Source organism: Streptomyces sp. NPDC092296, assembly GCF_044755465.1.
In the GTDB taxonomy this organism is placed as follows: domain Bacteria; phylum Actinomycetota; class Actinomycetes; order Streptomycetales; family Streptomycetaceae; genus Peterkaempfera.
Genome location: NZ_JBIVRB010000010.1, coordinates 115,343 through 171,138, shown reverse-complemented (window position 1 = coordinate 171,138; position 55,796 = coordinate 115,343). Strand labels below are relative to the sequence as shown.

Annotated in this window: 50 protein-coding genes (2 of these 50 running past the window's edge); 29 read left to right on the top strand and 21 right to left on the bottom strand. The window is 74.2% G+C overall.

What is annotated here, in order from left to right:
- The 7 genes from ACIQGZ_RS21445 to ACIQGZ_RS21415 all read left to right on the top strand — a co-directional run.
- On the top strand, positions 1–1,226 hold the 3' portion of the coding sequence (locus tag ACIQGZ_RS21445) for an extracellular solute-binding protein (protein WP_402603961.1). It extends 25 nt beyond the left edge of the window; the window shows 1,226 of its 1,251 coding nt (coding positions 26–1,251); the start codon falls outside the window, past its left edge; it ends in the stop codon at positions 1,224–1,226.
- Between the two features lie 110 nt (positions 1,227–1,336).
- A complete protein-coding gene (locus ACIQGZ_RS21440; RefSeq protein ID WP_402603959.1) occupies positions 1,337–2,245 on the top strand; it encodes a carbohydrate ABC transporter permease in 909 nt (302 codons plus the stop codon).
- Positions 2,246–2,247: 2 nt separating this feature from the next.
- The gene (locus tag ACIQGZ_RS21435) at positions 2,248–3,183 is read left to right on the top strand and encodes a carbohydrate ABC transporter permease (protein ID WP_402603956.1); all 936 of its coding nucleotides are present in this window, start codon (positions 2,248–2,250) and stop codon (positions 3,181–3,183) included.
- Positions 3,184–3,186: 3 nt separating this feature from the next.
- Complete coding sequence (locus tag ACIQGZ_RS21430; protein WP_402603954.1) at positions 3,187–4,251, top strand: NAD-dependent epimerase/dehydratase family protein; 1,065 nt, start codon at positions 3,187–3,189, stop codon at positions 4,249–4,251.
- 117 nt (positions 4,252–4,368) lie between these two features.
- Positions 4,369–5,388, top strand: coding sequence for a dihydrodipicolinate synthase family protein (locus tag ACIQGZ_RS21425; protein WP_402604046.1), 1,020 nt, complete (start codon positions 4,369–4,371; stop codon positions 5,386–5,388).
- Positions 5,372–6,394 carry a hydroxyacid dehydrogenase gene (locus ACIQGZ_RS21420; protein WP_402603952.1) on the top strand — a complete coding sequence of 341 codons (1,023 nt, stop codon included), beginning with the start codon at positions 5,372–5,374 and terminating at the stop codon, positions 6,392–6,394. The genes ACIQGZ_RS21425 and ACIQGZ_RS21420 overlap by 17 nt, the downstream gene beginning before the upstream one ends.
- 49 nt (positions 6,395–6,443) lie before the next feature.
- Positions 6,444–7,295 (top strand): fumarylacetoacetate hydrolase family protein, encoded by an 852-nt coding sequence (locus ACIQGZ_RS21415; RefSeq protein WP_402603950.1) that lies wholly within the window; start codon positions 6,444–6,446, stop codon positions 7,293–7,295.
- A gap of 114 nt (positions 7,296–7,409) precedes the next feature.
- On the opposite strand, the gene ACIQGZ_RS21410 is transcribed toward ACIQGZ_RS21415, so the two are convergent.
- On the bottom strand, positions 7,410–10,094 hold the full coding sequence (locus tag ACIQGZ_RS21410; protein WP_402603948.1) for an FHA domain-containing protein: 2,685 nt from the start codon (positions 10,092–10,094) through the stop codon (positions 7,410–7,412).
- Positions 10,095–10,305: 211 nt separating this feature from the next.
- On the opposite strand from ACIQGZ_RS21410, the gene ACIQGZ_RS21405 reads away from it, so the two are divergent.
- Together ACIQGZ_RS21405 and serB are read left to right on the top strand one after the other, a co-directional pair.
- Positions 10,306–11,964 (top strand): streptophobe family protein, encoded by a 1,659-nt coding sequence (locus ACIQGZ_RS21405; protein WP_402603946.1) that lies wholly within the window; start codon positions 10,306–10,308, stop codon positions 11,962–11,964.
- A 99-nt stretch (positions 11,965–12,063) separates the two neighbouring features.
- On the top strand, positions 12,064–13,305 hold the full coding sequence (gene serB / locus ACIQGZ_RS21400; protein WP_402603944.1) for a phosphoserine phosphatase SerB: 1,242 nt from the start codon (positions 12,064–12,066) through the stop codon (positions 13,303–13,305).
- A 47-nt stretch (positions 13,306–13,352) separates the two neighbouring features.
- On the opposite strand, the gene ACIQGZ_RS21395 is transcribed toward serB, so the two are convergent.
- The 3 genes from ACIQGZ_RS21395 to ACIQGZ_RS21385 all read right to left on the bottom strand — a co-directional run bounded on the left by ACIQGZ_RS21395 (position 13,353) and on the right by ACIQGZ_RS21385 (position 15,399).
- The gene (locus ACIQGZ_RS21395; RefSeq protein WP_402603942.1) at positions 13,353–13,874 is read right to left on the bottom strand and encodes a SixA phosphatase family protein; all 522 of its coding nucleotides are present in this window, start codon (positions 13,872–13,874) and stop codon (positions 13,353–13,355) included.
- 82 nt (positions 13,875–13,956) lie between these two features.
- Positions 13,957–14,079 carry an SGM_5486 family transporter-associated protein gene (locus ACIQGZ_RS21390; protein WP_402603940.1) on the bottom strand — a complete coding sequence of 41 codons (123 nt, stop codon included), beginning with the start codon at positions 14,077–14,079 and terminating at the stop codon, positions 13,957–13,959.
- A 57-nt stretch (positions 14,080–14,136) separates the two neighbouring features.
- Positions 14,137–15,399: a CynX/NimT family MFS transporter gene (locus ACIQGZ_RS21385; RefSeq protein ID WP_402603938.1), complete on the bottom strand. Its 1,263-nt coding sequence runs from the start codon at positions 15,397–15,399 to the stop codon at positions 14,137–14,139.
- A gap of 86 nt (positions 15,400–15,485) precedes the next feature.
- On the opposite strand from ACIQGZ_RS21385, the gene ACIQGZ_RS21380 reads away from it, so the two are divergent.
- Positions 15,486–16,160 (top strand): FadR/GntR family transcriptional regulator, encoded by a 675-nt coding sequence (locus ACIQGZ_RS21380; protein WP_402603936.1) that lies wholly within the window; start codon positions 15,486–15,488, stop codon positions 16,158–16,160.
- Positions 16,161–16,280: 120 nt separating this feature from the next.
- Here the strand turns inward: ACIQGZ_RS21380 and kynU are convergent, their stop codons facing one another.
- The 7 genes from kynU to fabG form a co-directional block, all read right to left on the bottom strand.
- Positions 16,281–17,543, bottom strand: coding sequence for a kynureninase (gene kynU / locus ACIQGZ_RS21375; RefSeq protein WP_402603933.1), 1,263 nt, complete (start codon positions 17,541–17,543; stop codon positions 16,281–16,283).
- A 140-nt stretch (positions 17,544–17,683) separates the two neighbouring features.
- A complete protein-coding gene (locus tag ACIQGZ_RS21370) occupies positions 17,684–19,396 on the bottom strand; it encodes a glycerol-3-phosphate dehydrogenase/oxidase (protein ID WP_402603930.1) in 1,713 nt (570 codons plus the stop codon).
- A gap of 54 nt (positions 19,397–19,450) precedes the next feature.
- Entirely contained in the window at positions 19,451–20,968 is a 1,518-nt protein-coding gene (gene glpK / locus ACIQGZ_RS21365; protein ID WP_402603927.1) for a glycerol kinase GlpK, read from the bottom strand.
- A gap of 76 nt (positions 20,969–21,044) precedes the next feature.
- Positions 21,045–21,893 (bottom strand): MIP/aquaporin family protein, encoded by an 849-nt coding sequence (locus ACIQGZ_RS21360; protein ID WP_402603924.1) that lies wholly within the window; start codon positions 21,891–21,893, stop codon positions 21,045–21,047.
- A 135-nt stretch (positions 21,894–22,028) separates the two neighbouring features.
- Positions 22,029–22,631, bottom strand: a complete 603-nt coding sequence (locus ACIQGZ_RS21355; protein ID WP_402603921.1) for a Uma2 family endonuclease — start codon at positions 22,629–22,631, stop codon at positions 22,029–22,031.
- A gap of 129 nt (positions 22,632–22,760) precedes the next feature.
- Positions 22,761–23,528, bottom strand: a complete 768-nt coding sequence (fabI, locus tag ACIQGZ_RS21350; protein WP_402603919.1) for an enoyl-ACP reductase FabI — start codon at positions 23,526–23,528, stop codon at positions 22,761–22,763.
- 5 nt (positions 23,529–23,533) lie between these two features.
- A complete protein-coding gene (gene fabG / locus ACIQGZ_RS21345; RefSeq protein ID WP_402603916.1) occupies positions 23,534–24,253 on the bottom strand; it encodes a 3-oxoacyl-[acyl-carrier-protein] reductase in 720 nt (239 codons plus the stop codon).
- A 354-nt stretch (positions 24,254–24,607) separates the two neighbouring features.
- Between fabG and ACIQGZ_RS21340 the strand changes: the two genes are divergently transcribed.
- The 9 genes from ACIQGZ_RS21340 to ACIQGZ_RS21300 all read left to right on the top strand — a co-directional run bounded on the left by ACIQGZ_RS21340 (position 24,608) and on the right by ACIQGZ_RS21300 (position 32,913).
- Entirely contained in the window at positions 24,608–25,921 is a 1,314-nt protein-coding gene (locus tag ACIQGZ_RS21340) for a PP2C family protein-serine/threonine phosphatase (protein ID WP_402603914.1), read from the top strand.
- Positions 25,922–26,236: 315 nt separating this feature from the next.
- A complete protein-coding gene (locus ACIQGZ_RS21335) occupies positions 26,237–27,016 on the top strand; it encodes a GAF domain-containing protein (protein WP_402603912.1) in 780 nt (259 codons plus the stop codon).
- A 45-nt stretch (positions 27,017–27,061) separates the two neighbouring features.
- A complete protein-coding gene (locus ACIQGZ_RS21330) occupies positions 27,062–27,241 on the top strand; it encodes a hypothetical protein (protein ID WP_402603910.1) in 180 nt (59 codons plus the stop codon).
- A gap of 71 nt (positions 27,242–27,312) precedes the next feature.
- Complete coding sequence (locus tag ACIQGZ_RS21325; RefSeq protein ID WP_402603909.1) at positions 27,313–28,068, top strand: class I SAM-dependent methyltransferase; 756 nt, start codon at positions 27,313–27,315, stop codon at positions 28,066–28,068.
- Between the two features lie 89 nt (positions 28,069–28,157).
- On the top strand, positions 28,158–28,703 hold the full coding sequence (locus ACIQGZ_RS21320) for a hypothetical protein (protein ID WP_402603907.1): 546 nt from the start codon (positions 28,158–28,160) through the stop codon (positions 28,701–28,703).
- A gap of 574 nt (positions 28,704–29,277) precedes the next feature.
- Positions 29,278–29,712: a DUF2267 domain-containing protein gene (locus tag ACIQGZ_RS21315; RefSeq protein ID WP_402603905.1), complete on the top strand. Its 435-nt coding sequence runs from the start codon at positions 29,278–29,280 to the stop codon at positions 29,710–29,712.
- A gap of 337 nt (positions 29,713–30,049) precedes the next feature.
- Positions 30,050–31,576 carry an MFS transporter gene (locus ACIQGZ_RS21310; protein ID WP_402604043.1) on the top strand — a complete coding sequence of 509 codons (1,527 nt, stop codon included), beginning with the start codon at positions 30,050–30,052 and terminating at the stop codon, positions 31,574–31,576.
- Between the two features lie 74 nt (positions 31,577–31,650).
- The gene (locus ACIQGZ_RS21305) at positions 31,651–31,971 is read left to right on the top strand and encodes a DUF3040 domain-containing protein (protein WP_402603903.1); all 321 of its coding nucleotides are present in this window, start codon (positions 31,651–31,653) and stop codon (positions 31,969–31,971) included.
- Positions 31,972–32,049: 78 nt separating this feature from the next.
- Positions 32,050–32,913, top strand: a complete 864-nt coding sequence (locus tag ACIQGZ_RS21300; RefSeq protein ID WP_402603901.1) for an NAD(+)/NADH kinase — start codon at positions 32,050–32,052, stop codon at positions 32,911–32,913.
- 44 nt (positions 32,914–32,957) lie between these two features.
- Here ACIQGZ_RS21300 and ACIQGZ_RS21295 read toward each other — a convergent pair whose 3' ends face one another.
- Entirely contained in the window at positions 32,958–34,538 is a 1,581-nt protein-coding gene (locus ACIQGZ_RS21295; protein WP_402603899.1) for an adenosine deaminase, read from the bottom strand.
- A 262-nt stretch (positions 34,539–34,800) separates the two neighbouring features.
- Between ACIQGZ_RS21295 and ACIQGZ_RS21290 the strand changes: the two genes are divergently transcribed.
- Positions 34,801–35,121, top strand: coding sequence for a DUF3040 domain-containing protein (locus tag ACIQGZ_RS21290; protein WP_402603896.1), 321 nt, complete (start codon positions 34,801–34,803; stop codon positions 35,119–35,121).
- Between the two features lie 125 nt (positions 35,122–35,246).
- Here the strand turns inward: ACIQGZ_RS21290 and ACIQGZ_RS21285 are convergent, their stop codons facing one another.
- Entirely contained in the window at positions 35,247–36,353 is a 1,107-nt protein-coding gene (locus ACIQGZ_RS21285) for an endo-1,4-beta-xylanase (RefSeq protein WP_402603893.1), read from the bottom strand.
- Positions 36,354–36,755: 402 nt separating this feature from the next.
- On the opposite strand from ACIQGZ_RS21285, the gene ACIQGZ_RS21280 reads away from it, so the two are divergent.
- Together ACIQGZ_RS21280 and ACIQGZ_RS21275 are read left to right on the top strand one after the other, a co-directional pair.
- Entirely contained in the window at positions 36,756–38,303 is a 1,548-nt protein-coding gene (locus ACIQGZ_RS21280; RefSeq protein ID WP_402603891.1) for a TldD/PmbA family protein, read from the top strand.
- Positions 38,303–39,718 (top strand): metallopeptidase TldD-related protein, encoded by a 1,416-nt coding sequence (locus ACIQGZ_RS21275; RefSeq protein WP_402603889.1) that lies wholly within the window; start codon positions 38,303–38,305, stop codon positions 39,716–39,718. The genes ACIQGZ_RS21280 and ACIQGZ_RS21275 overlap by 1 nt, the downstream gene beginning before the upstream one ends.
- 80 nt (positions 39,719–39,798) lie before the next feature.
- Here ACIQGZ_RS21275 and ACIQGZ_RS21270 read toward each other — a convergent pair whose 3' ends face one another.
- On the bottom strand, positions 39,799–40,059 hold the full coding sequence (locus ACIQGZ_RS21270) for a GlsB/YeaQ/YmgE family stress response membrane protein (protein ID WP_402603887.1): 261 nt from the start codon (positions 40,057–40,059) through the stop codon (positions 39,799–39,801).
- 190 nt (positions 40,060–40,249) lie between these two features.
- Here ACIQGZ_RS21270 and ACIQGZ_RS21265 point away from each other — a divergent pair, with 190 nt between their 5' ends.
- Together ACIQGZ_RS21265 and ACIQGZ_RS21260 are read left to right on the top strand one after the other, a co-directional pair.
- Entirely contained in the window at positions 40,250–40,651 is a 402-nt protein-coding gene (locus tag ACIQGZ_RS21265) for a DUF3099 domain-containing protein (protein ID WP_402603885.1), read from the top strand.
- A 262-nt stretch (positions 40,652–40,913) separates the two neighbouring features.
- A complete protein-coding gene (locus ACIQGZ_RS21260; RefSeq protein ID WP_402603883.1) occupies positions 40,914–41,201 on the top strand; it encodes a hypothetical protein in 288 nt (95 codons plus the stop codon).
- 29 nt (positions 41,202–41,230) lie between these two features.
- Here ACIQGZ_RS21260 and moaA read toward each other — a convergent pair whose 3' ends face one another.
- The gene (gene moaA / locus ACIQGZ_RS21255; protein ID WP_402603880.1) at positions 41,231–42,229 is read right to left on the bottom strand and encodes a GTP 3',8-cyclase MoaA; all 999 of its coding nucleotides are present in this window, start codon (positions 42,227–42,229) and stop codon (positions 41,231–41,233) included.
- 140 nt (positions 42,230–42,369) lie between these two features.
- Here moaA and ACIQGZ_RS21250 point away from each other — a divergent pair, with 140 nt between their 5' ends.
- From ACIQGZ_RS21250 to ACIQGZ_RS21235, 4 genes are all read left to right on the top strand, one after another.
- Positions 42,370–43,410 carry a DEDDh family exonuclease gene (locus tag ACIQGZ_RS21250; protein ID WP_402603877.1) on the top strand — a complete coding sequence of 347 codons (1,041 nt, stop codon included), beginning with the start codon at positions 42,370–42,372 and terminating at the stop codon, positions 43,408–43,410.
- 53 nt (positions 43,411–43,463) lie between these two features.
- Positions 43,464–44,303 carry an SURF1 family protein gene (locus ACIQGZ_RS21245; RefSeq protein WP_402603874.1) on the top strand — a complete coding sequence of 280 codons (840 nt, stop codon included), beginning with the start codon at positions 43,464–43,466 and terminating at the stop codon, positions 44,301–44,303.
- 408 nt (positions 44,304–44,711) lie between these two features.
- Positions 44,712–45,473: an SDR family oxidoreductase gene (locus ACIQGZ_RS21240; protein WP_402603872.1), complete on the top strand. Its 762-nt coding sequence runs from the start codon at positions 44,712–44,714 to the stop codon at positions 45,471–45,473.
- 303 nt (positions 45,474–45,776) lie between these two features.
- Positions 45,777–46,574 carry a DUF6008 family protein gene (locus ACIQGZ_RS21235; RefSeq protein WP_402603870.1) on the top strand — a complete coding sequence of 266 codons (798 nt, stop codon included), beginning with the start codon at positions 45,777–45,779 and terminating at the stop codon, positions 46,572–46,574.
- Positions 46,575–46,667: 93 nt separating this feature from the next.
- Here ACIQGZ_RS21235 and ACIQGZ_RS21230 read toward each other — a convergent pair whose 3' ends face one another.
- The 6 genes from ACIQGZ_RS21230 to ACIQGZ_RS21205 form a co-directional block, all read right to left on the bottom strand.
- Positions 46,668–47,492 (bottom strand): enoyl-CoA hydratase/isomerase family protein, encoded by an 825-nt coding sequence (locus ACIQGZ_RS21230; protein WP_402603867.1) that lies wholly within the window; start codon positions 47,490–47,492, stop codon positions 46,668–46,670.
- Positions 47,493–47,733: 241 nt separating this feature from the next.
- Entirely contained in the window at positions 47,734–47,967 is a 234-nt protein-coding gene (locus ACIQGZ_RS21225) for a helix-turn-helix domain-containing protein (RefSeq protein WP_402603864.1), read from the bottom strand.
- A gap of 354 nt (positions 47,968–48,321) precedes the next feature.
- Positions 48,322–49,920 (bottom strand): ABC-F family ATP-binding cassette domain-containing protein, encoded by a 1,599-nt coding sequence (locus tag ACIQGZ_RS21220; RefSeq protein ID WP_402603862.1) that lies wholly within the window; start codon positions 49,918–49,920, stop codon positions 48,322–48,324.
- A 189-nt stretch (positions 49,921–50,109) separates the two neighbouring features.
- Positions 50,110–51,054: an LD-carboxypeptidase gene (locus ACIQGZ_RS21215; protein WP_402603860.1), complete on the bottom strand. Its 945-nt coding sequence runs from the start codon at positions 51,052–51,054 to the stop codon at positions 50,110–50,112.
- On the bottom strand, positions 51,051–53,057 hold the full coding sequence (locus ACIQGZ_RS21210; protein WP_402603857.1) for a prolyl oligopeptidase family serine peptidase: 2,007 nt from the start codon (positions 53,055–53,057) through the stop codon (positions 51,051–51,053). The genes ACIQGZ_RS21215 and ACIQGZ_RS21210 overlap by 4 nt, the downstream gene beginning before the upstream one ends.
- A gap of 27 nt (positions 53,058–53,084) precedes the next feature.
- On the bottom strand, positions 53,085–54,452 hold the full coding sequence (locus tag ACIQGZ_RS21205) for a M20/M25/M40 family metallo-hydrolase (protein ID WP_402603854.1): 1,368 nt from the start codon (positions 54,450–54,452) through the stop codon (positions 53,085–53,087).
- Positions 54,453–54,868: 416 nt separating this feature from the next.
- On the opposite strand from ACIQGZ_RS21205, the gene ACIQGZ_RS21200 reads away from it, so the two are divergent.
- On the top strand, positions 54,869–55,796 hold the 5' portion of the coding sequence (locus tag ACIQGZ_RS21200) for a glycoside hydrolase family 26 protein (RefSeq protein WP_402603851.1). The gene runs 125 nt beyond the window's last position; only the first 928 of its 1,053 coding nucleotides appear in the window; it begins with the start codon at positions 54,869–54,871; its stop codon lies off the right edge, out of view.

The window sequence follows — 55,796 nt, the reverse complement described above, 5'->3', positions numbered from 1 at the left end:
CGGCCGCCGCCGCCGGCCTGGCCGCCGTCTCCCTCGCCGCCTGCGGCAGCGACTCCAGCAGCAGCGCGAGCGGGAAGGACACCGTCACCACCTGGGTCTACCCCGTCATCGCCGACGAGAAGGCCAACCAGGCGTACTGGGACGGCCTGGTCAAGGGCTTCGAGGCCGCCAACCCGGGCATCAAGGTCAAGGTCTCCACCTACCCGTGGGCCAACCGCGACACCGCACTGGCCACCGCGCTGGCCGGCGGCAAGGGCCCGGACGTGGCGTATCTGATCCCCGACCAGCTCGCCGCCTACCAGAAGAACCTGATCCCGGCCGCCGACTACCTGCCGGCCGCCGACACCCAGGCCCTGCGGCCGTCCGCGCTCAAGGCCGTCACCGTCGACGGCAAGCCGCTCGCCACCCCGGTGCTGATGTCGGCCTTCCCGCTGCTCTGCGACAAGAAGGTCTTCGACGCCATCGGCGAGACCAGCTACCCCACCAGCTGGGACGAGCTGACCGCACTGGCGCCCAAGCTCAAGGCCAAGGGCTACTACGCCACCAGCTACAGCGGCGACACCACCGCCACCCTCAACATGACCTTCTACCCGCTGCTCTGGCAGGCCGGCGGCGATGTCTTCGCCCCCGACGGCAAGACCGCCGCCTTCAACAGCGACGCCGGGGTCAAGGCGCTGAGCTGGCTGAAGACCTTCGTGGACAAGGGCTGGACCCCCAAGGACCTGGTCACCACCACTCCGAAGATCGAGCAGACCGACCTCGCCAAGAACAAGGTCGCCTGCACCTGGCAGAACAGCGCGGCCGAAGTGGAGCCCTTCTGGGGCAAGGACAACATCATCGTCCAGCCGGCGCTGACCGGCACGACCCAGGCCGCGTACGGCACCGTCGGCACCCTGGCCATGTTCAAGGGCGCCGACAAGAACGCCGCCGGCAAGTGGATCGCGTACGTGGCGCAGCCGAAGAACACCGAGGGCCTGCAGAAGCCCGGCGGCTACTTCCCGACCCGCACCGACGCGGACGACCTCTACCCCGGGGACGCCATGCAGCAGGCCACCGCCAAGGCGCTGGACAGCACCCAGGTGGGCCCGCTCAACAAGGCGTCCCGCGATGTGATGGGCGTGCTCGCCCCGGAGATCCAGGCCGCGCTGCTGGGCAAGAAGAGCCCGCAGCAGGCACTTGACGACGCCGCCAAGGCCGCCGACCAGCTGATCTCCCGCAAGCGCTGACGCCGTCCGGCCCGTGCGGCCGCGCCCCTGGCGCCGCACGGGCCGGACCCACCCCCGCGTACTCCCCCGCACCCCCTGCAATCCCTGCACTCCCCCTCGAAGGAGGTCCCGTGGCCGCAGTCGCGGAACACCCCCGCCCGCAGAAGGTCCGCCGCGGGCCCCACGCCCGGCGGGAGGCCCGGATCGGCCTGCTGTTCGTGCTGCCCTGCCTGGTGCTCTTCCTGGTCTTCCGGTTCGGTCCGGGCATCGCGGGGCTGCTGCTGGGCTTCACCGACTACACCCTGGGCGAGAGCACCCACTTCACCGGGCTGGAGAACTTCCGGCGGCTGGTCCACGACCCGCTGTTCTGGTCCTCGCTGAAGGTCACCGTCCTCTACACGGTGCTGGCCGTCCCGCTGACGGTGGGCGCCTCGCTCGGCCTGGCGCTGCTCACCCGGCGGGCCTTCCGGGGCTCCAAGCTCTTCCGCTCGGTGTTCTTCCTGCCGGTGGTCACCAGCCTGGTGCTCGCCTCCACCGTCTTCATCTGGATCTTCTCCAGCGACGGCCCCTGGTCGGCGGTGATGGGCTTCCTGCACCTGCCCGACCAGTCCTGGCTCAGCGACTCCGCGCTGGTGCTGCCGGCACTGGCGGTGGTCGGGGTCTGGTCGCGCTGCGGCTACGGGATGCTCATCCTGCTGGCGCAGCTCCAGGAGGTGCCGCGCGAGCTGGAGGAGGCGGCGCTGATGGACGGCGCCGGGCCGGTCAAGCGGTTCTGGTACATCGTCGCACCCCGGTTGCGGCCCGCCTTCTTCTTCCTGGCGGTCATCGAGACCACCAACAGCTTCCAGGTCTTCGACGCCGTCTACATGATGACCGGCGGCGGCCCGGCCAACGCCAGCTACAGCCTCGTCTTCCAGCTCTACGACGCCGGCTTCAAGTACTTCGACCTGGGCTACGCCAGCGCCATCGGCTGCGTCCTGTTCGTCATCACCGTCGTCGTCGCGATCGTGCAGCGGGCGGTCATCGGGAAGGAGAAGTGACCATGGCACCGACCACCGCGGCCCCCGCCGCACCCGAGGCCGCCCCGGCACCGCCGAGCTCGGCAGCCACCGAGCGCAGACGCCGCCGCGCCGCCGAGCAGGACACCCTGCCGGGCTCGCTGCGCCCTTCGCGGGGCGGCCGGATCGCCCGGGGGGTGCTGCTGACCGTCGCCTCGCTGGTGACGATCTTCCCCTTCTACGCGATGGTCGTGCTGTCGCTGAAGCCCAGCGGCGCGGTGAGCCTGCCCGGCAGCCTGCTGCCCTGGCCGCTGTCCGGCGGCGCGTACGGCGATGTGCTCGGCTCCCAGGACGTGCCGCGCTGGCTGCTCAACACCCTGGTGTACTCGCTGGTCTCGGTGGTCGGCGTGCTGGTGCTCGCCTCGCTGGCCGGCTACGCCTTCGCCAAGAAGCGCTTCCCCGGGCGGGAGACCATGTTCTGGTCGTTCCTGTCCATGGTCATGGTCCCGTACCACGTGACGATGATCCCGACCTTCATCCTGATCGCCAAGCTCGGCGGGGTGGACAGCTACTGGGGGCTGATCCTGCCCACCCTCGCCAACGCACAGGCGGTCTTCCTGATGCGGCAGTTCATCCTCGGACTGCCCGACGAGATCTTCGAGGCCGCCCGGCTGGACGGGTGCAGCGAACTCCAGATCTTCGTCCGCGTCGTGCTGCCGCTGCTCAAGCCGATCCTGGCCACCCTGGGGACGTTCGTCTTCCTCTGGCACTGGAACGACTTCCTATGGCCGCTGATCATCGGTCAGAGCACCGACATGCGCACGCTGACCGTCGGCATCGCATCGCTCCAGCAGCAGCAGGTCCCGCTCAACCAGGTCCTCGCCGGCTCGGTGATCGCCTTCGTACCGATCTTCTCCGCCTATCTGGTGGGGCAGCGGTACTTCACCGAGGGCGTCACCGGCTCCGCAGTCAAGGGATGACACATGCACTCCGCTCCACCCACTCCGCTCGCCACCCCGTCCGCCGCGTTCCCCGCCGACGAGAAGCAGTTGGAGGAACTCCTCGCCACCCCCTCGGCCGCGCTGGTCGCAGACCTGGCCCGACTCGACGGTGACCTGGTGGTGCTCGGCGCCGGCGGCAAGATGGGCCCCAGCCTCTGCCGGCTGGCCCGCCGGGCGCTGGACGCCGCCGGGCGCGGCGACCTCGCCGTGCACGCCGTCTCGCGCTGGTCCGACCGCGCCCAGGCGGATGCGCTGGCCGCCGAGGGGATCACCCCGGTCGCCTTCGACCTGCTGTCCGGCGACCCGGCCGAGCTGCCCGACGCCGGGCAGGTGGTCTTCATGGTCGGCGCCAAGTTCGGCTCGGCCGGCCACCCGGCGCACGCCTGGGCGGTCAACGCGGCGCTGCCGGACCGGATCGCCCGCCGCTATCGGGGCGTCCGGATCGCGGCCTTCTCCACCGGCAACGTCTACCCGCTGGTCCGCACCGACGCGGCGGCCAGCACCGAGCAGGACCCGGTCGGCCCGGTCGGTGAGTACGCCATGTCCTGCCTCGGCCGGGAGCGGGTGTTCGGCTTCCACGCGGCGGAGTACGGCACCCCGGTCGCACTGATCCGGCTCAACTACGCGGTGGACCTGCGCTACGGCGTACTGGCCGACATCGCCGCCGCCGTGCACGGCGGCGACCCGGTGGACCTGGCCACCGGCCACGCCAATGTGGTCTGGCAGGGCTATGCGAACGAGGTCGCGCTGCGGTCGCTGCTGCATGCCTCGCCGGAGCCCTTCGTGCTCAACCTCACCGGCCCGGAGACCGCCTCGGTCCGGCGGCTGGCCGAGCTGTTCGCAGCCGAGTTCGACCGGCCGGCGCTGTTCGACGGCACCGAGTCGGGCACCGCGCTGCTGTCCGACGCCGGGCGCTGCCACGCGCTGTTCGGCTATCCGCCGATCGCCCTGCGGACCCTGGTCGGCTGGCAGGCCGAGTGGATCCGACGCGGACTGCCACTGTCCGGCAAGCCCACCAAGTTCCAGGTCCGCGACGGAAGGTTCTGATCCACCGTGCCCCACCCCACCACGACCAGCCCCACCACGACCAGCCCCACCACGACCACGCCCGCCACCTCCACCCCCGCCCCCTCCACCGGCACGGCCACCACGACCACGGCCCCGCTGGACCTCCTCGCCGCCGGTACGGTCGTCCCGGCGCACCCGCTGGCGTTGGACGCCGACCGGCGGCTGGACGAACGCCGCCAGCGGGCACTGACCCGCTACTACCTGGCCGCAGGCGCCGGGGGGGTCGCGGTCGCCGTGCACACCACCCAGTTCGAGATCCGCGAGCCGCAGATCGGCCTGCTCCGGCCGGTCCTCGAGCTGGCCTCCGAGGTGATCGAGCAGGAGGCCGGCCGGCCGGTCGTCCGGATCGCCGGGGCCTGCGGATACACCGCCCAGGCCGTCGCGGAGGCGGAGCTGGCCGCCGAGCTCGGCTATGACGCGGTGCTGCTCAGCCCGGCGGTGCCCGGCGCCGACGAGGCCGGGCTGCTGGACCGGGCCCGAGCCGTCGGGGAGGTGCTGCCGGTCATCGGCTTCTACCTCCAGGAGGCGGTCGGCGGCCGGTACCTCTCCCCCGCGTTCTGGCGGGCCTTCACCGACATCCCCTCGGTGGTCGCGGTCAAGGCAGCGCCGTTCGACCGGTACCGCACCGCCGAGGTCATCGCGGCCGTCGCCGGGGCCGACCGCGCCGACGAGGTCGCGCTGTACACCGGCAACGACGACGCCATCCTCCAGGACCTGCTGACGCCCTACCGGACCGGCGCCGGGCTGCGCTGGTTCGCCGGCGGTCTGCTCGGCCAGTGGGCGGTCTGGACCCGCGCCGCCGTCTCACTGCTGGCGGAGGTCCGCGACGCCCGAGCCGGCGACCACGCCCTCACCACCGACCTGCTGCGCCGCGCCCCGCAGCTGAGCGAGGCCAACGCGGCGGTGTTCGACGTACGCGGCGCCTTCCGGGGCTGCATCGCCGGTGTCCATCAGGTGCTGCACCGCCAGGGGCTGCTGGCAGGCACCTGGTGCCTCAACCCCGACGAGCGGCTGTCGCCGGGCCAGGCCGCCGAGATCGACCGGGTCGCCGCCGCCTACCCATGGCTGACCGATGACGCGTTCGTGGCGGAGCACCTCGATGACTGGCTCCGCTGAGGCCCGCCGCCCCGGGATCGTGGTGGCCGTCCCGCCGGGCCTGCGGCAGCAGTTCTTCACCACCGACGCCTGGCAGCGGCTGGCCGCACTGGGCGACCTCACGGTGCTGGACGACAACACCGACCGCGCCGCGCTCACCGGCGCGCTGGGCGGCGGCGCCGAGGTGCTGGTGACCGCCTGGGGCGCCGCACGGCTGGACGCCACCGCGCTCGCCGCCGCCCCCGGGCTGCGGCTGGTCGCGCACACCGGCGGCGCGGTGAGCCCCTATGTCACCGCCGAGGTGCTGGACCGGGGGGTGGCGGTCACCCAGGCCGGCGCGGCGATGGCCCGCTCGGTCGCCGAGGTCGCCCTCACCTTCACCCTGGCCCTGCTGCACCAGGTGCATCGCTTCGACCATGCGCTGCGCGGCGGCCAGGAGTGGGAGCAGGCCGGTACGGCACCCCGTCGGCACGAGATCCTGGGCTGCCCGGTCGGCGTGATCGGCGCCTCCCGCACCGGCCGCGCCTATCTGGCGCTGGCCCGCGCGCTCGGCGCCGAGGTCGCGGTGTACGACCCGTACCTGGACGAGGCGGAGGCCGCCCGGCTGGGCGTGCGCCGCTGCGGGCTGGACGAGCTGCTGCGCGGCAGCCGGATCGTCGCGGTGCACGCCCCGGCGCTGCCGGAGACCCGGCATCTGCTGGGCGCCCGGGAGCTGGCGCTGCTGCCGGACGGCGCCGGGCTGGTCAACACCGCCCGCTCCTGGCTGGTGGACGAGGCCGCGCTGCTGGCGGAGCTGCGCACCGGGCGCATCGACGCCGCCTTGGACGTCTACGACAGTGAGCCGCTGCCGGTCGGCCATCCGCTGCGCGCCCTGCCCAACGTGCTGCTGACGCCGCATCAGGCCGCTGCCACGGTGCAGTGCCGCTACGCGCTGGGTGACAGCACCGTCGCCGAGATCGGGCGCTACGTCCGTGGTGAGCCGCTGCACCATACGGTGGACCGCGATGCGCTCGCCCGCGTCGAGTAGCGCCCCCACATCGATCCTCTGACCATCCGACATACCCCTGAGGAACCCCATGCGTCTCATGCGTGTCGGCGCCCCCGGCAGCGAACGGCCCGTCCTGGGCACCGCCGACGGCCGCCACTTCGACCTCTCCGGCCTGACGGCGGACATCGACGGCGCCTTCCTGGGCGGCGACGGTCCGGACCGGGTCCGGGCGGCGGCCGCCGCCGGGGTGCTGCCCGAGACCGACATCACCGGTCTGCGGCTGGGCGCACCGGTGGCCCGGCCGGGCGCGGTGCTGTGCATCGGCCAGAACTACGCCGCGCACGCGGCCGAGTCCGGCAGCGAGCCGCCCACCCGGCCGATCCTCTTCTACAAGGGTCCCAACACGGTGGTCGGGCCGCAGGACGAGGTGCTGATCCCGCGCGGCGCCGAGCGGACCGACTGGGAGGTGGAGCTGGCCGTGGTGATCGGCCGCCGGGCCCGCTACCTCACCCCCGAGGAGGACCCGCTCGCCTATGTCGCCGGCTACGCCGTCAGCAATGACGTCTCCGAGCGGGCGTTCCAGTTGGAGGAGTCCGGCGGCCAGTGGTCCAAGGGCAAGAGCTGCGAGACCTTCAACCCGCTGGGCCCCTGGCTGGTCACCGCCGACGAGATCCCCGACCCGCAGGCGCTGCGGCTGCGCTCCCGGGTCAACGGGGAGCCGCGCCAGGACTCCTCCACCGCAGACATGATCTTCGGCGTGGCGGAGCTGATCCGGCACCTCTCCCAGTACCTCGTGCTGGAGCCCGGCGACATCCTCAACACGGGTACGCCGGAGGGCGTCGCCCTCTCCGGCCGCTTCCCGTACCTGGCCCCGGGCGATGTGATGGAACTGGAGATCGACGGCCTGGGCGCCCACCGCTCCCGCTGCGCGGCGGCCTGACCCCCGGCCGCGACCGGCCGAAGCCGCTGCCCCGGGCCCTGCTGCGGGCCCGGGGCAGTGCGGCCCGGGTCAGTGCGGCGTACGGCAGTGCGGCGTACGGCAGTGCGGCGCGGGTCAGCGCTTGCGCATGACCTCGGGCTCATGACGGCGCAGCAGCCGGACGACGGCGAAGGCGCAGACCAGGCCGATGAGGATCAGCACGGAGCCGGCGGTGGTCCAGGTGGACAGGTCGTGGTCCCAGAGCGGGTCGGTGCCGTCCTTGCCGTCCGGCGGCGGTGAGATGGCGCCCAGGCTGACCGAGGCGCCCAGCGCGGAGACCGCCCAGCGGGCCGGGGTCAGCCAGGCCAGCTGCTCCAGGCCCGGCGAGCCGAAGAGCGGGAAGAGCGCGCCGCAGAAGACCACATTGACGATGGCCACCAGGACCAGCAGCGGCATGGTCTTCTCGGAGGTCTTCACCAGGGCGGAGATCACCAGGCCGATCATCATGCTGGTGAGGCCGAGCAGCACCACGGCGATCGTCATCTCCAGCAGCGGGTTGCCGCTGATCACCAGGCCGTCGGAGGGCAGTTCCCTAGTGCCGATGCCGATCAGGGCGACCACGACGCTCTGAAGGGCGGTGAGCGCTCCCAGGGTGAGGATCTTCGACATCACATACGCGGACCGGGAGAGCCCGGTGGCCCGCTCCCGCTCGTAGATGACCCGCTCCTTGACCAGTTCGCGGACCGCGTTGGCCGCGCCGGTGAAGACGGTGCCGACCGCGACGATCAGCAGCACGATGGCGGCGTCGGTGTTGAACTGCGGCTGGCCGTTCTTCATCGGCGGATTGGCCGGCAGCAGGCCGAACTTGTCCGGGATGGCCAGGCTCACCGCGCCCATCACCACCGGCAGCAGCGCGCAGAGCACCAGGAAGCCCCGGTCGGCGGCGATCACCGAGAGATAGCGGCGGGTCAGGGTGGCCAGCTGGGAGCCCCAGCTCTGCGGCTTCTGCGGCCGTGACTGGTACTCGGAGATCGGCGCGGACTGCGGGGCCACCGCCTCCACGTCGGCCGAGTACATCTGGTAGTGCACCGAGCCCCGGTAGCGGCCGGCCCAGTCGTGGTCCGGGTAGTTCTCGAACGCCTGGAAGACGTCCGCCCAGGTCTCGTACCCGAAGAAGTGCAGCGCCTCGTCCGGCGGCCCGAAGTACGCCACCGCGCCGCCCGGTGCCATCACCAGCAGCTGGTCGCAGAGCGCCAGTTCGGCCACCGAGTGGGTGACCACCAGGACGGTGCGGCCGTCGTCGGCGAGCACCCGCAGCATCTGCATGACCTCGCGGTCCATGCCCGGGTCCAGGCCGGAGGTCGGCTCGTCCAGGAAGATCAGCGACGGCTTGGTGAGCAGTTCGAGCGCCACCGAGACGCGCTTGCGCTGGCCGCCGGAGAGGGCGGTGATCCGGTTCTCGGCGCGCTTGTCCAGCCGCAGTTCATGCAGCACCTCGTCCACCCGGGCCGCGCGCTCGGCCTCCTGGGTGTCACCGGGGAAGCGCAGCCGGGCCGCGTACTTGAGCGCGGTGCGTACCGTCAGCTCCTTGTGCAGGATGTCGTCCTGCGGTACCAGGCCAATGCGCTGGCGCAGTTCGGCGAACTGCTTGTAGAGGTTGCGGCCGTCGTAGAGCACATCGCCCCGGTCGGCCGGGCGGTAGCCGGTGAGGGCCCGCAGCAGTGTCGACTTGCCGGAGCCGGACGGGCCGATCACGGCGACCAGCGACCGCTCGGGGACGCCGAAGGAGACATCGTCGAGCAGGATCTTCTTGGCGCCCTTGTGCTCGACCTCGACGGTGAGGTGGCGGGCGGAGAAGGAGACCGCGCCCGCGTCGACGAACTCCTCCAGCCGGTCCCCGACCAGCCGGAAGATGGAGTGGCCGACGCCGAGCAGGTCCTCGGGGCCCATCACGTGCCGCTGGATGGGCTGGCCGTTGACATAGGTGCCGTTGTGGCTCTCCAGGTCGACGATCTCGTACCGGCCGTCCGCGAGCTGCCGCAGCTCGGCGTGGTGGCGGGAGACGCCGAGGTCGGAGACGACCAGGTCGTTGTCGAGCGAACGGCCGATCCGCACGGTGCGCATGCCCTGCGCCAGGTTGCGGATCATGGTGGGGTTGCGGTCGCCGTAGACCGGGGTGACACCGCCGGGCACCGCGCCCGACTGCCCCCAGCCCGCCGGGCCACCGGACTGCTGGGGGGCACCGCCCTGCTGCGGGACGCCGGCTTGTTGGGGGACACCGGCTTGTGGGGGGACACCGCCGTACGGGGCCACGCCGCCCTGGGCCGGGATGCCGCCCTGCGGCGGGGTGCCGCCGTGTATCGGGGCGCCGCCGCCCTGGAACGCGGCCGCGCCCTGCGGCGCCCCGGGGCCGGTCTGCCGCGGCGGGCCCCAGGGCTGCGCGCCGGGGCCACCCCACGGGTCCTGCGGGGCGTGCAGGCTGGTGTTGGCGTCGTGCCAGTCCGCCGCCCCCACCCCGACCGCGCCCGGCACCGCGACGCAGGCCAGTCGGGGGCCGTTCTCGGCGTTCCCCAGATGCACCACGGTCCCCGGGCCGAGCAGCGCCCTGGCGGTCCGCTGCCCGGCGACGAAGGTGCCGTTGGTGCTGCCGAGGTCCTCCAGCCACCAACCGCTCCCGTCGAAGGAGACGGTGGCGTGCCGCCAGGAGACCCGGGAGTCGTCGAAGGTCAGATCCGACTGCGGGTCACGTCCCAGCGCGTACGTCCTGCCGGATTCCAATGTCCGGTTGTGTCCGAGGTGTTCAAGAACGAGTTGCGGCACTTTCAGCCTGCCCCACTCATGTAGTCCCCCCGAGTTGTCCCGCTGCGCGGAGTCTGGGGATGGCGTATGACGGGTGGAATCATTCCAGCTCGGCCACTGGCCGGAGAACTCGGCACGAACACTGTGACCGTGTGGCAACGTTGACGCGGTCGCACGACGGTGGTGCGCGGAACGGTCGACGGGCGCCGGTGGCGGCGGAGCGGGGGGCGCTGTGGGCAAGGGTGGGTGGCTGCGCTGGGCGGTCCAGGCCGCGACGGCGGTGAGCTGGGCGTTCGTGGCGATGGCCGGGGTGGCCGCGCTGGGGCTGCAGCTGCTGGGCGCCGACGACTACGCCCGGCTGGGGCCGCTGACCGCCGCCGTGGTGGCGCTGGGCGCGGGTGGCTCGGTCACGACCACCGGCTCGGTGCAGGCCTTTGGGTCCGGCGGGGTGGCGCAGGCCGCGACGGCGCTGGACGTGATGCCGCTGGGGGTGGCCTTCACCGGCGCGGCGGTGCTGGGCGTGCTGTTCGTCCGGCCGCTGCGGGGGCGGCCGGCCGTGGCGGGGCGGGAGCTGGCGGTACGGGCCGGGGCGGCGGTGGGCTGCGCGCTGGTGCTGCTGGGGCTGCTGTCCTGGGTCGGCGAGGACACCGTGACGCTGGACATCGCCCGGCTGGCCGGGGTCGGCGGCGGCCAGGGCGACGGTGGCGCGGGAGGCCAGGGCGGCGGGCTGCTGGACGGGCTGGGCGGCGGCCTCGGCGGGCTGCTGGACCCGGGGAAGCTGCCCGGCCTGATCGGCGGGGCGGCCGCACCCAAGGCGGCCGTCTACTACTCGGTGCGGACCGCGCCGACACTGCTCGCCGGGCTGCCGGCGGTGCTGGTGGTCCTGCTGCTGGCGTTCGCCGTCTCCCGGCGGGCCCCGCTGCCGCACGGCTGGGAGCCGCTGGGCCGGGTCGTACGGCCGGTCGCCTCGGCGCTCTGGTCGGTGCTGCTGGGCGCGGTGCTGGTCTGTGCCGCGGCCGGGGTGGTGCTGCCGCTGGCGCACGGCCGGAGCCCGGCGGTCGCGGCCGGCGGGGTGCTGCTGGGTACGCCCAACGCCGTCGGCCTCGCCGTCCCGGTCGGGCTGGGCGTCCCGGTCACCGGGCAGGCGACCGGGGCGCTGCTGGACGCCCTCCCGTCACCGCTGGACCGGCTGCTGCGGGCCGGTACGGTGCAGGACGTCACGGTGCCCCGGCTGATGGAGCTGGACGGCTCGCTCTGGCTGCTGCCGGTGGCCGCGGCGTTGCTGCTGCTGCTCGCCGGGGTGCTCACCGCCGTACGGACGCCGGTGGCCGCGCCCCGGCCGGCGGCGGTACGGGAGGCGCTGGGGGCGGCGGCACGGCTCGGGGTGGCGCTGGCCGTCCTGCTGCCCGCCGGGCTGGCGCTGTGCTCGGTGACCGTGGGGGCGCAGCTGTCGGTGTTCGGCTTCAGCGCGCTCGACGCCGGGGCGTCGCTGCGGGGCGGCCTGCCGCCGGCCGCGCTGTACGGGCTGCTCTGGGGGGCGGTCGCGGGGTTCGCCGGGGCGCTGCTGGTCGGCCGGCTCGCGGCGGCCAAGCGGCCGACCGGTGTTGTTGCCCCCGTGCAGGGTGTACCGGTGCAGGGCGGCCCGGTGCAGGGCGGCCCGGTGCAGGGCGGCCCGGTGCAGGGTGTACCGGTGCAGGGCGGCCCGGCACCGTACGGGGACCTGCCGCAGCACCGGCCGCCGGACGGGGGCGTCCACCCGCACAACCCGTACCGCGCCGGGGGCGCCGGTCACCCACCTGGCGGATTCAACCCCTATGCCGACGGGCCCGCCCGCACTCCCCCGCCGCCACCGCACCCGCCGCACCCGCCGCACCGGGAGCCCGGCGCCTGACCGCGCGCGCCCCGGCCGCCGCACCGGCGCTCGGGGGGCGTCCACAACGCGGACGGGGTGCGTGGAGCCGGGCGTGCGCCGGGTAGCGTGGACGCCACCATGAACGCATCGCTCCCGCCCACCGGTCCCCTCCCCGAAGCGGCGCCGCAGCCCCGGACCCTGCTGGTCAAGGTCTTCGGTACCGACCGGCCCGGTATCACCGCGGGTCTCTTCTCGACCCTCGCCACCTTCGGTGTGGACGTCATAGACATCGAGCAGTTGGTGACCCGGGGGCGGATAACGCTCTGCGCCCTGGTCACCCCGCCGGCCGGCGGCGCGCCGGGCCCGGAGGGCGAGCTGCGCGCCACCGTGCACCGCTGGGCCGACGAACTGCGGCTCCAGGCCGAGATCATCTCCGGTACGGGCGACAACCGGCCGCGCCGTGAGGGCCGCTCGCACGTCACGGTGCTCGGCCAGCCGCTGACCGCCGGGGCCGTCGCCGCGCTCACCGCCAGGATCAGCGAGGCGGGCGGCAACATCGACCGGGTGTTCCGGCTCGCCAAGTACCCGGTGACCGCCGTGGAGCTGGCGGTCTCCGGTGTGGCCACCGATGCGCTGCGCGGCGCACTGGCGGCCGAGGCCGTGGTGCAGCGGGTGGACGTGGCCGTGGTCCGCGCGGGGCTGCACCGGCGGGCCAAGCGGCTGGTGGTGATGGACGTCGACTCCACCCTGATCCAGGACGAGGTCATCGAGCTCTTCGCGGCCCACGCGGGCTGCGAGGCGAAGGTCGCGGAGGTGACCGCCGCGGCGATGCGCGGCGAGCTGGACTTCGCGGAGTCGCTGCGGGCCCGGGTGGCGCTGCTGGCCGGGCTGGACGCCGGGGTGGTGGACAAGGTCCGCGCCGAGGTGCGGCTGACGCCGGGCGCCCGCACGCTGATCCGGACGCTGAAGCGGCTCGGCTACCAGGTGGGCATCGTCTCCGGCGGGTTCACCCAGGTCACCGATGACCTGGTGGAGCGGCTGGGGCTGGACTTCGCCGCCGCCAACACGCTGGAGGTCGCGGACGGGCGGTTCACCGGCCGGGTGGTCGGGGAGATCGTGGACCGCGCGGGCAAGGCCCGGATGCTGGCCCGGTTCGCGGAGCGGGCCCAGGTGCCGCTGGAGCAGACGGTGGCGATCGGGGACGGTGCCAACGACCTGGACATGTTGAACGCGGCCGGGCTCGGGGTGGCCTTCAACGCCAAGCCGGTGGTGCGCGAGGCCGCCGACACAGCGGTGAACGTGCCGTTCCTGGACACCGTGCTGTACCTGCTGGGCATCACCCGCGAAGAGGTCGAGGCGGCGGACGCGTCGGACGCCTGATCCGCTCCCTCCGAGCGCCGTATGGGCCGGAAGGCCGGCCGCCGGGCTCAGTCCTGCGGGGAGTGGAAGGCCACCAGCGTGGCCGCGGCGGGCTCGGCCGACTTCCAGGAGCCGGTGAAGGTGAGCACCGCGACGGCGGCGGTGGGGAAGCCGCCCCGGCGCAGCCGGATCAGGGTGTCGCCCTCCGCCTCGGCGGTGAGCACCTCGGTGAGGCCCTGGACACCGGGGTTGTGGCCGACCAGCAGTACGTCGCCGATCTCGTCGGAGGTCTCCTGGAGGACGGCGATGATCTCGCCGGGGCTGGCCTCGTACAGGCGGTCCTCGTAGACCGTCCGGCGGGCGCGCTTGGGCAGCTCATGGGCGACCAGCTTCCAGGTCTCCCGGGTGCGCAGCGCGGTGGAGCAGAGCACCAGTTCGGGGTTGATGCCCGCGCCGGCCAGCCAGCGGCCGGTCTCGGGCGCGTCCCTCCGGCCGCGGTCGGCCAGCGGCCGCTCGTGGTCGGGCACCGACGGCCAGTCGGCCTTCGCGTGCCGGAGGACGATGATCCTGCGGGGCGTGTCGACGCTCATGACGCCAGCTTTGCAGAAAACGCCGTCGTCGGCGCGGCGCTCGGCCCGCCGTCCCCCTACCGGGGTGGCGGGCCCGCAGCGGTCACCCCATGGACTGGGCGACGGTGGCGATCACGGCGACGACGACCAGGATGCCGCCGATGGCCGCGAAGATCATCAGCAGCTTCTTGTGGCCGTCGGTGGGGTTCGGTTCGAGCACGGGCATGTTCCGAGTGTCGCATCCGGACGGCGGCCCGGGAGCACCGGGGCCGCCGTCCGGCCGTCATGCCTCGTCCTCGATGTGCCGGGGACGTCCGGCCAGCATCCCGGCGCCCATCTGCGGCAGCAGCAGTGCGGCCAGCAGCCCGATCGGCGCGTACCAGGAGCCGGTGTGCTGGTAGAGGGCGCCGACCAGGATCGGCCCCGGGATGGAGATCAGATAGCCCAGGCTCTGCGAGAAGGCCGACAGCCGGGCCACCCCGACGGCGCTGCGGGCCCGCAGGCCGATCATGGTGATGGCCAGCGGGAAGCAGCAGTTGGCGAGCCCGGCCAGCACCGCCCACAGCCAGGGCGCGGCGGCCGGTGCCAGGGCCAGTCCGGCGTAGCCGCCGAGCCCGCAGCAGCCCAGTGCCAGGACGAATACCCGCTGGTCGGCGCTGCGGGCGGCCAGCGACGGCAGCACGAAGGAGACCGGCACGCTGATCACCATGGTGACCGCGAGCAGCACGCCGGAGGCGCCGGCCGAGATGCCCGCGTCCTGGAAGATCTGCGGCAGCCAGCCCATGGTGGCGTACGCGCCAGTCGCCTGGAGGCCGAAGAAGGCGACCAGCGCCCAGGCGGTGCGGCTGCGCAGGATGCGCGGCCCGGCGGCTTCGGCCGCGGCGCCGGACTGCGGTGCGGCGCCGCTGCGGCTCCTGCGGTCGGTGCCGAGCACGGCGAGCCAGAGCAGCAGGGCGACGGCGGCGAGGGCGGCCCAGATGCCGAGGCCGGCCCGCCAGTTGCCGCCGAGGGCGGTGGTGAGCGGGACGGTGACGGCGGCGGCCAGGGCGGTGCCGGCCGAGAGCGCCATCGAGTACAGGCCGAGCATCGGGCCGACCCGGTCCGGGAAGTAGCGCTTGACGATCACCGGCATCAGCACGTTGGAGACGGCGATCCCGGCCAGTGAGAGGGCGCTGAGCAGCAGGAAGACGGCGGTGCCGCCGGCGAAGGCGCGGGCGGCCAGGCCCAGGGTTATGGCGCCCATGGCGGCGGTGACCACGGCGGCCGGGCCGATCCGGCGGGCGAGGGCGGGGGCGGCCAGGCCGAAGACGGCGAAGCAGAGGGAGGGGACGGCGGTGAGCAGTCCGGCGACGGTGGCGCTCATGCCCAGCCCGTCGCGGACCCGCTCCAGCAGCGGGCCGAGGCTGGTGACGGCGGGCCGGAGGTTGACGGCCGCCGCGACCAGGGCGAGGGCGAGCAGCAGTCTCACGCGGCGGGCGGTGCGGTCCTGACGCTGCTCGATGGTCGGCGCGTCGGCTGCGGAGGTGGGGTTGGTGGCGGTCGACATTGAAGCATCATAGAATCATAGGATGAATTTGGTCGAATGGATGTTGGATGATGTGTCCAACAGGCCCCCACACCCCGAGGAGTCCCATGCCGCTCTCGTCGGCCCGGCGCACCCCGCTCTCCGACCAGGTGATCGCGCAGCTGCGCGGCCAGATCGCCTCCGGCGAATGGCCGGTCGGCTCGCGCATCCCGACCGAGTCCGCACTGGTCGAGCAGCTGGGCGTGGCCCGCAACACCATCCGGGAAGCGGTCCGGGCGCTGGCGCACAACGGGCTGCTGGACATCCGGCAGGGCTCGGGCACCTACGTCCTGGCCACCAGCGAGCTGGCCGGGGTGATGCACCGGCGGTTCGCGGACTCCGAGCCGGCCAGGGTGGCCGAGCTGCGGGCGGCGCTGGAGGCGTCGGCCGCCGGGCTGGCGGCGGCCCGGCGCACCGACCGCGACCTCGAACTGCTGGACGTGGCGCTGCGGCGGCGGGAGGACGCCTGGCGGGCCGGTGAGCCGGAGTCCTTCGTGCAGGCCGACGCGGCGTTCCACCAGGTCGTGGTGGCCGCCGCGCACAACGAACTGCTGACCGCCCTCTACGCCGACCTGGGCGAGGTGCTCCGCGCCCATCTGCGGCAGGACATCGGCCCGGTCCTCACCGCCGACCGGTACGTGGCCCACGACGGCATCGTCGACGCCGTCCGCCGGGGCGACCCCGAGTCGGCGTCGGCGGAGGCCGCCGGCGCCATCGGCAGATGCCGCGCCGCACCCTGCTGACCGGCCCGCCCGACCGCCTCAGATGACCAGCCGCCTCAAGTGACCGACCGCCTCAGATGACCAGCCGCCTCAAGTGACCGGCCGCCTCAGATGACCGGCCGCCTCAGATGACCGGCCGCCTCAGGTGACCGTCGCCCGCCGCCGGAACCGCTCGGCGCGGTGCTCCCCCGCAGCGGCCACCGCAGCCAGCTCCCCCACCGCCGCCAGCACGTCGGCATGCGAGACGTACAGCGCGTTCACCCCGAAGCGCAGCAGGTCCGGCGCCCGCATGTCGCCGATGACACCGCGCGCCGCCAGGGCCTGGACCAGCGGGTATGCCTCCGGGTGGCGCAGCGAGACCTGGCTGCCGCGCCGGTCGGCCGCGCGCGGTGTGGCGGCGCTGAAGCCGAGCCCGTCCAGCAGCAGGTCGGCGCAGTCCAGGAAGAAGCCGGTCAGCGAGGTGTTCTTGGCCCTGACCTGGGCCATCTCCACCCCGTCGAAGGCGGTGAGCGCCGCCTCCAGCGCCAGCAGCGACAGCATCGGCGGGGTGCCGATCCTGGCCCGGGAGACCTCCGGGGCGGGGCGGTAGCGGCCCTCCATCGCGAAGGGCTCGGCGTGCCCGTTCCAGCCGGTCAGCGGCTGGTCGAAGGAGTCCTGGTGGCGGTGGGCGAGGTAGAGGAAGGCGGGCGCGCCGGGGCCGCCGGAGAGGTACTTGTAGCCGCAGCCCACGGCCAGGTCGGCGCCGATGCCGTCCAGCCGCACCGGCAGCGCTCCGGCCGCGTGGCACAGGTCCCACAGGATGAGCGCGCCCGCCCGGTGGGCGGCGGCGGTCAGCTCCGCCATGTCGTACAGCTCCCCGGTGCGGTAGTCCACCGGCGCGTATGCGGCGACCGCCACCCGGTCGCCGTCGGCGGCCAGCGCGGCGGCCAGCTCCCGGGCCGGGACCCGGCGGACCTCCAGGCCCAGCAGCCGGCCGACCGAGTCCGCGATGTACTGGTCGGTGGGGAAGTGGTCCGGGTCGGTGAGCAGCAGCGGGCGGCCGGGGCGCAGCCGGGCGGCGGCGGTGAGCGCGTTGAACAGCTGGACGCTGGTGGACTCCCCCACCACCGTCTGCCCGGCGGCGGCGCCGACCAGCCGGCCGACGGCGTCACCGACCCGCTGCGGGGCCTGCCACCAGCCGTTGTCGTTCCAGGAGCGGATCAGGTCGGTGCCCCACTGGCGCGCCACCGCGTCCTGGAGCGCGGGCGGCACGGCGGCGGGCAGCGCGCCGAGGGAGTTGCCGTCCAGGTAGACGACCCCCTCGGGCAGCAGGAACCGCCCGCGGACGGCGGCCAGCGGGTCGGCCGCGTCCAGCGCGGCGGCGCGGGCCGCCAGGGCGGTGCGGGTGGCGGTGGCTGGGGTCACCGGTTCGCCTCCGGGGGTCGGGGAGGGCCGCGGCTCTCGCGTCCGGCGGCGAACCGGCCGGGGTGGGCCGCCCGCCGCGGGGTCCTCTGCACGGGACCCTACGGCGGGTGGTCGGCGCACTCCACTCCCGGCGGGGCGCGTCAGCCGAGCGGCACGATCTCGGGTGCGCCGAGCCGTACCGCGTCGGCGGTGTGGTCGTCGGGCTGCCGCTGGGCCTCCCGTTCGGCCTCGACCCGCTTGAGGTAGTGGTCGATCTCGCGTTCCACCTGCTCCTTGCCCCAGTCCAGCCGGCCGGCCATCAGCTCCGCGACGGTACGGGCGGCGTCCACGCCCCGGTCCCAGGACTCGATGGAGATCCGGGTGCGGCGGGCCAGCACGTCGTCCAGGTGCCGGGCGCCCTCGTGGGTGACGGCGTAGACGGCCTCGGCCCGCAGGTAGTCGTCGGAGCTGGGCAGCGGCTCACCGAGCGAGGGGTCGTCCGCGATCAGCTCCAGCACCTCCCCGACCAGCGAGCCGTAGCGGCGCAGCAGGTGCTCGACCCGGGCGACGTGCAGGCCGGAGTGGCGGGCGAGGGTGTGCCGGGCGTTCCAGATCGCCTGGAAGCCGTCGGCGCCCAGCAGCGGGACGGTCTCGGTGGTGCAGCCGGGCACCTTCTCGTCCAGGGCGCGGACGGCCTCGTCGACCGCGTCCTTGGCCATCACCCGGTAGGTGGTGTACTTGCCGCCGGCGACCACCACCAGGCCGGGCACCGGGTGGGCCACCAGGTGTTCGCGGGAGAGCTTGCTGGTCTCGGCGGCCTCGCCGGCCAGCAGCGGGCGCAGTCCGGCGTAGACGCCCTCGACGTCCTCCGGGGTGAGCGGGGTGACCAGCACCTTGTTGACGTGGTCGAGCAGGTACTCGATGTCCCGGGAGCTGACGGCGGGGTGGGCCTTGTCCAGGTCCCAGTCGGTGTCGGTGGTGCCGACGATCCAGTGCCGGCCCCAGGGGATGACGAAGAGCACGCTCTTCTCGGTGCGCAGGATCAGGCCGGTGCGGGAGTTGATCCGGTCCCGGGGCACCAGCAGGTGGACGCCCTTGGAGGCGCGGACGTGGAACTGGCCCCGGGTGCCGGCCATGCTCTGGGTGTCGTCGGTCCAGACGCCGGTGGCGTTGATCACCTGCTTGGCGCGGACCTCCGTGGTGCTGCCGCTCTCCAGGTCGGTGACGACCGCGCCGACCACCCGCTCGCCCTGCCGCAGGAACCGGGTGACCCGGGTGCGGTTGGCCACCAGCGCCCCGTACGCGGCGGCGGTGCGGGCGAGCGTCATGGTGTGCCGGGCGTCGTCCACCTGGGCGTCCCAGTACTGCACCGCGCCGACCAGGGCGTCCTGCCGCAGCGCGGGGGCCTCCCGCAGGGCGCCGCGCCGGGTGAGGTGGCGGTGGTGGGGCAGGCCGCGCGAGTTGCCGGAGCCGATGGCCATGGTGTCGTACAGCAGCACGCCGGAGCCGACGTACGGGCGCTCCCAGACGCGGTGTTGCAGCGGGTAGAGGAACGGCACCGGCCGGACCAGGTGCGGGGCGAGGCGCTGGAGCAGCAGGCCGCGCTCTTTGAGGGCCTCGGCGACCAGGCGGAAGTCCAGCATCTCCAGGTAGCGCAGGCCGCCGTGGATGAGCTTGCTGGAGCGGCTGGAGGTGCCGGACGCCCAGTCTCTGGCCTCGACCAGGCCGACGCTCAGCCCCCGGGTGGCGGCGTCCAGGGCGGCTCCGGCGCCGACCACGCCGCCGCCGACCACCAGGATGTCGAGTTCGTGCTCCCCGAGGCGGGTGAGTGCCTCGGCTCGGTTCCGGGGGGAGAGTGCTACCGGCTTCACCATGGGTCAGCTCCTCGTCGTGTCGTGGTGCGCGGACGCCGTGCTGCTCGCTGCCGTTCACTCCACCTCGACCCAGTCGAGGGTGCGCTGTACGGCCTTCTGCCAGCCCGCGTACCCCGCCGCGCGGCGTTCCTCGCTCCACTGCGGCTGCCAGCGCTTGGACTCGTGCCAGTGGTCGCGCAGTTCATCGGTGTCCCGCCAGAAGCCGGTGGCCAGCCCGGCGGCGTAGGCGGCGCCCAGCGCGGTGGTCTCGGCCACCACGGGCCGGCTGACCGGGACGCCGAGCACATCGGCCTGGGTCTGCATGCAGAGGTCGTTGGCGGTGACGCCGCCGTCGACCTTGAGGACGTCCAGGTGGACGCCGGAGTCCTGCTCCATGGCCTCGACCACGTCGCGGCTCTGGTAGCAGATGGCCTCCAGGGTGGCCCTGGCCAGGTGGCCGTTGGTGTGGTAGCGGGCGAGGCCGACGATGGCGCCGCGGGCGTCGGAGCGCCAGTACGGGGCGAACAGCCCGGAGAAGGCGGGTACGAAGTACAGGCCGCCGCTGTCCTGCACGGTGCGGGCCAGCCGCTCGCTGCCGGCCGCGTCGGTGATGGTGTGCAGCTGGTCGCGGAGCCACTGCACGGCCGAGCCGGTGACCGCGATGGAGCCCTCCAGCGCGTACACGGCGGGCGCGTCGCCGAAGCGGTAGGCGACGGTGGTGATCAGCCCGTGCTCGGAGCGGACCGGTTCGGTACCGGTGTTGAGCAGCAGGAAGTTGCCGGTGCCATAGGTGTTCTTGGCCTCGCCGGGGGCGAAGCAGACCTGGCCGACGGTGGCGGCCTGCTGGTCGCCGAGCACTCCGGTGATCGGGACGGCGGTGCGCAGCGGGCGGCTGCTGCGGGCCTGGCCGTACGCCTCCGGGTCGGACGAGGGGTTGATCGTCGGCAGCATGGCGCGCGGGATGCCGAAGATCTCCAGCAGTTCGTCGTCCCAGTCCAGGGTCTCCAGGTCCATCAGCATGGTGCGGCTGGCGTTGGTGACGTCGGTGGCGTGGATGCCGCCGCTGGGGCCGCCGGTGAGGTTCCACAGCACCCAGGAGTCGGTGGTGCCGAAGAGGGCGCGGCCCTGCTCGGCGGCGCGGCGGACGCCGTCGACGTTCTCCAGGATCCACTGGATCTTGCCGGCCGAGAAGTAGGTGGCGGGCGGCAGTCCGGCCCGGCGGCGGATCAGGTCGCCGCGCCCGTCGCGCTCCAGGGCGGAGGCGATCCGGTCGGTGCGGGTGTCCTGCCAGACGATGGCGTTGCAGTACGGCTGGCCGGTGTGCGGGTCCCAGACCACGGTGGTCTCGCGCTGGTTGGTGATGCCGACGGCCGCCAGGTCGGTGGCGGCGATGCCGGCCGAGCGGACCGCGTTCTGGATGGCGACGTTGGTGCGCTCCCAGATCTCCACCGGGTCGTGCTCGACCCAGCCGGGGCGCGGCAGGATCTGGGTGTGCTCCAGCTGGTGCTTGGCGACCTCGTTGCCGTCGTGGTCGAAGATCATGAAGCGGCTGCTGGTGGTCCCCTGGTCCACCGCGCCGACGAAGTCCGCCATGGCTGCTGCCTCTCATGGGTGGAACGGCCGGGGTGGGGCGCGGTCCGGTCCGGTGCGGGTTTGGTCCGGGCACGCCTCAGGCTTCCTGGGACGGGGGGATGCGGCCGGGCGGCTCGGGCTCGGCCCCCGGAATCCAGCGGCCCACCGCGAACTGGTAGAAGGCCGCGCCGACCAGGCCGCCGATCAGCGGTCCGATGATCGGCACCCAGAAGTAGAGGTTCCCCCACTGGTCGCGCCAGGCGGTCCGGTAGCCGGTGATGAAGCTGGCCAGCCGGGGGCCGAAGTCACGGGCCGGGTTGATGGCGTAGCCGGCGTTGGTGCCGAAGGCCATGCCGATCGCCACCACGATCAGGCCGATGATGAAGGCGCCCAGGTTGGCGCCGGGCGGGGTGTTCAGCAGATCGGTCACCGCGAAGATCAGCAGCACCAGGATGGCGGTGCCGATCACCTGGTCCCGGAAGGCCCCCCACTCGTGCACGCCCGCCGCCGTGGAGCCGTTGCCGGGCAGTGTGGAGAAGACGAACTGGGTCTTGAAGGTGTGCCCGGGGTCGAATCTGGCCAGCACCTCGGTGTAGTTCCACCGCACCAGCAGGGCGGCCACGAAGGCGCCGAGGGTCTGCGCCACCGCGTACGGCACGACCTTGCGCCAGGGGAAGCCCCGGAAGGTGGCCAGCGACACGGTGACCGCCGGGTTGAGGTGGGCGCCGCTGAGCCGCGCGGCGACGTACACGCCGAAGGTGACGCCCAGGCCCCACGCCCAGGAGATGCTGTCGTGATTGCCCAGCCCGCCCTTGGGGTCGGTGAGGCCGCCGCCCGCGATCACCTGGGCCACCACGCCGGCTCCGAGCAGGATCAGCACCATCGTCCCGGCGAACTCGGCCCCCAGCTCGCCGGCCAGCCCCGATCTGCGCAATCGCTCAGCCATCACTGCCCGCTTCCTACCGGCCGCCAGGACCGGCCGTGGGTGGCACCGTGCCTGACCATCCTGCGCACGGAGCCCCCCGGGCCGTCCTGCGGCGTACGGCCGTCCGGGTGGCGGAGCGGTGAAGCGGCGTGGACGTCAGCGCTGCAGAACCGGCCATTCGCTGCGCTGCTCGTCCTGCGGGGCCGCCGGCAGCTCCGCCGTGTCGAGCGTGATCTGCCCGGCTGGCAGGTCGACCTTGACCACGTCTCCGTAGTCGAAGTACTCGCACCGGTGGTAGGCGCCGTTCGCGGGGTGGCTGTGCAGGGTGGCCCGCCGGGTGTACGGGTCGAGGATCAGGTAGGCGGGCACGGGGACCGACCCGTAGGCCACCGCCTTGTCCAGGTAGTCGTTCTCCACGCTGCTGGGCGAGACCACCTCGCAGGCGAACTCGATGAGGTCCGCCGGCTCGTCGGTGCGACCGCGCTGCTGGGCTCCGGCCGACCAGACGAAGACGTCCGGCGCGTTGTCGTGCGCCCAGGTCGGGTGCTTGAAACGCACATCACCGCTGACCGCCCACTCCGGTCCGAGCTGGGCCTTGAGCATGCCGGCGATCTCCCAGGTGGTCGGGTTGTGCACCGGCTTGAGCGGACTCATCATGATGAACCCGTCGCGCATGGCGAGCTCCACCCCCTCCATCTCCGGGATGTCACTCATGATGCTGCGCAGGGTCTCGATGTCCCTGGCGATCTTCTCGTTCACGACGGCCACCCTCCGACGACGCTGTGCAAAGCCAGCCTAGCCAGCGGGGCCGACAACGGGCCGCGGCCCGGCGGCCGGCCGGGGAAGTGGCCGGCCGTCGGGCCGCAGGGGAGGGGGTGGTGCGGGGGGTCAGGCGCCGATGGCGTGCAGGCCGCCGTCGACGTGCACGATCTCGCCGGTGGTCTTGGGGAACCAGTCCGAGAGCAGCGCGACGACGCCACGGGCGGCCGGCTCCGGGTCGGTGAGGTCCCAGGCGAGCGGGGCGCGGCTCTCCCAGACGCCGGCCAGCTCCTCGAAGCCGGGGATGGACTTGGCGGCCATCGACTTGATCGGGCCGGCCGAGACCAGGTTCACCCGGATGTTCTCCTGGCCCAGGTGGCGGGCCAGGTAGCGGGAGGTGGACTCCAGCGCGGCCTTGGCCACGCCCATCCAGTCGTACTGCGGCCACGCCACCGAGGCGTCGAAGTCCATGCCGACCACCGAGCCGCCGCCCTCCATCAGGGGCAGGCAGGCCATGGTGAGCGACTTCAGCGAGTACGCCGAGACGTGGACGGCGGTGCCGACCGACTCCCAGGGGGTGTTCAGGAAGTTGCCGCCCAGGGCGTCCTGCGGGGCGAACCCGATGGAGTGCACCACGCCGTCCAGGCCGTCGACGTGCTGGCGCACCTTGTCCGCGAGCCCGTCCAGCTGCTCGGTGTTCTGCACGTCGAGCTCGATCACCGGGGCCGGCTTGGGCAGCCGGTTGGCGATCCGCTCGACCAGGCTGAGGCGGCCGAAGCCGGTGAGGATGACCTCGGCGCCCTGCTCCTGCGCCAGCTTGGCGGTGTGGAAGGCGATCGACGACTCCAGGAGGACCCCGGTGACCAGAATCCGCTTGCCGTTCAGAAGTCCACTCATGGTGATCAGTGACCCATGCCCAATCCGCCGTCGACGGGAATGACGGCTCCGGTGATGTACGCGGCGTCGTCCGAGGAGAGGAAGCGCACCGCGGAGGCGATCTCGGCCGGCGCGGCGTAGCGGCCGAGCGGCACGCCCGAGATGATCTCCGCGCGCCGCTCCTCGCCGAGCACCGCGGTCATGTCGGTGTCGACGAAGCCCGGGGCGACGACGTTGACGGTGATGTTGCGCGAGCCCAGCTCACGCGCCAGGGAGCGGGCGAAGCCCACCAGACCGGCCTTGGAGGCGGCGTAGTTCGCCTGGCCCGCCGAGCCCGACAGGCCGACGACGGAGGAGATCAGTACGATCCGGCCCTTGCGCTGCCGCAGCATGCCCTTGGCGGCGTGCTTGACCACCCGGAAGGTGCCGGTGAGGTTGGTCTCCAGGACGGAGGTGAAGTCGTCCTCGGACATGCGCAGCAGCAGGGTGTCCTTGGTGATGCCGGCGTTGGCCACCAGCACCTCCACCCGGCCGTGCTTCTCCTCGACCTCCGCGAAGGCCGCCTCGACCTGCGCGGAGTCGGTGATGTCGCAGCGGACCGCGAGCACGTCGTACTTCGCCAGCTGCTCCGGGACCTCGCCCGAGCGGCTGGTGATGGCAACCCGGTCGCCCGCCTCGGCGAAGCCCTGGGCGATGGCGAGGCCGATGCCCCGATTACCTCCGGTGACGAGTACCGAGCGGCTCAAGGGTCCACCTCTCTTGATCTGGTCTTCGGGCCCCTCAGGTCCGGGGCCGGTCGAGGCGCGTCGCGCCTACGCATTGTGACGCTATCTGGCCGCCGTGCTGTCGGGCGAATCCGCCTCCCACAGCTCCACCGCCGCTGAACTGTGGGTTCTCGACAGTCGGACTGGGGTCGACGAGCGGGCGGGGCAGGGTCGACGAGCAGGCGGGGCAGGGTCGACGAGCAGGCGGGCCGGGGTGAATGAGCGGGCCCGGCGTGGGCAGCCGTACCCACGTGGCCCGGCCGGAGTGCGCGTTCCGCGCGGACGCGCGGGCCGCCGCCGACCGGCCGGACGGAGCGCCGACGGGACGGAGGGCCGATGGGTACGACAGCCGAAGTGCCCGGCACCGGGCCCGACGAGGGCGACCGGGGCGCGGCGGAGCAGGCCCGGGTCCAGGAGGGGATGCGCCGGGCCGCCGACCTGCACGGACGGATGCAGCGGCTGCTGGAGGCGGTGCTGTCGATCAGCGGCGAGCTGGAGCTGTCCGCCGTGCTGCGCACCGTGGTGGACGCGGCCCGCACCCTGGTCGACGCGCGCTACGGGGCGCTGGGGGTGCTCAATGAGGCGGGCGACTTCACCGAGCTGATCCCGTCGGGCGAGGGCGGGGAGGGCTTCGCCGCGCTGGGCCGGCTGCCGCATGGCGAGGGCATCCTGGGCGAGCTGGTGCGCAACCCGCACCCGCTGCGGGTCGACGACCTGGCCGGCCATCCGGCGAGCGGCTTCCCGCCGGGGCATCCGGTGATGCGGACGCTGCTGGGCGTACCGATCCTGGTCCGGGGCACCGTGTACGGCGACCTGTACCTCGCGGACAAGAACGACGGCGGGCCGTTCACCGAGGCGGACGAGTCGGTGGTGATGGCGCTGGCCGGGGTGGCGGGGGTGGCGATCGACAACGCCCGGCTGTATCTGCGGCTGCGGGACGCCACCGAGGAGTTCCAGCGGCGGCTGCTGCCCAGGCTGCCGGACCTCGGGCCGCTGCGGCTGGAGGCCCGCTACCAGCCGTCCTCCGAGGTGCCCCGGGTCGGCGGCGACTGGTACGACCTGATCCGGCTGCCCGACGGTGCGCCCTGCCTGATGATCGGTGACGTGATGGGCCACGACCTGCACGCCGCCACCGCGATGAGCCAGATCAGCAACATGCTGCGGGTCATCGCCTTCGACGAGCAGGAGCCGCCCAGCCGCATCCTGCACCGGCTGGACGAGGTGCTGCACCGGCTGCACGGCGGTCCGATGGCGACGGTGCTGGTGGCCAGGCTGGACCCGCTCGACCGCGACCACTGGCGGCTCTGGTGGGCCAGCGCCGGGCACCTGCCGCCGCTGCTGCTCACCGACGACGGCCGGGCCCGCTACCTGTACGGCGGCGACGTGGGCATCCCGCTGGGGGTGGACCCCGATCTGCCGCGCCCGGACCACCGGGAGACGGTGGCCACCGGCAGTACGCTGCTGCTCTTCACCGACGGCCTGATCGAGCACCCCCGGTATTCCCTGGACCGTGGCATGGGCGACCTCGCGCAGGCCGCCGCCACCCTCGCCGACCGGCCGCTCCCGGAACTCTGCGACGCGCTGCTGGCCCACCGCGGCGGGGTCTTCCGCGACGACGTGGCCCTGCTGGCGCTGCGGCTCGCCTACTGAGCCGGACGCCGGTCCGCCACGGCGCCGGTATCGCGACCGCGCCACCTGTTTCCCGGGCTGCTGTTTCCCGGCTGCCGCAGGGGGCTCGCGGCGGAGCGCCGGGCGGCGCGCGAAAAATTCGCACTCCGAATTCCCCCGCGCCTTTTCCCGTCTCAAAACAGGTGATCCAGTCCCGGTTAAGGAACCCTTACAGGGAGAAGCGGTGCCCCTTGGTGGGTTCGCGCATGCGCCGAGGAAGGTGAAATGCCAGACTGGACGACCAACCCTAAATGGCACAGTATTACTTATTCGGTTCTCACGGCGGTTCTGCCCGGCGTGACGTTCTTCGCCGGGGCGCAGCTGAGCGAGACCGCAGGGGTCACCAAGAGCGCCTACCTGGTGATCGGCGTGGCGTCCTCGGTGCTGGCCGCCTCCGGGGGGCTCCAGGTCAACCGGCGGATGCGCAGCCGCGAGGAGATCAGGTTCGAAGCGGCACTGGCGGCGGTCGCCGACCACATGGGCATGCTGGCGACCCAGCCGGACGAGGCCGCCGCGCTGCTCGGCGTGATCGACGACCGGCTGACCACGGTGGTGGCCAAGCACGCCGGTCCGGATGCCCGGTGCGCCTTCTACGCATTGGAGAGCCAGGGCCGGTACCTGAAGAAGGAGGCCATGTCCGGGGTGCCGGACGACGCGCCGCCCGGATTCGGGGACGGCGACAAGGACGGGCGGGCCCTGCTGCACGCCATCCACCAGGGCGACATCGTGGTCGTCCCGGACAACCGCAACGCCAACGGGAATCTGAGCATCAGCCTGGGCGGCGACTACCAGACCGCCGTCGTCGCCCCGGTCTTCGCCGGGGACCAGCCGCAGGGGGTGCTGATCATCGACGCCCCCAAGGCCGGGGACCTCGCCAAGGTGCGCGAATCCTTCGTACGGGTGTTCGCGCGCCTGATCGGCACCTCGCACGCGGTCGGACACCATCCGGCCACCGGTCCGACCGCCGGCCCGGCCCTGGGCGCGCAGCCCGGCGGCGGGCGCCCCGGCGCGGAGGCGTCGCCCGCGCAGCGCAGGCAGGCCGAAGGCGACGGTGTGCAACGGCTCGGCGACTCCTAGTATCTGCTTGACCGTTCTGTGCCGATGGGCAGATGGGGGACCACCGTGAGTGACAGCGAGATCGCGATCATCGCATCCGGCCGCCGCTGGATGGACGGCCGGGATTCCGGCGACGAGTACTTCGCCAAGGTGCGGCGCTCGGCGGCCCGCGCCTCCGGGCTCCGGCTGCTGGGCCGGCTCGGGCCGCTGGTCGGCAAGGTGCTCGGGCGCCGTACCGGGAGCTGACCGGCGCCCGCCGGACGGCCCGGCCGATATTCACTGGCAGCTGCGGCGGCGCGGCTGCCAGGCTTCGCGGTATGCCACACACGTTCGAGGAGCTGATCACCGAGGCCGCCGCTGTCTCCGTCGACGGCTGGGACTTCTCCTGGCTGGACGGGCGCGCCACCGAGGAGCGCCCGTCCTGGGGGTACGCCCGGCTGGCGGGCGAGCGGATGGCCCGCGCCACCGCCGCGCTCGACGTCCAGACCGGCGGCGGCGAAGTGCTGGCCGGTCTGCCGCGGCTGGCCCCGCTGACGGCCGCCACCGAGTGCTGGCCGCCCAATGTCGCCGCCGCGACGGCGCGGCTGCACCCCCGGGGCGCGCTGGTCGTCGCCACCGCCGACGAGCAGGCGCTGCCGTTCGGCGCGGCCGCCTTCGACCTGGTGCTCAGCCGCCACCCGGTGACCACCTGCTGGCCGGAGATCGCCCGGGTGCTGCGCCCCGGCGGTACGTACTTCTCGCAGCAGATCGGGCCCGCGACCAACCGGGAGCTGACCGAGTACTTCCTCGGCCCGCAGCCGCCCTCCACGGCGCGTGACCCCGAGCGGGCGCGGGCGGCCGCCGAGGCGGCCGGGCTGTCCGTGGTCGACCTGCGGTCGGAGTCGCTGCGGGCCGTCTTCCACGACGTGGGCGCGGTGGTCTACTTCCTGCGCAAGGTGATCTGGACCGTCCCGGACTTCACGGTCGACCGGTACCGCACCGAACTGCGGGCGCTGCACGACCGCATCCAGGCCGACGGGCCGTTCGTGGCGCACGCCACCCGCTTTCTGATCGAGGCCCGCAAGCGCCCGTGAGCTTCGTCATGGTGTGCTCCGCCGCACCCCCTTTGCCGGGTACGGTCGCAGCGTCCCGTCCCCATGGCATCCCGAGGAGGTCCGCCGCCGTGTCGCTCGACCTGTCCCCCGTCGTCACGGCCACGGCCCAGTGGCTGCTGCGGGCCTACCCGCCGGCCGGCGGCCCGCTCGGCACCGCGCTGGCCGAGGCGCAGGCGCGGCAGGCGGCCACGGTGGCGGCGTGGCTGCGGTATCCGACCTCGGTGGACGCGGCGCTGGTCGCCATGGTCGGCCCCGGCGGCTCCGGGCGGCTGGACTGGCTGGTGGGCGCGGACGCGGGCCGGTACGACCCCGAGGAGCGGTACGACCACCGGGACCACGCCTGGCGGACCTGGGTGGACGAGGTCGTCACCAGCTGGGCCGCCTGCCTGCTCACCGACCCCGCCCTGGCCGCCGCCGCGGTGGCGGTCGTCGCGCACGGCGAGCACGCGGCCGGGGCGCCCGCCGACTTCCGCCGCCTCACCGCCCCGGGCGACCGCGACCGCACCGCCGCCGCCCTGCTCCGGCACCCCGATCTGCTCGCCCCCATCGCCGATCTGCACCGCCCCCAGCTCCGCCGCCTCCTCGACGCCGAACCCCTCGACCGCGCCGGCTGACCCCCGGGGCCGCCCCCGGGGCCGGGAGGCGGCCGGGCCGAACCGGGGGTGGGCAGCGAGCCGGCGGGCGTGGCCGGCGCTGCGGGCGGCGGGCGCGTCGGGGTGCCGGCCGATCTGGTGCCGCCAGCTCAGCGGCGCACCGGCCAGTGGCCGGATGCGGCACCGGGGCTGCGGCCGGAACCATCGGCTGCTGTGGCGGACACGGGCGCGCACGCGGTGACGAGGACGTGGCACGGCCGGGCCGTGGAGTTCCGGCGGGCCGGGGTCGGGGAGACCGGCGAGGTGCCGGCGGTGCTGGACGAGGCGGCGGCCTGGCTCCGGGCCCGGGGGGTCGGCCAGTGGCCGGACCGCTTCGAGGCCGGGTGGGTCCCGGGGGCGATCTCCCGGGGCGAGACCTGGCTGGTCCGGGGTCGGCGGGGGCGGGCCGGCCGCCGCCACGGTGACCCTGGACCGGTTTCGGACCGCGCCGCCTGGACACGCGTCCCTGAGGAGGCCGTCACAGGCCGCAGGCAGGGCGGGCCGCTGCGAGCAGGCCGGCCGGCCCGGAACCGTCCGACCCGGGGAGCCGATCACCATGCACCACGACGAGTTCATCGGCCAGGTCCAGGCCCGAGCCGCCCTCCCCGACCGGGGCTCGGCCGAGCGGGCGGTCCGGGCGACGCTGGAGACGCTGGCGGAGCGGATACCGGACGGCCTCGGCGAGCATCTGGCGGCCCAGCTGCCCACCGAGGTCTCCGAGCATCTGCGCCGGGTCGCGGCCGCCCACCAGGCGTCGCCCGAGCACCGCCGCAGCGGCGAGCGCTTCGATCTGACGGCGTTCGCCGGGCGGATCGCCTGGCGCGGCGGCGCCTCGGAGGAGGCCGCCCTGCGGGAGGCCAGCGCGGTGCTGGAAGTGCTGGACGCGGCCCTCTCACCGGAGCTGATGCAGAAGCTCGGCCGGGTGCTGCCGCACGACATCGGTGAGCTGCTGCCCGCCGTCCGGGCGGACGACACCGCGCCCGCCCGCTGACCCGGCTCGTCCGTGCGGCCCCGCGCGGGCGCATGCCCCCGAACGCCGCCCATGGACCCGCCGTCCATGGGCAGCAGTGTGAGAGGAAGCCGTTTCAGAGACGGCAGCGCCCGGAGGGGAACAGCAGTGCCCGGAGGAGAACAGCAGTGACAGACCGCAGCGGCCCGGAACCCTCCGGCCCACCGCGCAGCCGCCGAGCAGACGCGAAGAGGACACCGCTTCCGTGAGTACAGCATCCGCCGCCCATGACCGCTCCGGAGGCGATCCCGGCCGACCGGAGGAGCCCCCGTCGGCGCACCGCTGGCACGCCCTCGCGGTCTGCCTGGTCGCCGGCTTCATGACCCTGCTCGATGTGAGCATCGTGAATGTCGCCCTGCCCACCATCCGGTCCGGCCTGCACACCTCCGACAGCGCCCTGCAGTGGGTGCTCTCCGGCTACGCCCTCACCTTCGGCCTGGCGCTGGTGCCCGGCGGGCGGCTCGGGGACGCCCGCAGCCGCCGCGCCGTCTTCATGACCGGGCTCGCGCTGTTCACCGCCGCCAGCGCGCTGGCGGGCGCGGCGCAGACGCCGTCCTGGCTGGTCGGCGCGCGGCTCTTCCAGGGCGTTGCGGGCGGTCTGCTGATGCCGCAGGTCTCCGGCTTCATCCAGCAGCTGTTCCGGGGCCCGGAGCGGGGCCGGGCGTTCGGGCTGCTGGGGGCCACCGTCGGCATCTCCACCGCCGTCGGGCCGCTGCTGGGCGGGCTGCTGATCCAGGCGTTCGGCAGCCATGAGGGCTGGCGCTGGGTCTTCTACGTCAATCTGCCGATCGGCATCGCCGCACTGCCGGTGGCGTACCGGCTGCTGCCGGGACCGCCGGCGGCGGAGCGCGCCGAGCGGGCCGCCCGGCGCCGGGCCGGCCGGCACGGCGGCAACTTCGACCCGGCGGGCGTGGTGCTGCTCGGCGCGGGCACCGTGCTGCTGCTGCTGCCGTTCGTCCAGGAGCAGCAGTGGCACGGCAGCGGCAAGTGGCTGCTGCTGCCGGTGGCGGTGGTGCTGCTCGGGGCGTTCACCGGCTGGGAGGGCCGCTACCGGCGGCGCGGCGAGCCGCTGGTGGACCTCGGGCTGTTCCGGGCCCGTTCGTACGCGCTGGGCACGCTGCTGTCGCTGGTGTACTTCGGCGGCTTCACCGCGATCTTCTTCATCTTCACCCTGTACCTCCAGAACGGGCTGGGCTACAGCGCGCTGCTGGCCGGGGTGGCCATCACCCCGTTCGCGCTGGGCTCGGCCGGTGCGGCGGCGGTGGGCGGCCGGGTGGTGCACCGCTTCGGGCGGCCGCTGGTGGTGTGGGGGCTGGTGATGGTGGTGGTCGGGCTGGCGGGGGCGGCGTTCGCGGTGCACCGGGTGCCGGGGCCGTCGGCGGGGTGGGCGACGGCGGCGCCGCTGCTGCTGGCGGGGCTGGGCAGCGGGCTGGTGATCTCGCCCAACCAGACGCTGACGCTGAACGAGGTCCCGGTGGTCCGGGCGGGCAGCGCCGGCGGGGTGCTCCAGACCGCGCAGCGGATCGGCTCGGCCATCGGCATCGCGGCGGTGGGGTCGGTGTTCTTCGCCCGGGTCGCCTCGCACCACGGGGACTGGCCCGGGGCGTTCCAGCTCGGGGTGGTGGTGGCCACCGCCTTCGTGCTGGCGGCGCTGCTGGTGGCGCTGGCCGATGTGGTCGGCGGGCGCTGGGAGCAGGCGCGGCACGAGCGCGGCACGGCCCGGGAGCGGGAAGGGGCGGCCTCGGCGGCCACCTGGTCGGAGCTGCGGGCCGCCGGGGCGGAGCTGCGGCCCCTGGAGGCGGATGGCACCGCCGGGTCCGGGTATCCGAAAGGCGGGGCAGACTGATATGAGAGGAAAGGGGCGCAATGTCCGATACTTCTGATCGGCCACCGCGTCCGCCGAATCATCAGGAGGTGGCTATGGGCCTCTCCATGCACGACCGGCAGGTCCTCGCCGACATCGAGCAGCACCTCACCGAGCACGACCCCCGGCTGGCGAGCCTGCTGAGCGACTTCGGAGAGCAGCGCACGCGGGTGCGGGGCACGGCCGGGGCCCTGTGGCGCGGCACGGCCGTCGTCGCCGCCGGAGTGGCACTGCTGCTCGGCACGGTGCTGCTGGCGGTGGCGGTCGCCGTCCACGGCGAGGCGCTGACCATCGCCGGCTCGCTGACACTGGTGACCGCGCTGACACTGGGGGCGGCCGCGTTCAGCGGCCGGCTGCGCCGCCGGCGCGGCGGCTGACCGCCCTGCCGTACGGGGACCGGGGCGGAGCGGGCGACGGGGGCCCTCACGCCCGCACCGAGCGCGAGGAGTCGACAGATGGGGCTGGTCAACGCGGTGGGTGTGGTGCTGCACCCGGAGCGCGACTGCCGGGGGACGCTGGCGGTGGTCGCCAAGTGGGCGCATGCGCACGGTGGGCAGGTGCTGGCGGCCCCCGGGGAGGTGGACCGGCTGGGCGCGGGGGCGCTGGCCGTCGCGGACGGCGAGTTCGCCCGGCGGGCCGATCTGATCGTCAGCCTGGGCGGCGACGGCACCATGCTGCGGGCGATGCGGCTGGCGGCGACCGGCCACGCACCGGTGCTGGGCGTCAATGTGGGCCGGCTGGGCTTCCTCGCCGAGGTCGACATCCCGGAGGTCCAGGCGGCGCTCTCCGCGATCGACGAGCAGCGCTTCACCGTGGAGCCGCGCTCCGGCGTACGGGCCGACAGCGGCGGACGGCACGAGCTGGCGTTCAACGACATCGTGCTGGCCCGCATCCCGGGCAACCGGTCCGCCGCCGTGGGCGTGCAGGTCGACGGGCACCCGTTCGTCCGCTACGCCGCCGACGCGGTGATCGTGGCGACGCCGACCGGCTCCACGGCGTACAGCTTCTCGGCGGGCGGGCCGATCGTCTCGCCCAGCGCGGAGGGGCTGCTGGTGACACCGGTGGCGCCGCACTCGGCGTTCAACCGGGCGCTGTACCTGTCGGCCGGGGAGAAGCTGGTCCTGACCGTGCTCCCCCACAGCGGGGAGCTGGCCGTGGAGGCGGACGGCCGGGTGGTCGGCCATGTCGGGCCCGGCGACACCGTGGACGTCACCATGCTGCCCACGGCGGCCAGCGTGGTGCGGCTGGGGCTGACCACCTTCTACCAGCGTGTCCAGCGCAAGCTGCGGATCACCGGCTCCCCGGAGGCCGGGCCCTGACGGCGGCCCCGGCCCCCGGGCGGGCCGGGGCCGCCGCGCGGCGGTCACGCCTTCCGGTTGACCACCTTCTGCTCGAAGGACCCGAAGGCACCCTCCTGCTTCCACTCCACGGCCGCCTTGGCGTTGGCGGCGAGGAAGCGGGAGCAGCCGGTGCGCGGGTGCGCCGCGCCGAGCCGGTCACCGGCGCACTCCGGCACCACCTGGTAGCCGTCCCGGCCGCGCCACAGGCTGTGGCCGGTCAGGAAGCCGTACTCCAGCGAGTCCCGGGCGAGCTTCTTCAGCGCGGGGTAGTCCAGCCGGTAGGTCAGCGCAGCCCGCTGGTACTCGTGGCTGATGTCGGTGCGCTCCACGCCCTCGTCGTCGGTGGAGAGCGCCACCGGGACGCCGTACTGCCGGTACAGCGGGAACGGGTGCTCGGCGCCGTTGACGCCGAGGATCTGCGCGTTGCTGGTCAGCGGGACCTCGACCGCGATGTGGCGCCGGGCCATCAGCTGCAGCAGGTCCTGGTAGCCGTCCTCGTGCCGGATGTCCACGCCGTGGCCGATCCGCTCGGCGCGGCCGAGGACCACCGCCTGGCGGATGTGGAAGGTCAGGTCCTCGGGCTTGACGAGGCCGGGGACCAGCTCGCCCGCGTGCAGGGTGATGTGCGCGCCGGGGTACTGGCCGTGCAGGTAGTCCAGCATCCGCATCTGGAGGGTGTAGTCACGCAGCGCCACCGGGGCGTCCTCGGGCTGCACCAGGTCGACCGCGACGAAGCGCGGGTCGCGCTCGGCCAGCTCCATGCCCAGCACCAGCTGGGTGAAGACCCGCTCGGGCGCGGTGGAGCGGGAGACCTGGGAGATGAACCGGACCGGCAGCGAGCAGCCCGCCTCGGCATGGGCGGTGCCGCAGTGCGCGGCGGCGTGGAACTCGGCCATCGTCGCGTCGGCGTCGGCCCTCGCCTGCCGGACAAGCCTGTCGATGCCACCGTCGGCCAGCAGCTTGCGGCGCATCCGGGCCAGGTCGCTGTCCCAGCCGACCTTGGCGGCCAGCGCGGCGGCCCCGGAGGAGGCCGGGGTGAGCATGGTCTCCAGGTAGAACTGGTGCTGCTCGGCGGCCCGGTTGGCGACGTCGGCGACCAGCCGCCCGGGGTGGCGCCAGCTCGCCTCGCCGAACTTGCCGAAGGTGGCGAAGAAGTGGTCGTGTCCCGACTCCGCGCCGGGCTTGAAGTCCTGCATCGACCAGGCGCGGATCACCTCGCGCCGGAAGTCGGCGTCGTGCTCGGTGTCGGAGGCCGGACGGGTGTCACCGGTGCAGGGCGGCTCGATGGCCGTGTCCGTCGGGTCGATACAGAGCCCGTCCTCCACGGCAAGGCGCAGCAGCAGTTCGGTGGAGGCCGCGCCGGAGAGGTGGTTGTGCAGGTCGCCGCCCTTGGGCAGGTCGTGGAAGAACGAGGCGAGCGCCTTCGGCCGGTCCCGGATGCCCTGGAGGTAGCCGGAGACCCGGCGCGCGGCGGCGGTGGGACCGGCGGCGCCCCTGGCGGAGGCGGACGGCGCGGGCAGCAGGGAGAGCGCCAGCGCGGCGCTGACGGCGAGCGGGAACAGGGCGGCGCGCCGGGACGCGGCGGCTCGGGATGCGTGAGTCATGGCGGCATCCTGGGCACCGCGGCCGCCGCACACCCGCCGACAGGCCGGGGCCATCGGGGGGCGTTGGCAGCGCGGGGGCGGCTCAGGAGGGTGCCACCCGGCGCGCGGCCGATGGGCGTACGCCCGCGCGTGCGGGGCTCTTGATCGGCGCGCCGGTCGGCACCGGCCGTGGGACGCTGGAGAGAGGTACGGCGCGGCTCCGCCCGGTCGATGGGACGGCGGTGGCGGCACCGCGCACCAGCCGAACCACGGGAGGCGGCCGATGGGTCTCTCCATGCACGACCAGCGGGTTCTCGCCGATATCGAGCAGCACCTGGCCGACCGGGACCCGGCGCTGGCGCGGCTGCTCGGCAGTTTCGGGGACCGCCGCAGCAGGCTGCGGGCGGCCGTCCGGGACGCATGGCTGGGGACGGTGGTGGTCGCGGCCGGGGTGTCGTTCCTGCTCGGCATGTCGCTGCTGTCACTGGGCGAGTCCGGGCGCAGCCGGGCGGTGACCGCGTGCGGGGGCGCGGCGTTCGCCGTGTCCGGGTTGATCGTGCTGGCGGTGCTGATCGTCACCGGGCGCCGCCGGCGCGCCGGTTGACGGGTTCAGCACGGCGGCCCGGAACCACGGCTGCCCAGGAAGACGGCTGCCCGGGAAGACGGCTGCCCGGGGTACGGACCCCGGGCGGGGCGGCGGGCCGTCGGACCGCCCCGCCCGGTGGCCGGTCAGCGGCCCCTGGCCGCCAGCATCAGGTCCTGGCTGAGCGCCCGGTAGGCGGGCTTGGTCCGGTAGTTCTCGTCCATGATGTTGGCCGCGCCCTCACCGGCGAAGGTGCTGGGCACCCAGGAGTACTTGTCGGTGAAGCCCCAGACCGTGAAGTCGGTGCAGTGCCGGGTGAGCAGGCAGCCCTGGAGCAGCACGTTGTACGCCTGGGCCTGGGCCTCCAGCTTGGTGCTGTCCAGCGGCAGCGGGATGCGCACGTCGGCCTCGGTGATGGCGGTCTCCAGCCCGAGGGCGTCCAGCCGCTTCATGTTGTCGACGATGTCGCCGGGGGTGTCGTACTGGACGTCCAGGTGGCCCTGGATGCCGACGCCGTCGATCGGCACGCCCTGCCGGCGCAGCTGGGAGACCAGCTGGTAGAGGGCGGTGCTCTTCGCGTTGACGCCCTCGATGTTGTAGTCGTTGATGTACAGCTTGGCCTTGGGGTCGGCCTGGTGGGCCCAGCGGAAGGCGTCGGCGATGTAGCCGGGGCCGAGCTTCTGGAGCCAGATGGTGTCGCGCATGGTGCCGTCGTCGTTGAACGCCTCGTTGACGACGTCCCACTGCCAGACCTTGCCCTTGAAGTGCGAGACCTCGTCGGTGATGTGGCGGTGCAGGATGTCCCGCAGCTGGGCGGTGGTCCAGTTGCCGCCGGTGACCCAGGACGGCAGCTGGTTGTGCCAGATCAGGGTGTGGCCCCGGACCAGCTGGTTGTGGGAGCGGGCGAAGTCCACCAGCGTGTCGGCGGCCTTCCAGTCGTGGGTGCCGCGCGTGGGCTCCACGGCGTCCCACTTCATGACGTTCTCCGGGGTGACGGAGGAGAACTCCCCGGCCACCTTCGCCCGGTACGGCGCGTCGTCGGCCAGCGCGGACATGTCGACCGCGGTGCCGATCCGGACGCCCGCCCGCAGGCCGAGCGAGCCGAGCGTCTGCGCCTTCGCGGCGGGGGCCTTGGGCGGGGCCGGGATGTGGCGCTTGCCGGGGTGGGCCGAAGCGGAGGGCAGGGCGAGTGCGGAGACGAGCACGGCCACTGTCGCGGCGCCGCAGACCGCGGCGCGGGTCACCTTGATCACCTTGTGTCCCTTTCAGGCATGGCGGAGCACCCGGCCCCGGTCGTCGTCCGACCTGGGCGGTTTCGAAAGTTTCGATGGCTGCCCCGCAAGTTCCGGGAAACCTAGGGCCAGCGATTTCCACGGGTCAACCCCCGTGCACCGGAAATCTGACGGTGGCACTTCCGGTTTCCGAGTAGCCCGGCCTCGAAATGTTTCGACCCGGAGTAGGCCGCACCCACCGCCGCCGGGCGGGCCACCCCGGCCCGACGGAAACACCCGCCCGGTGATCGGGAACTCGCTGGCAGCGGGCCGACGGACGCGACATGATGCGACGTGGGCGACCCTGTGCGGGGGCGCCCGAGCGCCGCCCCTCGGGAGACCCCCGGCACGGGCGGCGACCCCTCGACCCGGACAGGGAGTCCCATGCCGCAGTCACCCACCACGGCCCGTCCTCGGGCCGTCGATCCGCTCTTCCTCGCGCTGCCGCTACGCGCCCTGGCGGACGCCGCTCTCGGCCGGGCCCGGGAGCTGGGCGCCGGCCACGCCGACTTCCGGCTGGAGCGGATTCGCAACGCCTCCTGGCGGCTGCGCGACGCCCGCCCCTCGGGCACCTCCGACGGCGTCCAGCTGGGCTTCGCCGTCCGGGTGCTGCTGGACGGCGCCTGGGGCTTCGCCGCCGGGGTCGACCTGACGGCGGACGCGGCGGTGCGGGTGGCGGAGCAGGCGGTGGCGGTGGCCCGGCTCTCCGCGCGGGTCAGCGCGGCGGCGGGCGGCGACGACCGGGTGGAGCTGGCCGACGAGCCGGTCTACCCGGACGCGGTGTGGGTCTCCTCGTACGAGGTCAACCCCTTCGAGGTGCCCGACGCGGAGAAGACCGCGCTGCTCGCGGAGTGGAGCCGCAGGCTGCTGGACGCCGACGGGGTCTCCCATGTGGACGCCTCGCTGCTGACCGTCCAGGAGAACAAGTTCTACGCGGACACGGCGGGCACGGTCACCACCCAGCAGCGCATCCGGCTGCACCCGGTGATCGAGGCGGTCGCGGTGGACGACCGCACCGGGGCCTTCGACTCGATGCGCAGCATCGCCCCGCCCGCCGGGCGCGGCTGGGAGTACCTGCGCGGCACCGGCTGGGACTGGGACCGGGAGCTGGCGGAGATCCCCGAGCTGCTCGCCGAGAAGATGCGCGCCCCGAGCATCCGGGCCGGCCGGTACGACCTGGTGGTCGACCCGTCCAACCTGTGGCTGACCATCCACGAGTCCATCGGCCACGCCACCGAGCTGGACCGGGCGCTCGGCTACGAGGCCGCGTACGCGGGCACCTCCTTCGCCACCTTCGACAAGCTCGGCACCCTCGCGTACGGCTCCGAGGTCATGCAGGTGACCGGCGACCGCACCGCCGAGCACGGCCTGGCCACCATCGGCTACGACGACGAGGGCGTGCGGACGCAGTCCTGGGACCTGGTCAAGGACGGCACGCTGGTCGGCTACCAGCTGGACCGGCGGATGGCCCGGCTCAAGGGCCTGGGCCGCTCCAACGGCTGCGCCTTCGCGGACTCCCCCGCCCATGTGCCGGTGCAGCGGATGGCCAATGTGTCGCTGCGCCCGGCCGTCGGCGGCCCCGACACCGAGGAGCTGATCGCGGGCGTGGAGAACGGCGTGTACATCGTCGGTGACCGCTCCTGGTCGATCGACATGCAGCGGTACAACTTCCAGTTCACCGGGCAGCGGTTCTTCGCGATCCGCAACGGCCGGCTGGCCGGCCAGGTCAAGGACGTCGCCTACCAGGCCACCACCACCGACTTCTGGGGCTCCATGGAGGCCGTCGGCGGCCCGCAGACCTATGTGCTCGGCGGTGCGTTCAACTGCGGCAAGGCCCAACCCGGCCAGACGGCGGCGGTCAGCCACGGCTGCCCGTCCGCGCTGTTCCGCAAGGTCAATGTGCTCAACACCCAGCAGGAGGCGGGTCGCTGATGCGGACCACCCACGGCACCCCGCCGCACGAGATCGTCGAACGGGCCCTCGAACTGTCCCGCGCGGACGGCTGCGTCGTCATCGCGGACGAGGAGTCCTCCGCCAACCTCCGCTGGGCCGGCAACGCGCTCACCACCAACGGCGTCACCCGCAGCCGCACCCTCACCGTGATCGCCACCGTGGACGGCGCCCAGGGCACCGCCTCCGGCGTGGTCTCCCGCGAGGCCGTCACCGCCGACGAGCTGGCGGCCCTGGTCCGCGCGGCCGAGGCCGCCGCCCGCGACGCCGGGCCCGCCGAGGACGCCCGGCCGCTGGTCGGCGCCGAGGCGTCCTCGTCGGCCGCCGCCGACTTCACCGCCGGGCCCGCCGAGACCGGCATCGAGGTCTTCGCGGACTTCGCCCCGGCGCTGGGCGAGGCGTTCGCCCGCTCCCGGGCCGCCGGGCGGCTGCTGTACGGCTTCGCCCGGCACGAGACGACCTCCAGCTACCTGGGCAGCTCCACCGGCCTGCGGCTGCGCCACGACCAGCCCACCGGCACGGTCGAGCTCAACGCCAAGACCGGCGACCTGTCCGGCTCCGCCTGGGCCGGCGCCGCCACCCGGGACTTCCGCGATGTGGACCCCGGCGCCATGGAGGAGCAGCTCGCCCGGCGGCTGGCCTGGGGCGCGCGGAAGATCGAGCTGCCCGCCGGGCGGTACGAGACCCTGCTGCCGCCATCCGCCGTGGCCGACCTGATGGTCTACCTCGGCTGGTCCACCGGCGGCCGGGACGCCAGCGAGGGCCGTACCGTCTTCAGCCGCCCCGGCGGCGGCACCCGGCTCGGCGAGCGGCTGACGCCGCTGCCGCTGACCCTGCGCTCGGACCCGGCGCACCCGGGCCTTGAGGCCGCGCCCTTTGTGATCGCGCACTCCTCCGGCGGCGAGCAGTCGGTCTTCGACAACGGGCTGCCGCTGGCCGCGACCGACTGGGTCCGGGACGGCGAGCTGGCCAACCTGCTGACCAGCCGGCACTCCGCCGAGCTGACCGGGCTGCCGGTCGCCCCGGGCATCGACAACCTGGTGCTGGAGACCGCCGACCAGGCCGCCGCGCCGACGCTGGAGGAGATGGCGGCCCGTACCGAACGGGGGCTGCTGCTGACCTGCCTCTGGTACATCCGCGAGGTGGACCCGGCGACGCTGCTGCTCACCGGCCTCACCCGGGACGGCGTCTACCTGGTGGAGGGCGGCGAGGTGGTCGGCGCGGTGAACAACTTCCGGTTCAACGAGTCGCCGGTGGACCTGCTGGGCCGGATCACCGAGGCGGGCCGCACCGAGCGCTGCCTGCCGCGCGAGTGGAGCGACTGGTTCACCCGGGCCGCGATGCCGCCGGTGCGGGTGCCGGACTTCAACATGAGTTCGGTCAGCCAGGCGTCCTGAGACCCGCCTCGGGCCCCGGCGGGGCCGGGGCCGCCGGGCGGGCCGCCGTGGGCCCGCCCGGCGCGGTGCGCCTGCCTCGCCTACACCCGCCGCCGACCCCAGGCCGGGGCGACCAGGCTGATCAGTACGGCCGCGACGACGACCTGGAGGATGTGCCGAATCCAGTCGAACCCCCCGGTCACCCGGACCCCGAGGGCCGACGCGATCACATTGCCGATCAGCCCGCCGACGATGCCCAGCAGAATGGTCAGCCAGATCGGGATCGGCTGCCGGCCGGGCAGGATCAGCCTGGCGATCACCCCGATGATCAGGCCCGCGACGATGGCCCATACGAACGTCATCTTCTCTCCCTACGTCCCTTCCCGGACCGGCGCCGGGGTGCAGCAGGGCGTCTGCCCTGGCACCCACGCGACTACTCCCGGGCGGCGCCGCGACACGGCGGGGCCGACTTCCGGCGCGTGCACCGGGCGGCGTACCGTGGAATCGCCCGAAGAAACGGGGCGATGCGGGGGGACGAGGGCGGCGAGGGCGATGGGCAAGAGCATCGGGCGTGACGACGGGGTGTTCCGGATCACCGGGGCACGCGCGAGCCTCACCGACGATGTGCGGGGCCGCCAGCGGCGCTACATCATCTCCATGTCGATCCGGACCGTCTGCGTGATCCTGGCCGTGGTGCTGTGGAACGTGGAGCGGCCGATCGCCTGGGTGGCGCTGGTGGGCGGGCTGATCCTGCCGTACATCGCCGTGGTGATCGCCAACGCCGGCCGGGAGAACGCCCCCGGCCTGCCCAAGAGCTTCATCGACGAGCCGCCGACACCGACCCTCGACCGGGGCGACCCGGACAGGACCGACGATCCGGACGCCTCGGCGGGCCGCGACGAGCCGGTCACCCTGGTCGGCGAGGCGGAGGAGTCGGGCTGGGAGCGGCGTTGACGCCGCGCTCCGCGGGCCCGGCCGCCGGGCGGCACCGGAACCTGTGATCAATCCGGGGTTCCATGGGTGCCCGGGTGTACATGCGTGCAATACTTCCTACGCGCTCCGTATCCCCCGTCGGAGTGATGGACCGACGCCGGGCGGCTCCCCCCGTGGCTGCCCGGCGTCACCCATGTCCGCCGCCGTACGGGCGCCGACCTGCGGCCGGCAGCGGGTGGCAGACTGATCGCCGGACCGTCCCCCGCACGTCAGGAACCGCGCGATGACCACCCCTCAGCAGCCCCGCCCCGACTTCGGCCTGCCGCTGGGCGGCGGCCCCGCCGGGCAGGGACCTGACGGGGCGCCGGTCTGCTCGGCCAAGGGCTGCCGGGTGCCGGCTGTGTGGGTGCTGGCGTGGAACAACCCCAAGCTGCACACCCCGGAGCGCCGCAAGACCTGGCTGGCCTGCGAGGAGCACCGCGAGCAGCTGTCGCAGTTCCTCGGCGTCCGGGGCTTCCTCAAGGACGTGGTGCCGCTGGCCGACTGGACCGAGCCCGGTACCCAGGGCTGACGCCCGGCACCCCCGGCGACCGGGGGCGCTCAGCCGCCGATCGCGGACATCGGCCGGACCGGCTGGAGGAACTCCGGATCGTCGATCCCGGCGCCCGCCTTCTTGCCCCACATCGCCGCCCGCCAGAGCCGTGCGAGCTCCGCGTCCCCCGCACCGGAGCGCAGCGCCGCCCGCAGATCGGTCTCCTCGCGGGCGAAGAGGCAGTTGCGGACCTGGCCGTCGGCGGTGAGGCGAGTGCGGTCGCAGGCCGCGCAGAACGGCCGGGTGACGGAGCCGATCACCCCGACGACGGCCGGACCGCCGTCGACCAGCCACCGCTCGGCGGGGGCCGCGCCGCGCCGGGTGGACGGCTCGGGGGTGAGGGCGAAGCGGGCCGCCAACCGCTCCAGGATCTCCTCGGCGGTGACCATCGACCTGCGGTCCCAGCCGTGCTGGGCGTCCAGCGGCATCTGCTCGATGAAGCGCAGCTCATAGCCGCGCTCCAGGCACCAGGCCAGCAGGTCGGCGGCCTCGTGGTCGTTGACGCCGCGCATCAGCACCGTGTTGACCTTCACCGGGGTCAGCCCGGCCGCGTCGGCGGCGGCCATCCCGGCCAGCACGTCCCGGAGGCGGTCGCGCCGGGTGAGGGTGTGGAAGGTGGCCGCGTCCAGGGTGTCCAGCGAGACATTGACCCGGTCCAGGCCCGCGCCGCGCAGCGCGGCGGCGGTACGGGCCAGCCCGATGCCATTGGTGGTCAGCGACAGCTCCGGGCGCGGCTCCAGGGCCGCGCAGGCGGCCACGATGCCGACCAGACCGGGCCGCAGCAGCGGCTCGCCGCCGGTGAACCGGACGCCGGTGACCCCCAGGTCGCGCACCGCGACACCGACCAGCCGGACGATCTCCTCATCGGTCAGCAGCTGCGGCTTGCCGAGCCACTGCAACCCCTCCTCCGGCATGCAGTAGGTGCAGCGGAGGTTGCAACGGTCGGTCAGCGACACCCGCAGGTCGACGGCCGTGCGGCCGAAGGAGTCGATGAGAACGGCGGCCACCTCCTCTGTCCCGGCCCAGCTTAGTGCCTGGGTCGGACAGCCCGGCGGGCCGCCGATCGCCGCAGGCCGGGCGGGTGCGGCCCGGCGGACTGCGGCGACCGCACCGTCGATGTCCGCGATTGCCCGTATGGTGATCCACCATGCACGCCCTCGACCCGTCGGAGGGGGAGGCCCAGTGGCCGGCCCCCTTCGCCTGCCCGCCGCCGCCCGTCTGGCCCTCCGCGTACCCGCAGGGCTACGCCGTCGTGGACGTGGAGACCACCGGCCTGGGGCGCACCGACCGCATCGTGTCGGCCGCCGTCTACCGGCTGGACGGGTACGGCGATGTGATCGACCACTGGTACTCGCCAGTCAACCCGGAGCGCGACCCGGGGCCGGTCTGGATCCACGGCCTCACCAGCGAGGTGCTGGACGGCGCGCCGACCTTCCCCGAGGTGGCGGCCGAGCTGGCGGCGCGGCTGGCCGGGCGGGTGCTGGTGGCGCACAACGCGCTCTTCGACTGGAACATGATCGCCCGGGAGTTCCTGCGGATGGGCGGCGCGGCGCCGGTGGAGCAGCGGCTCTGCACCATCGTGCTCTCCCGCGACCTGGGGCTGCCGCTGCCCAACCACAAGCTGGAGTCGCTGGCCGCGCACTTCGGCGTGGCCCAGCAGCGGGCCCACCACGCGCTGGACGACGCCCGGGTGCTGGCGGAGGCGTTCCGGCCCAGCCTGCACCTGGCGGCGGCGGCCGGGGCGGCGCTGCCGCTGACGGCCTGTGTGGCGCCGGTCGAGGTGAGCGGCGCCGAGCCGTCGGTGCCGGGCGCGCGCAGCGGTGGGCGCTCCTCGTGGGGGTCCTACCGGCCGTCGCGCAAGCGGCCGCCCTGCCCGTACCCCAACCCCGGCCGCTGGCAGGAGGGCGGCCCGCTGGTGCAGGGGATGCGGGTGGCGTTCAGCGGCGACACCGCGACCGAACGGGAGCTGCTGGAGGACCGGGCGGTGGAGGCCGGGCTGCACGTCGCGACGTCGGTCAGCCGGCTGACCAGTGTGCTGGTCACCAATGAGCCGGGCAGTTGGAGCGGCAAGGCCCGGCGGGCGCGGGAGGTCGGCACTCCGGTGCTGGACGAGCAGGCGTTCCTCCAGCTGCTGCGCGATGTGGCCCCGCAGACGCGGGTGCCGCACCCCGGCGGGCCGTCGTCCTGACGGCCGCACCCCCCGGCGGGGGGCGGCCGGGGCGGCACGGGTACCGTGCCGGTGTGTACCGATTTCTGCTCTCCCGGCGCTGGGCGATCACCACGCTGCTCGCGGTGCTGCTGGTGCCGGTGATGATCCGGCTGGGCTTCTGGCAGCTGCACCGCCATGAGGCCCGGGTGGCGCGCAACACCCTGATCGGCCGGAACCTGGCGGCCGAGCCGGTGCCGATCGGCTCCCTGACCAGGCCGGGATTCGACATCCCGACCGACCTCACCTGGCGGCGGGTCAGCGCGACCGGGCACTACGACGCCGCCGACGAGTTCGTGGTGCGCCAGCGCACCGACGCCGACGGCGACCGGATCGGGTACTTCGTGATCACACCGCTGGTCACCTCGGACGGCAGCCGGGTGCTGGTCAACCGGGGCTGGGTGGACTCCGGTACCGACGCCACCGTCTACCCCAGGGTGCCGGCGGCGCCGACCGGTGAGGTCACCGTGACCGGGCGGCTGCGGGCGGACGAGACCAGCGGCAGCAGCGGCATCCGGGACCGGGGCGGGCTGCCGGACCGGCAGTACATGATGATCAACAGCGAGCAGCAGGCCAAGCGGCTCGGCGGCCCGGTGCTCGGCGGCTACCTGGAGCTGGTCGGCACCTCGCCCAAGCCGCGCGCCCAGGCCGAGCTGCTGCCCGACCCGGACCACTCGGACATCGGCCCGCACATGGCGTACGCGGTGCAGTGGTGGCTGTTCACCGCGATGGTGCCGGTGGGCTGGGTGGTGCTGCTGCGGCGGGAGGTCAGGGAGCTGCGGGAGGCCAAGGCCGCCGCCGACCTGGGCGAGACCGCCGCCGACGGGCCCGAGCCGCTGGCGGCGGCCACGGTGGCGGCCGGGCCCGGGGAGTAGCGGGCGGCGACGCCGCGCTTCGGGGCGAGGGGATTCCCGCCACCGGAGGACGGGCGGGTGCGGCGCGCGGTTGACGCCGTCCGCCGTGAGCCGGGCCGCAGGGGGCGCCGGCACCGGTACGGGCCGCCGGGGAACAGGGAGCGACCGGTGGACCGATGCCGGGCGGCGAGGGCGTGGCGCGGAGCCGCGACGGCGGGGCGGGCTTCGGCAAGCGGGGCGAGCGGCTGCGGCGGTCCGGGGGGCGGCCGGAGGGGTGACGGCGGTGCCCGAGGGGAAGGGTGCGGGTGGGGCCGTGCGGGCACCTGACCTCCCGCACGGCCTCGCCGGTCCGCCGGCGGGGTGGGCGGCACGGGGCGCGTCGGTGCGGCGGGGCGGGGCTGCCGGGCGGGCGAGGGGCATTATAGGGCCATGGATCTTGGACTGCGGGACAGAGTCTTCATCGTGACCGGCTCCACCCGAGGGCTGGGGCTGGCCACCGCCCACCAGTTGGTGGCGGAGGGCGCACGGGTCGTGGTGACCGGGCGCGAGCAGGAGTCGGTCGACAAAGCCGCCACCGAACTCGGCGGGCTGCCCAGGGCTCTCGGGCTGGCGGCCGACAACGCCGATTCGGGCACCGCGGAGCGGCTGGTGGCCGCTGCGCAGGCCCGGTTCGGGCGGCTGGACGGCGTGCTGATCAGCGTCGGCGGGCCGCCCGCCGGGAGCGTCACCACCGTGGACGACGACAGCTGGCGGGACGCCTTCGAGTCCGTCTTCCTGGGCGCGCTGCGGCTCGCTCGGGCCACGGCGGCGGCGCTGGGCGAGGGCGGGGTGATCGGCTTCGTGCTCTCCGGGTCCGTACGGCAGCCGATCGACGGCCTGGCCGTCTCCAACGGGCTGCGGCCGGGGCTGGCGATGGTCGCCAAGACCCTGGCCGACGAGCTGGGGCCGCGCGGCATCCGGGTGGTCGGGCTGCTGCCGGGCCGGATCGACACCGACCGGGTACGGGAGCTGGACGCGCTCGGCGGCGACCCGGAGGGGGCGCGAGCCCGTGGCGCGGCCAGTGTGCCGCTGCGGCGCTACGGCACCCCGGAGGAGTTCGGCCGGGTCGCCGCCTTCCTGCTCTCCCCCGCCGCCTCCTACCTCACCGGGGTGATGCTGCCGGTGGACGGCGGGGCGCTGCGCAGTCTCTAGCCCTGGGCGGGCGGCCTCCGAGCTGCGCGTGCCCGGGGCCGCGCGGCTCGGTGCCGCCCGCCGCGGCGCGGCGCCGTCTCGGAGAGGGCACGGCGTCGGGAGAGAACGGCGTCCCAAAGAGAACGGCGTCCGGAGAGAACGGCGTCCGGAGAGAACGGCGTGAAGAGAGCACGATGGAAGTAGTCGGCGGCGCCGCCGGGACTTAACGTGACAGCCGCGAGGATGCCCGATGACGGGTGGAGTCATCGCTTCGCTGCGCGCGCTAGGAGTGTGTGTATGAACCACTCAATGGATATGCCCGGTATGTCGCATGCGCCGTTAGTCTCCACCCTGGATGTCACCGGCGCCGTCCTCCTCACCCTCTGGGCCGTCGTCATGTGGCTGGCGGTGGGCGTGCTGGCCTTCGCCGGCCGGGGGACGACGGTCCGGCCCTGGCTGCGCCCGCTGGCCATCGGCCTGCTGGCGCTCGGCGTGGTCGGCCAGGCCGGACACCTCCAGGAGCATGTGGCCCAGGCCGGATACTGGATCGCCCACCCCAACGCACCGTCCTGGATGACGCCGTGGGGCGACGGCCTGGCCCGGGGCATGGGGCAGGTGGACCCGTCCAAGGCCACGCTCGGCATGGAGATCCTGCACCTGGTCGGCAACCTGATCTTCCTTGCCGGACTGGTCGGCGTCGCCCTGGTGACCCGGGACGCCACCAGACATCCCACCTCCCGCAAGTGGGCCAAGATGGGCGTCTGGATGCAGGGCATCCACGGCCTGGAGCACCTCTCCCTGACGCTGTCGGTCGCCTTCGGCGCACAGCGGGCCATCGGCCTGTCCACCTGGTTCGGCACGCTGGAGCCGGGGGCGGGACTGACCACCTACCGGGTCTGGTGGCACTTCGTCGCCAATGTGGTCGGCAGTGTGATCTTCGGCCTTGCCCTCTACCACCTGTGGCGGGAGCACCGCAGCGCCGCCGCCGTACCGGACGGCGGCGGCGGTGCCGCCGGACGCGAGGCCGAGCGGGAGCCGGCGCCGCTCGGGACGGAGGTCTGCACCTGCGGTCGCTCCGAGAGCCCGGACGGCAGCCCCGTACTGGCCGGACCGGCCACCTAGCCGACCGGGCGGACCCGGTGTGCGGGCCCGCCCGGCGGTACGTACGGCCCGGCGGCGGGCCGGGGCGGCGCTCGCCGCCCCGGCCCCGAGGGGTCAGTCGCCCAGGTCGGCGAGGTCGCGGAGGCGGCGGGCCTGGGCGGCGCGTTCGGCGGCGCGCTGCTGGTCGTAGCTGCGGGCGGCGGCGCCCTGGAGCAGGGCCTTGGTCTCGTTGACGGCGGAGCGCGGCGCCGCCAGCAGCGCGGCGGCCAGGTCCCGGGCGGCGTCGTCCAGCTCGTCCAGCGGTACGCAGAGCGCCGCCAGCCCGCTGCGCACCGCCTCCGCCGCGTGCACCCAGCGCCCGGTCACGCAGATCTCCAGCGCCCGCGCGTACCCGACCAGATCGGTGAGCGGCTTGGTGCCGCCCAGGTCGGGGACCAGCCCGAGCGTGGTCTCCTTCATGGCGAACCGGGCGTCCTCCGCCACCACCCGCAGGTCGCAGGCCAGAGCGAGCTGGAACCCGGCCCCGACCGCATGCCCCTGCACGGCGGCGACGGTGACCAGGTCGGCGCGGCGCCACCAGGTGAACGCCTCCTGGTAGCCGGCGATGGCGGCGTCGAGTTCGGCGTCGCCGGCGGCGGCCAGCGTGAGCAGGCCGGGCTCGCCGGGGATGCCCTCGGGGGTGAACATGGCGCGGTCCAGACCGGCCGAGAAGGAGACCCCCTCGGCCCGCAGCACCACCACCCGTACGGTGCCGGGCAGTGCGCGGCCGATGGCGGCCAGCGCCCGCCACATGGCGGGGGTCTGGGCGTTGCGCCGCTGCGGGTGGCAGAGCGTGACGGTGGCGAGGGCGTCCTCGATCCGGAGCCGGACGCCGCTGCGCTCCCACTCCTCCGGCCCACTGCCGGGGGTGGCGGGCGGCTGGTCGGCGGGAGTGGTCACGGCAACCTCCAGGTCTCCAGCGGTCCCCCGGAACGGGGACGCTACCGAAGAGTAACCACCGGGTGGCAGCGAACGGCGGCCGGGGCGCCTGCGGGACCAGTGCGCAGAGGCCACCGGGCCCGGCCGGTGCCCGGCCGCCGCGTCGTCGGATCTGGGATGCGGATCTGGGATTGGGTGTGCTGCGCTACGGTCCCGGCGGGCCCCGGTCGGTTCGGGTGCGCCCGCCGGTTCGGCGGCCCCGTCAGGAGCCGGCAGCCGCCGTAGCCTTGGCCTTGCCGCGCGTGGCACCGCCCCGGCCCCGAAGGGTCACTCCGGACTCACTGAGCATGCGGTGCACGAAGCCGTAGGAGCGACCGGTCTCCTCCGCGAGGGCGCGAATACTCGCCCCGGAGTCGTACTTTTTCTTCAGCTCGGCCGCGAGCTTCTCACGTGCGGCACCGGTTACCCGGCTGCCCTTTTTCAGAGTCTCGGCCACCCGTGCCTCCTCGTTGCAGTGCTCGATCGGATTCCCATGATCACCCATGGGCGGCATCCTGGCCACCCATTCCACAAGGTCGTTACGGGGAAAGTGCGCACGCTGGGTGGCGCCCGCTCACTGCAAGGGCGCTCGCCCTTGGGCCGCACGCCCCCGAGATGGCCGGGCGACTCAGGAGAAATAGCTGATCAGCCCGGCTTTCACGGATAAAACACAAACAAAGAAGATCGGGCTCCGCTTCCCGCCGAAAGGCGGTGGGCGGAGCCCGGATATGAACTCTTCTGGTCCAGTTGCAGGACCCGGTGTCCAGCCCGGACCCGCCTCGGGCGCGGCCGCCCGGCGATCCGGACCGGATCAGGCGAGCGAGACCAGGTCGGAGTAGGCGGCGCTCCAGAGGTCCTCCACGCCGTCCGGCAGCAGGATGATCCGCTCCGGCTGGAGCGCGTCCACCGCACCCTCGTCGTGGGTGACCAGCACCACCGCGCCGGTGAAGGACCGCAGCGCGCCCAGGATCTCCTCGCGGCTGGCCGGGTCCAGGTTGTTGGTGGGCTCGTCCAGCAGCAGCACATTGGCGCTGGAGACCACCAGGGTGGCCAGGGCCAACCGGGTCTTCTCACCGCCGGAGAGCACCCCGGCGGGCTTGTCCACGTCGTCGCCGGAGAACAGGAAGGAGCCGAGGATCTTGCGGATCTCCACCAGGTCCATGTCCGGCGCGGCGGAGCGCATGTTCTCCAGCACCGTACGGTCCGGGTCCAGCGTCTCGTGCTCCTGGGCGTAGTACCCCAGCTTGAGCCCGTGGCCGGGCCGCACCTCGCCGGTGTCCGGCTGCTCCACCCCGGCCAGCATCCGCAGCAGGGTGGTCTTGCCGGCGCCGTTGAGGCCGAGGACGACGACCTTGGAGCCCCGGTCGATGGCCAGGTCCACCCCGGCGAAGATCTCCAGTGAGCCGTAGGACTTGGAGAGGTCCTCGGCGGTCAGTGGGGTCTTGCCGCAGGGAGCCGGGTCCGGGAAGCGCAGCTTGGCGACCCGGTCGGAGCGGCGGACCTGGTCGAGACCGGCCAGCAGCTTCTCGGCGCGGCGGGCCATGTTCTGCGCGGCGACGGTCTTGGTGGCCTTGGCGCGCATCTTGTCGGCCTGCGAGTTGAGCGCGGACGCCTTCTTCTCGGCATTGGCGCGCTCGCGCTTGCGGCGCTTCTCGTCGGCCTCGCGCTGCTGCTGGTACTGCCGCCAGCCCATGTTGTAGATGTCGATGCACGACCGGTTGGCGTCCAGGTAGAAGACCTTGTTGACCACGGTCTCCACCAGGTTGATGTCGTGCGAGATCACGATGAAGCCGCCGCGGTAGGTCTTCAGGAAGTCCCGCAGCCAGCTGATCGAGTCGGCGTCCAGGTGGTTGGTCGGCTCGTCCAGCAGCAGCACGTCGGAGTCGGAGAACAGGATGCGGGCCAGCTCCACCCGGCGCCGCTGGCCGCCGGAGAGGGTGTGCAGCGGCTGGCCGAGCACCCGGTCCGGCAGGCCCAGGCTGGCCGCGATGGTGGCGGCCTCCGCCTCGGCGGCGTAACCGCCCTTGGTGAGGAACTCGGTCTCCAGCCGGGAGTACTTCTTCATCGCGTTGTCGCGGGTGGCGCCCTTGCCGTTGGCCATCTTCTCCTCGGTGAGGCGCATGTTGCGCAGCACCGAGTCCAGCCCCCGGGCGGACAGGACGCGGTCGCGGGCGAGCACGTCGAGGTCGCCGGTGCGCGGGTCCTGCGGCAGGTAGCCGACCTGGCCGGAGCGGGTGACGCTGCCACCGGCGGGGGCGCCCTCGCCGGCCAGCACCTTGGTGAGGGTGGTCTTGCCCGCGCCGTTCCGGCCGACCAGGCCGATCCGGTCGCCGGGGGCGACCCGGAAGCTGGCGGACTCAAGGAGGATGCGGGCGCCGGCGCGCAGTTCGACGGCGTTGGCGGCGATCATGGCGGTAGTACTCCTGGGGGCGGGCGGCCCCGGGCGCGCCGCTGGGGCGCTGCTCGGCGGGGACCGGCGGGACGGCGGGGACCTGGTGGCGCGGTGCGGACCGTGCGCCGCTAATGCCCGGAGAGAACAGCCATGCGGGCCAGTCTACCGTCCGGCGCGGCGGCCTCCCGGTGCCCCCGGTCCCGGGCGTCAGCGGAGCGCGGGGGCGGTCAGGGTGAGGGTGGCGGCGTCGGCGTCCAGTACGGCGTCGGCGCCCAGCGGTACGGTCAGCGTGCTCGGGCCGTGGCCGAAGCCCAGCTCCCGGACGATCGGTACGCCGAGCGGGCCCAGCCGGTCCAGCATCAGCTCACGGACCGGGTCGGCGGGACCGCACCCGGTCCAGCTGCCGAGGGCGATCCCGGCGACCTGGGCCAGCTGCCCGGAGCGGAGCAGCTGGGTGAGCACCCGGTCCAGCCGGTAGAGGGCCTCCCCGACGTCCTCCAGCAGCAGGATCGTGCCCGGCGGGAGGGGGCCGGAGCCCTGGGTGCCGCACTCGGCGGCGAGCAGCGTGGCGCAGCCGCCCGCGGTGACGCCCCGGGCGCGGCCGGGGACGAGCGTCTCGGCGGTGGGTGCGGTGAGGGTCCGTACGGTCTCCGGCTCGAAGAGGGTGCGGCGCAGGTGCTCGGCGGTGGCCGGGTCGGTGAGCAGGGCTTCGGAGGCCGCCATCGGGCCGTGCAGGCTCGCCAGGCCGAGCCGGTGGGCGACTGCCCGGTGCAGCGCGGTGATGTCGCTGTGGCCGACCAGCACCTTGGGCGGTGCCTCGGCCAGGGCCGGCCAGTCGAGCAGGTCCAGCAGCCGCTGGACGCCGTAGCCGCCGCGGGCGCAGACCACCGCCGCGATGCCGGGATCGAGCCAGGCCCGTTGCAGGTCGCCGGCCCGGTCGGCGTCGGTGCCCGCCAGGTGGGGCAGCCGGGGGTGGGTGTCCAGCGCGTGCGGCGCCACCTCGACCGCCAGGCCCCAGGAGCGCAGCAGGTCGCAGCCGCGCGCCAGCCGGTCGGCGGGCACCGGTCCGCTGGGCGCGACCACGGCCACCCGGTCGCCGGGCCGCAGCCGCCGGGGCCGGGTGAGCGGGCGCGGCGGCCGGGCGGTGGTCATCGGGCGCTCCGGTCGGCCGGTCCGGTGAGGTCCAGCGGTGCGAGGTCGTCCCGGGCCAGGCCGAAGGCGTACGCGTACAGGGCGAGTTCGGCCTCCAGCGCGGTGACGAGGGTGTCGGCGCGGCGGAAGCCGTGGCCCTCCCCGGCGAAGGTCAGATAGGCGTGCGGGACGCCCCGGCCGGCGATCCCGGCGAGCAGCCGCTCGGCCTGCGCGGGCGGGCAGATGGTGTCGTCCAGCCCCTGGAGCAGTAGGAAGGGGGCGGTGATCCGGTCGGCGTGGCTGACCGGGGAGCGGTCGCGGTAGCGGTCGGCGGCCTCGGGCAGCGGGCCGATCAGCGAGTCCGGGTAGCGGGATTCGAAGTCGTGGGTGCCGCCGCTGCTCCAGGCGGTGAGGTCCAGTACGGGGTAGCTGATGGTGCCGCAGCGGTAGAGGTCGGTGGTGGCCAGCGAGGCGGCGGCGGTCCAGCCGCCGGCGCTGCCGCCCCGGACGGCGAGGCGGTCCGGGTCGGCCAGGCCCTCGGCGGCCAGCGCGCGGGCGGCGGTGGCGCAGTCGGCCACGTCCACCACGCCCCACTGGCCGCGCAGCCGTTCGCGGTAGGCGCGGCCGTGGCCGGTGGAGCCGCCGTGGTTGACCTCGACCACGCCGATGCCCCGGCTGGTGAAGTAGGCGATCTCCAGGTCCAGGGTCAGCGGGGCGCGGCTGGTCGGGCCGCCGTGCACGAAGACGACGTACGGCGGCAGTTCGCCGGGCGGCGCGGTGACGTCGGGGTTGCGCGGCGGGTGGAGGTTGGCGTGCACCTCGCGGCCGTCCGGGCCGGTGAAGGTGCGGGGCCGGGATTCCGGCAGGTGGCCGGGGTCGACCGGGTCGAGGTGCGGGTGGCCGGCGACGGTGGCGGTCAGGGTGGCGGGGTCGATCTCCAGCACCTCCCAGCCCCGGGTGGGTCCGGCGGCGACGGCGGCGATCCGGCCGTCGCGGGCGTCCAGGGTGGCGGCCCACTCGGTCCATGGTCCGGCGAGGTCGTCCAGGGTGCCGGTGGCGGGGTCGAGGATGCCGAGCCGCCGGCTGCCGCTGCCGTGGGTGACGGCGATCCGGCCGTCCGGCAGCACGGCGCACCAGCGCTGGCCGAGCCGCCACAGCGGGCCGCCGAACTCCTCCGGGGCCGGGTGCAGAGCGGTCGTGGCGCCGGTGGCGATGTCGACGCGGTACGGGTTCCACCAGCCGTCGGGGTCGGTGACGGCCAGCAGGGTGGCGTCGTCCAGCCAGTCGGCCTGGCAGACGGCCTCGGTGGGGCCGCCGGCGACGGTGCGGGGGCTGCCGAGGGTGCCGTCGGGGTGGATGGCGGCGACCCGCAGGGCGGTGCCGTCCCAGGGCATCGCCGGGTGCTCCCAGCCGAGCCAGGCGGCGTGGCGGCCGTCGGGCGAGAGCCGGGGGCCGGTGACGAAGTGCAGGTCGGCGGCCAGTTCGCGGACGGCGGACGGGTCGGCGGCGGCCGAGCCGTCCAGCGGTACGGCGACCAGCGAACGCCGCAGGTCACCGGGGCCGGGGCCGTGGAACGCCTCCCGTACGCACCAGATCTCGGCGCCGCCGGGGGCGGTCACCGGGTCGGCGTAGCGCAGGGCGGCGGGGTGGTCGGGCTCGGGGGTGAGCGGCTGCGGCACGGCACCGGGGGTGTCGGGTTCGAAGCGGTACAGCCGCTGGTCGTCCAGGTGGCTGAAGACGGCGACCGGGCCGCGCTCCGCAGTGCCGGGCAGCGCCGCCCAGGGTCGGCCGCCGTACTCGATGACGCGGCTGCGGACGTTCCACGGCGCGGGGAGCAGCGGGGCGGTGCTGCCGTCGGCGCGGCGGCGGACCAGGGTGGTGCGGCCGCCCTCGGCGGGGCGGGGCTCGGTCCACCAGGTCTCCGGGCCGACGATGCCGACCCAGTCGGGCCGGCCGTCGTGGGCGGCGGCGTCCCGGGCGCGGATCGGTGATGTCCAGGTGCCGTACGGGGCAGTGGTGGCCATGCCGCAGCGTACGCCGCCGACCGGGCGTCAGCCGGCATTGGACAGCAGGTCGTCCAGGACCCGGGCGCCGAAGTGCAGGGCGGCGACGGGCACCCGCTCGTCCACGCCGTGGTAGAGCCGCTGGTGGTCGAAGCCGGGCGGCAGCAGCAGCGGCGCGAAGCCGTAGCCGGTGATGCCGAGCCGGGAGAACTGCTTGGCGTCGGTGCCGCCGGACATCGCGTACGGCACCACCCGGGCGCCGGGGTCGTGGGCGAGCAGCGCATCGCGCATGGCGGCGAACAGCGGGGCGTCGACGGGCGACTGGAGCGGGATGGTGCGGTGTTGGTACGTCCAGTCGACGTCGGGGCCGGTGAGCGCGTCCAGGGTGGCGTGGAACTCCTGCTCGCCGCCGGGCAGCACCCGTCCGTCCACGCCGCCGGTGGCGGTGCCGGGGACGACGTTCACCTTGCCGCCGGCCCGCAGCACGGTGGGGTGGGCGCTGTTGCGCAGGGTGCCGGCGACCAGGGTGGCGGCGGCCGGGTCGAGGCGGGCGACGAAGTCGTCCACCCCGGCGCCGGTCGGGTCGTCCAGGCAGCCGGGGTCCAGCGGGGTGCCGGTGGCCTCGGCCAGGGCGGTCAGCGCGGCCCGTACGGTGGGGGTGATCCTGGGCGGCCACCGGTGGGCGCCGATCCTGGCCATGGCGGCGCAGAGCCGGGTGACGGCGTTGGCGTCGTTGGGCTGGGAGCCGTGCCCGGCGCGGCCGGTGGCGGTCAGCCGCAGCCAGGCGGTGCCGCGCTCCCCGGCGGCGACCGGGTAGAGGCGCTGTCCGGCGGCGGTGTGCACGGTGTGGCCGCCGGACTCCCCGATGCCCTCGGTGCAGCCGGCGAACAGGTCGGCGTGGTGCTCGGCCAGCCAGCCGGCGCCGGCGGCGGCGCTGTCCTCCTCGTCGGCGGTGAGGGCGAGGACCACATCGCGGCGGGGGCGGCGGCCCTCGCGGGCCCAGGCGCGGGCGACGGCCAGCATGGTGGCGACGGTGTTCTTCATGTCGACGGCGCCCCGGCCCCAGACCAGGCCGTCCCGGATCTCGCCGGAGAACGGCGGCACGGTCCAGTCGGCGGCCTCGGCGGGGACGACGTCCAGGTGGCCGTGGACCAGCAGGGCGGGCAGGGCCGGTTCGCGGCCGGCGATCCGGGTGACCACATTGGCCCGGCCGGGGGCGGACTCCAGCAGCAGCGGGCGGTGTCCGGCCTCGGCCAGCAGGGCGGCGGCGTACTCGGCGGCGGGGCGTTCCCGGCAGTCGCCGCCGCCCCGGTTGCTGGTGTCGATCCGGATCAGCTCGGAGGTGAACCGGACGGTCTCCTCGCACAGCAGCGCGTCGTCGGTGCCGGGCCGCGCCGCCTGGATCGCCTCCGTCATACCGGGTCTCCTCGGTGCTGGGGGTCGGCGTGCCCGATGGCGCCGTGCGGCCACGCTAACCGGGCCCGGCCCGGTCCGCTCGGCGGCCGGTGCGGCACCGTGCGGGCAAGCCTGCCGGAGTGGCTTGGCGAAGTGGCTTGGCGAAGTGCCTTGGCGAAGTGGCTTGGCGGAGTGCCCGGGACCGCCGGGCGCTGCTGCCGGGCTGCGCGGGAAGGCGCATCGAGCCCTGGGTTCGCCGCGCCGGACCCGGCTGCTTCCGGCGCCGCCGTCGAGCGCGCCGCGCCGGACGTCCGACGGCCCACCGGGGCCGATTCATTCGAAGGTGTCACCCGATGTCCGCCATGAGGATAAATCAGCTGCTTCGCCGGACAAGGGGGTTACTGTCGGCGGCACCCCCGACCCTCCGAGGAGTGACGATGCCGCTCGGCCGCCTGACGCTGGCCGCCGCCTGCCTGGCGCTGCTCGCCGCCGCGAGCGCGCCGTTCACCATCCCCCGGCCCGCCGCCCCGCACGGCGCCACCCCCGCCGTGTCGGCCGACGGCCTGCCCGCCGCCGGGGGCCCGGACCGCACCGCCGTGCCCGGCCACGAGGTGCCGTTCGGGGCGTTCCTGGGCTCCTGGGAGGACGGCGTCCGCAGCATCGGCCCGCTGGCGCGGTGGCTGGGCGGCGCGAACGTCCAGGTGGGGCACACCTACCTCTCGGGCGACCAGTGGTCCGACATCGAGGGCGACCCGGCGGTGCTGGCGCCGTGGAGCCGGTGGCGGTTGGCCCGCGCGGACCGGATGCTGGTGCTCGGGGTGCCGATGCAGGCCGACAACGAGGGCGAGGTGGGGGACGACGAGGTGCGGGAGCTGATCCACCGGGGCGTGGAGGGCGACTTCGACCGGCACTTCCTGCGGCTGGCCCGCACCCTGGTGGGGCTCGGCGCGACCGATACCGTCCTGGTGCTGGGCTGGGAGATGAACGGCACCACCTACACCCACCGCTGCGCGCCCGACCCGGACGGCTGGCGGCTGTACTGGCGGCGGATCGTCTCGGTGCTGCGCTCGGTGCCGGGGCAGCGCTTCCGGTTCGACTTCGCGCCCAGCCGGGGGCTGGACGCCGTCCCGTGGACCCGCTGCTACCCGGGTGACGACGTGGTCGACGTGCTCGGGATGGACAACTACGACCAGGCGCCCGGTCGCGGCTTCGACGACTACGTCGACCAGCCGTACGGGCTGCGCCACCAGGTGGAGTTCGCCGCCGCGCACGGCAAGCCGGTGTCGTACCCGGAGTGGGGGCTGTTCCGGTACGGCGACGACCCGGAGTTCGTCCGCCGGATGATGGACTGGGTCCGCACCCATG

Bases quoted from the DNA above. Each gene is read 5' to 3' on its own strand.
- ACIQGZ_RS21435 (WP_402603956.1), top strand. From the start codon at position 2,248: ATGGCACCGACCACCGCGGCCCCCGCCGCACCCGAGGCCGCCCCGGCA.
- ACIQGZ_RS21430 (WP_402603954.1), top strand. From the start codon at position 3,187: ATGCACTCCGCTCCACCCACTCCGCTCGCCACCCCGTCCGCCGCGTTC.
- ACIQGZ_RS21420 (WP_402603952.1), top strand. From the start codon at position 5,372: ATGACTGGCTCCGCTGAGGCCCGCCGCCCCGGGATCGTGGTGGCCGTC.
- ACIQGZ_RS21415 (WP_402603950.1), top strand. From the start codon at position 6,444: ATGCGTCTCATGCGTGTCGGCGCCCCCGGCAGCGAACGGCCCGTCCTG.
- serB (WP_402603944.1), top strand. From the start codon at position 12,064: ATGAACGCATCGCTCCCGCCCACCGGTCCCCTCCCCGAAGCGGCGCCG.
- ACIQGZ_RS21395 (WP_402603942.1), bottom strand. From the start codon at position 13,874: ATGAGCGTCGACACGCCCCGCAGGATCATCGTCCTCCGGCACGCGAAG.
- ACIQGZ_RS21390 (WP_402603940.1), bottom strand. From the start codon at position 14,079: ATGCCCGTGCTCGAACCGAACCCCACCGACGGCCACAAGAAGCTGCTG.
- ACIQGZ_RS21385 (WP_402603938.1), bottom strand. From the start codon at position 15,399: ATGTCGACCGCCACCAACCCCACCTCCGCAGCCGACGCGCCGACCATC.
- ACIQGZ_RS21380 (WP_402603936.1), top strand. From the start codon at position 15,486: ATGCCGCTCTCGTCGGCCCGGCGCACCCCGCTCTCCGACCAGGTGATC.
- ACIQGZ_RS21370 (WP_402603930.1), bottom strand. From the start codon at position 19,396: ATGGTGAAGCCGGTAGCACTCTCCCCCCGGAACCGAGCCGAGGCACTC.
- glpK (WP_402603927.1), bottom strand. From the start codon at position 20,968: ATGGCGGACTTCGTCGGCGCGGTGGACCAGGGGACCACCAGCAGCCGC.
- ACIQGZ_RS21360 (WP_402603924.1), bottom strand. From the start codon at position 21,893: ATGGCTGAGCGATTGCGCAGATCGGGGCTGGCCGGCGAGCTGGGGGCC.
- fabI (WP_402603919.1), bottom strand. From the start codon at position 23,528: ATGAGTGGACTTCTGAACGGCAAGCGGATTCTGGTCACCGGGGTCCTC.
- ACIQGZ_RS21340 (WP_402603914.1), top strand. From the start codon at position 24,608: ATGGGTACGACAGCCGAAGTGCCCGGCACCGGGCCCGACGAGGGCGAC.
- ACIQGZ_RS21325 (WP_402603909.1), top strand. From the start codon at position 27,313: ATGCCACACACGTTCGAGGAGCTGATCACCGAGGCCGCCGCTGTCTCC.
- ACIQGZ_RS21315 (WP_402603905.1), top strand. From the start codon at position 29,278: ATGCACCACGACGAGTTCATCGGCCAGGTCCAGGCCCGAGCCGCCCTC.
- ACIQGZ_RS21310 (WP_402604043.1), top strand. From the start codon at position 30,050: ATGACCCTGCTCGATGTGAGCATCGTGAATGTCGCCCTGCCCACCATC.
- ACIQGZ_RS21305 (WP_402603903.1), top strand. From the start codon at position 31,651: ATGGGCCTCTCCATGCACGACCGGCAGGTCCTCGCCGACATCGAGCAG.
- ACIQGZ_RS21300 (WP_402603901.1), top strand. From the start codon at position 32,050: ATGGGGCTGGTCAACGCGGTGGGTGTGGTGCTGCACCCGGAGCGCGAC.
- ACIQGZ_RS21295 (WP_402603899.1), bottom strand. From the start codon at position 34,538: ATGACTCACGCATCCCGAGCCGCCGCGTCCCGGCGCGCCGCCCTGTTC.
- ACIQGZ_RS21290 (WP_402603896.1), top strand. From the start codon at position 34,801: ATGGGTCTCTCCATGCACGACCAGCGGGTTCTCGCCGATATCGAGCAG.
- ACIQGZ_RS21280 (WP_402603891.1), top strand. From the start codon at position 36,756: ATGCCGCAGTCACCCACCACGGCCCGTCCTCGGGCCGTCGATCCGCTC.
- ACIQGZ_RS21275 (WP_402603889.1), top strand. From the start codon at position 38,303: ATGCGGACCACCCACGGCACCCCGCCGCACGAGATCGTCGAACGGGCC.
- ACIQGZ_RS21270 (WP_402603887.1), bottom strand. From the start codon at position 40,059: ATGACGTTCGTATGGGCCATCGTCGCGGGCCTGATCATCGGGGTGATC.
- ACIQGZ_RS21265 (WP_402603885.1), top strand. From the start codon at position 40,250: ATGGGCAAGAGCATCGGGCGTGACGACGGGGTGTTCCGGATCACCGGG.
- ACIQGZ_RS21260 (WP_402603883.1), top strand. From the start codon at position 40,914: ATGACCACCCCTCAGCAGCCCCGCCCCGACTTCGGCCTGCCGCTGGGC.
- ACIQGZ_RS21250 (WP_402603877.1), top strand. From the start codon at position 42,370: ATGCACGCCCTCGACCCGTCGGAGGGGGAGGCCCAGTGGCCGGCCCCC.
- ACIQGZ_RS21240 (WP_402603872.1), top strand. From the start codon at position 44,712: ATGGATCTTGGACTGCGGGACAGAGTCTTCATCGTGACCGGCTCCACC.
- ACIQGZ_RS21235 (WP_402603870.1), top strand. From the start codon at position 45,777: ATGTCGCATGCGCCGTTAGTCTCCACCCTGGATGTCACCGGCGCCGTC.
- ACIQGZ_RS21220 (WP_402603862.1), bottom strand. From the start codon at position 49,920: ATGATCGCCGCCAACGCCGTCGAACTGCGCGCCGGCGCCCGCATCCTC.
- ACIQGZ_RS21215 (WP_402603860.1), bottom strand. From the start codon at position 51,054: ATGACCACCGCCCGGCCGCCGCGCCCGCTCACCCGGCCCCGGCGGCTG.
- ACIQGZ_RS21210 (WP_402603857.1), bottom strand. From the start codon at position 53,057: ATGGCCACCACTGCCCCGTACGGCACCTGGACATCACCGATCCGCGCC.
- ACIQGZ_RS21205 (WP_402603854.1), bottom strand. From the start codon at position 54,452: ATGACGGAGGCGATCCAGGCGGCGCGGCCCGGCACCGACGACGCGCTG.